The 57,671-nt window shown below is 37.8% G+C and carries 45 protein-coding genes, 13 tRNA genes, 2 rRNA genes, 1 pseudogene and 3 riboswitches (1 of these 64 running past the window's edge); of the genes and pseudogenes, 15 read left to right on the top strand and 46 right to left on the bottom strand.

All coding sequences use genetic code 11. The features are described from left to right. From C9J35_RS13820 to C9J35_RS13810, 3 genes are all read right to left on the bottom strand, one after another. Nucleotides 1-1,081 carry the 5' portion of an NAD(P)/FAD-dependent oxidoreductase gene (locus C9J35_RS13820; protein WP_054767928.1) on the bottom strand. The gene continues 104 nt to the left of window position 1, outside the view, so only the first 1,081 of its 1,185 coding nucleotides appear in the window; its start codon is at nucleotides 1,079-1,081; its stop codon lies off the left edge, out of view. 45 nt (nucleotides 1,082-1,126) lie between these two features. After that, the gene (locus C9J35_RS13815) at nucleotides 1,127-1,555 is read right to left on the bottom strand and encodes a helical membrane plugin domain-containing protein (protein WP_107924965.1); all 429 of its coding nucleotides are present in this window, start codon (nucleotides 1,553-1,555) and stop codon (nucleotides 1,127-1,129) included. Nucleotides 1,556-2,002: 447 nt separating this feature from the next. After that, nucleotides 2,003-2,626, bottom strand: a complete 624-nt coding sequence (locus tag C9J35_RS13810; RefSeq protein WP_054767927.1) for a TetR/AcrR family transcriptional regulator — start codon at nucleotides 2,624-2,626, stop codon at nucleotides 2,003-2,005. Nucleotides 2,627-2,750: 124 nt separating this feature from the next. Between C9J35_RS13810 and C9J35_RS13805 the strand changes: the two genes are divergently transcribed. Continuing rightward, entirely contained in the window at nucleotides 2,751-4,937 is a 2,187-nt protein-coding gene (locus C9J35_RS13805; protein ID WP_107924963.1) for an MMPL family transporter, read from the top strand. A gap of 310 nt (nucleotides 4,938-5,247) precedes the next feature. Here the strand turns inward: C9J35_RS13805 and C9J35_RS13800 are convergent, their stop codons facing one another. Next, nucleotides 5,248-6,762 (bottom strand): MDR family MFS transporter, encoded by a 1,515-nt coding sequence (locus C9J35_RS13800; protein ID WP_107924962.1) that lies wholly within the window; start codon nucleotides 6,760-6,762, stop codon nucleotides 5,248-5,250. A 156-nt stretch (nucleotides 6,763-6,918) separates the two neighbouring features. On the opposite strand from C9J35_RS13800, the gene C9J35_RS13795 reads away from it, so the two are divergent. Further along, the gene (locus tag C9J35_RS13795; protein WP_107924961.1) at nucleotides 6,919-7,827 is read left to right on the top strand and encodes a TetR/AcrR family transcriptional regulator; all 909 of its coding nucleotides are present in this window, start codon (nucleotides 6,919-6,921) and stop codon (nucleotides 7,825-7,827) included. A 256-nt stretch (nucleotides 7,828-8,083) separates the two neighbouring features. Here C9J35_RS13795 and C9J35_RS13790 read toward each other — a convergent pair whose 3' ends face one another. Both C9J35_RS13790 and C9J35_RS13785 read right to left on the bottom strand, forming a co-directional pair. Further along, nucleotides 8,084-9,730: a sensor histidine kinase gene (locus tag C9J35_RS13790; RefSeq protein WP_107924959.1), complete on the bottom strand. Its 1,647-nt coding sequence runs from the start codon at nucleotides 9,728-9,730 to the stop codon at nucleotides 8,084-8,086. Beyond that, nucleotides 9,730-10,431, bottom strand: coding sequence for a response regulator transcription factor (locus C9J35_RS13785; RefSeq protein ID WP_107924958.1), 702 nt, complete (start codon nucleotides 10,429-10,431; stop codon nucleotides 9,730-9,732). Before C9J35_RS13785 ends, C9J35_RS13790 begins: the two co-directional genes overlap by 1 nt. Before the next feature lie 104 nt (nucleotides 10,432-10,535). On the opposite strand from C9J35_RS13785, the gene C9J35_RS13780 reads away from it, so the two are divergent. The 3 genes from C9J35_RS13780 to C9J35_RS13770 all read left to right on the top strand — a co-directional run bounded on the left by C9J35_RS13780 (nucleotide 10,536) and on the right by C9J35_RS13770 (nucleotide 13,013). Further along, complete coding sequence (locus C9J35_RS13780) at nucleotides 10,536-11,702, top strand: DUF418 domain-containing protein (RefSeq protein ID WP_107924957.1); 1,167 nt, start codon at nucleotides 10,536-10,538, stop codon at nucleotides 11,700-11,702. Between the two features lie 356 nt (nucleotides 11,703-12,058). Next, nucleotides 12,059-12,613, top strand: coding sequence for an SLOG family protein (locus tag C9J35_RS13775; protein ID WP_107924955.1), 555 nt, complete (start codon nucleotides 12,059-12,061; stop codon nucleotides 12,611-12,613). An 85-nt stretch (nucleotides 12,614-12,698) separates the two neighbouring features. After that, on the top strand, nucleotides 12,699-13,013 hold the full coding sequence (locus tag C9J35_RS13770) for a hypothetical protein (protein WP_054767925.1): 315 nt from the start codon (nucleotides 12,699-12,701) through the stop codon (nucleotides 13,011-13,013). Nucleotides 13,014-13,401: 388 nt separating this feature from the next. Here the strand turns inward: C9J35_RS13770 and C9J35_RS13765 are convergent, their stop codons facing one another. Then, nucleotides 13,402-15,111, bottom strand: a complete 1,710-nt coding sequence (locus tag C9J35_RS13765) for a methyl-accepting chemotaxis protein (RefSeq protein WP_107924954.1) — start codon at nucleotides 15,109-15,111, stop codon at nucleotides 13,402-13,404. Nucleotides 15,112-15,616: 505 nt separating this feature from the next. On the opposite strand from C9J35_RS13765, the gene C9J35_RS13760 reads away from it, so the two are divergent. Both C9J35_RS13760 and C9J35_RS13755 read left to right on the top strand, forming a co-directional pair. Beyond that, the gene (locus C9J35_RS13760; RefSeq protein WP_107924952.1) at nucleotides 15,617-16,477 is read left to right on the top strand and encodes a PucR family transcriptional regulator; all 861 of its coding nucleotides are present in this window, start codon (nucleotides 15,617-15,619) and stop codon (nucleotides 16,475-16,477) included. A 113-nt stretch (nucleotides 16,478-16,590) separates the two neighbouring features. Then, nucleotides 16,591-17,679, top strand: a complete 1,089-nt coding sequence (locus C9J35_RS13755; protein ID WP_107924951.1) for an ABC transporter ATP-binding protein — start codon at nucleotides 16,591-16,593, stop codon at nucleotides 17,677-17,679. Between the two features lie 21 nt (nucleotides 17,680-17,700). Here the strand turns inward: C9J35_RS13755 and C9J35_RS13750 are convergent, their stop codons facing one another. The 7 genes from C9J35_RS13750 to C9J35_RS13720 all read right to left on the bottom strand — a co-directional run bounded on the left by C9J35_RS13750 (nucleotide 17,701) and on the right by C9J35_RS13720 (nucleotide 25,783). Next, on the bottom strand, nucleotides 17,701-18,573 hold the full coding sequence (locus C9J35_RS13750; RefSeq protein WP_107924949.1) for a MurR/RpiR family transcriptional regulator: 873 nt from the start codon (nucleotides 18,571-18,573) through the stop codon (nucleotides 17,701-17,703). A 130-nt stretch (nucleotides 18,574-18,703) separates the two neighbouring features. After that, nucleotides 18,704-19,612 carry an N-acetylmuramic acid 6-phosphate etherase gene (gene murQ / locus C9J35_RS13745; protein ID WP_107924947.1) on the bottom strand — a complete coding sequence of 303 codons (909 nt, stop codon included), beginning with the start codon at nucleotides 19,610-19,612 and terminating at the stop codon, nucleotides 18,704-18,706. Nucleotides 19,613-19,750: 138 nt separating this feature from the next. After that, nucleotides 19,751-20,578 carry a carbohydrate ABC transporter permease gene (locus C9J35_RS13740; protein ID WP_054767921.1) on the bottom strand — a complete coding sequence of 276 codons (828 nt, stop codon included), beginning with the start codon at nucleotides 20,576-20,578 and terminating at the stop codon, nucleotides 19,751-19,753. Between the two features lie 11 nt (nucleotides 20,579-20,589). Further along, nucleotides 20,590-21,516, bottom strand: a complete 927-nt coding sequence (locus tag C9J35_RS13735; RefSeq protein ID WP_107925019.1) for a carbohydrate ABC transporter permease — start codon at nucleotides 21,514-21,516, stop codon at nucleotides 20,590-20,592. Nucleotides 21,517-21,764: 248 nt separating this feature from the next. Then, complete coding sequence (locus C9J35_RS13730) at nucleotides 21,765-23,060, bottom strand: ABC transporter substrate-binding protein (RefSeq protein ID WP_107924945.1); 1,296 nt, start codon at nucleotides 23,058-23,060, stop codon at nucleotides 21,765-21,767. Nucleotides 23,061-23,077: 17 nt separating this feature from the next. After that, nucleotides 23,078-24,097 (bottom strand): serine hydrolase domain-containing protein, encoded by a 1,020-nt coding sequence (locus tag C9J35_RS13725; protein WP_054767920.1) that lies wholly within the window; start codon nucleotides 24,095-24,097, stop codon nucleotides 23,078-23,080. Between the two features lie 291 nt (nucleotides 24,098-24,388). Beyond that, entirely contained in the window at nucleotides 24,389-25,783 is a 1,395-nt protein-coding gene (locus tag C9J35_RS13720; RefSeq protein ID WP_107924943.1) for an L-cystine transporter, read from the bottom strand. Between the two features lie 195 nt (nucleotides 25,784-25,978). Between C9J35_RS13720 and C9J35_RS13715 the strand changes: the two genes are divergently transcribed. Next, nucleotides 25,979-26,710 carry an SDR family oxidoreductase gene (locus tag C9J35_RS13715; protein WP_107924941.1) on the top strand — a complete coding sequence of 244 codons (732 nt, stop codon included), beginning with the start codon at nucleotides 25,979-25,981 and terminating at the stop codon, nucleotides 26,708-26,710. A 35-nt stretch (nucleotides 26,711-26,745) separates the two neighbouring features. Here C9J35_RS13715 and C9J35_RS13710 read toward each other — a convergent pair whose 3' ends face one another. Continuing rightward, complete coding sequence (locus C9J35_RS13710) at nucleotides 26,746-27,696, bottom strand: GGDEF domain-containing protein (protein ID WP_107924939.1); 951 nt, start codon at nucleotides 27,694-27,696, stop codon at nucleotides 26,746-26,748. Continuing rightward, the gene (locus C9J35_RS13705) at nucleotides 27,674-28,555 is read right to left on the bottom strand and encodes an EAL domain-containing protein (RefSeq protein WP_054767919.1); all 882 of its coding nucleotides are present in this window, start codon (nucleotides 28,553-28,555) and stop codon (nucleotides 27,674-27,676) included. The genes C9J35_RS13710 and C9J35_RS13705 overlap by 23 nt, the downstream gene beginning before the upstream one ends. Before the next feature lie 932 nt (nucleotides 28,556-29,487). Here C9J35_RS13705 and C9J35_RS13700 point away from each other — a divergent pair. From C9J35_RS13700 to C9J35_RS13685, 4 genes are all read left to right on the top strand, one after another. Further along, a complete protein-coding gene (locus C9J35_RS13700) occupies nucleotides 29,488-29,673 on the top strand; it encodes a hypothetical protein (protein WP_107924938.1) in 186 nt (61 codons plus the stop codon). Further along, nucleotides 29,663-31,081 carry an amidase gene (locus C9J35_RS13695; RefSeq protein ID WP_107924936.1) on the top strand — a complete coding sequence of 473 codons (1,419 nt, stop codon included), beginning with the start codon at nucleotides 29,663-29,665 and terminating at the stop codon, nucleotides 31,079-31,081. The genes C9J35_RS13700 and C9J35_RS13695 overlap by 11 nt, the downstream gene beginning before the upstream one ends. Nucleotides 31,082-31,370: 289 nt before the next feature. Continuing rightward, nucleotides 31,371-32,528, top strand: a complete 1,158-nt coding sequence (locus C9J35_RS13690) for a PucR family transcriptional regulator (protein WP_107924935.1) — start codon at nucleotides 31,371-31,373, stop codon at nucleotides 32,526-32,528. Nucleotides 32,529-32,635: 107 nt separating this feature from the next. Beyond that, on the top strand, nucleotides 32,636-33,511 hold the full coding sequence (locus C9J35_RS13685) for a DMT family transporter (protein ID WP_107924934.1): 876 nt from the start codon (nucleotides 32,636-32,638) through the stop codon (nucleotides 33,509-33,511). Between the two features lie 66 nt (nucleotides 33,512-33,577). On the opposite strand, the gene C9J35_RS13680 is transcribed toward C9J35_RS13685, so the two are convergent. Next, entirely contained in the window at nucleotides 33,578-34,153 is a 576-nt protein-coding gene (locus tag C9J35_RS13680; RefSeq protein WP_054767918.1) for a YitT family protein, read from the bottom strand. Nucleotides 34,154-34,313: 160 nt separating this feature from the next. On the opposite strand from C9J35_RS13680, the gene C9J35_RS13675 reads away from it, so the two are divergent. Further along, on the top strand, nucleotides 34,314-35,624 hold the full coding sequence (locus C9J35_RS13675; RefSeq protein WP_107924933.1) for a DUF2252 domain-containing protein: 1,311 nt from the start codon (nucleotides 34,314-34,316) through the stop codon (nucleotides 35,622-35,624). Nucleotides 35,625-36,027: 403 nt separating this feature from the next. On the opposite strand, the gene C9J35_RS13670 is transcribed toward C9J35_RS13675, so the two are convergent. The 8 genes from C9J35_RS13670 to C9J35_RS13630 all read right to left on the bottom strand — a co-directional run bounded on the left by C9J35_RS13670 (nucleotide 36,028) and on the right by C9J35_RS13630 (nucleotide 46,013). Beyond that, nucleotides 36,028-36,549: a DUF2179 domain-containing protein gene (locus tag C9J35_RS13670; RefSeq protein WP_107924932.1), complete on the bottom strand. Its 522-nt coding sequence runs from the start codon at nucleotides 36,547-36,549 to the stop codon at nucleotides 36,028-36,030. A 1,529-nt stretch (nucleotides 36,550-38,078) separates the two neighbouring features. Further along, nucleotides 38,079-39,371 carry a nucleobase:cation symporter-2 family protein gene (locus C9J35_RS13660; RefSeq protein ID WP_107924930.1) on the bottom strand — a complete coding sequence of 431 codons (1,293 nt, stop codon included), beginning with the start codon at nucleotides 39,369-39,371 and terminating at the stop codon, nucleotides 38,079-38,081. Next, nucleotides 39,371-39,952, bottom strand: coding sequence for a xanthine phosphoribosyltransferase (locus C9J35_RS13655; protein ID WP_054767917.1), 582 nt, complete (start codon nucleotides 39,950-39,952; stop codon nucleotides 39,371-39,373). The genes C9J35_RS13660 and C9J35_RS13655 overlap by 1 nt, the downstream gene beginning before the upstream one ends. Nucleotides 39,953-40,091: 139 nt before the next feature. Next, nucleotides 40,092-40,193: riboswitch (purine riboswitch) on the bottom strand. Nucleotides 40,194-40,365: 172 nt separating this feature from the next. After that, nucleotides 40,366-42,189, bottom strand: coding sequence for a potassium transporter KimA (kimA, locus tag C9J35_RS13650; protein ID WP_107924929.1), 1,824 nt, complete (start codon nucleotides 42,187-42,189; stop codon nucleotides 40,366-40,368). A gap of 174 nt (nucleotides 42,190-42,363) precedes the next feature. Next, nucleotides 42,364-42,514, bottom strand: a riboswitch (cyclic di-AMP (ydaO/yuaA leader). Nucleotides 42,515-42,711: 197 nt separating this feature from the next. Further along, complete coding sequence (locus tag C9J35_RS13645) at nucleotides 42,712-43,251, bottom strand: PepSY domain-containing protein (RefSeq protein WP_107924928.1); 540 nt, start codon at nucleotides 43,249-43,251, stop codon at nucleotides 42,712-42,714. A gap of 110 nt (nucleotides 43,252-43,361) precedes the next feature. Next, a complete protein-coding gene (locus C9J35_RS13640) occupies nucleotides 43,362-44,039 on the bottom strand; it encodes a PepSY domain-containing protein (RefSeq protein WP_235616313.1) in 678 nt (225 codons plus the stop codon). Beyond that, nucleotides 44,036-45,328 carry a sensor histidine kinase gene (locus C9J35_RS13635; protein ID WP_107924926.1) on the bottom strand — a complete coding sequence of 431 codons (1,293 nt, stop codon included), beginning with the start codon at nucleotides 45,326-45,328 and terminating at the stop codon, nucleotides 44,036-44,038. Before C9J35_RS13635 ends, C9J35_RS13640 begins: the two co-directional genes overlap by 4 nt. Beyond that, the gene (locus tag C9J35_RS13630; protein WP_107924925.1) at nucleotides 45,318-46,013 is read right to left on the bottom strand and encodes a response regulator transcription factor; all 696 of its coding nucleotides are present in this window, start codon (nucleotides 46,011-46,013) and stop codon (nucleotides 45,318-45,320) included. The genes C9J35_RS13635 and C9J35_RS13630 overlap by 11 nt, the downstream gene beginning before the upstream one ends. Before the next feature lie 337 nt (nucleotides 46,014-46,350). Here C9J35_RS13630 and C9J35_RS13625 point away from each other — a divergent pair, with 337 nt between their 5' ends. Continuing rightward, nucleotides 46,351-47,616 carry an Nramp family divalent metal transporter gene (locus C9J35_RS13625; protein WP_107924924.1) on the top strand — a complete coding sequence of 422 codons (1,266 nt, stop codon included), beginning with the start codon at nucleotides 46,351-46,353 and terminating at the stop codon, nucleotides 47,614-47,616. A 110-nt stretch (nucleotides 47,617-47,726) separates the two neighbouring features. Here the strand turns inward: C9J35_RS13625 and C9J35_RS13620 are convergent, their stop codons facing one another. The 5 genes and pseudogenes from C9J35_RS13620 to C9J35_RS13600 form a co-directional block, all read right to left on the bottom strand. Continuing rightward, nucleotides 47,727-48,416, bottom strand: coding sequence for an ABC transporter permease (locus tag C9J35_RS13620; protein ID WP_107924923.1), 690 nt, complete (start codon nucleotides 48,414-48,416; stop codon nucleotides 47,727-47,729). After that, nucleotides 48,409-49,332 carry an ABC transporter ATP-binding protein gene (locus C9J35_RS13615; protein WP_107924922.1) on the bottom strand — a complete coding sequence of 308 codons (924 nt, stop codon included), beginning with the start codon at nucleotides 49,330-49,332 and terminating at the stop codon, nucleotides 48,409-48,411. The genes C9J35_RS13620 and C9J35_RS13615 overlap by 8 nt, the downstream gene beginning before the upstream one ends. Nucleotides 49,333-49,469: 137 nt before the next feature. Next, entirely contained in the window at nucleotides 49,470-50,405 is a 936-nt protein-coding gene (locus C9J35_RS13610; protein ID WP_107924921.1) for a sensor histidine kinase, read from the bottom strand. A 4-nt stretch (nucleotides 50,406-50,409) separates the two neighbouring features. After that, nucleotides 50,410-51,102 (bottom strand): annotated as a pseudogene (locus C9J35_RS13605) (response regulator transcription factor). 193 nt (nucleotides 51,103-51,295) lie between these two features. Beyond that, on the bottom strand, nucleotides 51,296-52,759 hold the full coding sequence (locus C9J35_RS13600) for an amino acid permease (protein WP_107924920.1): 1,464 nt from the start codon (nucleotides 52,757-52,759) through the stop codon (nucleotides 51,296-51,298). A 234-nt stretch (nucleotides 52,760-52,993) separates the two neighbouring features. Beyond that, nucleotides 52,994-53,170, bottom strand: a riboswitch (Lysine riboswitch). A 179-nt stretch (nucleotides 53,171-53,349) separates the two neighbouring features. Between C9J35_RS13600 and C9J35_RS13595 the strand changes: the two genes are divergently transcribed. Continuing rightward, nucleotides 53,350-54,555: a CynX/NimT family MFS transporter gene (locus tag C9J35_RS13595; protein ID WP_107924919.1), complete on the top strand. Its 1,206-nt coding sequence runs from the start codon at nucleotides 53,350-53,352 to the stop codon at nucleotides 54,553-54,555. 45 nt (nucleotides 54,556-54,600) lie between these two features. On the opposite strand, the gene C9J35_RS13590 is transcribed toward C9J35_RS13595, so the two are convergent. The 16 genes from C9J35_RS13590 to C9J35_RS13515 form a co-directional block, all read right to left on the bottom strand. Then, on the bottom strand, nucleotides 54,601-55,647 hold the full coding sequence (locus tag C9J35_RS13590; protein ID WP_054767916.1) for a nitric oxide synthase oxygenase: 1,047 nt from the start codon (nucleotides 55,645-55,647) through the stop codon (nucleotides 54,601-54,603). A 289-nt stretch (nucleotides 55,648-55,936) separates the two neighbouring features. Then, a tRNA-Glu gene (locus C9J35_RS13585) sits at nucleotides 55,937-56,008 on the bottom strand. Nucleotide 56,009: 1 nt separating this feature from the next. Continuing rightward, a tRNA-Asn gene (locus C9J35_RS13580) sits at nucleotides 56,010-56,086 on the bottom strand. Nucleotides 56,087-56,090: 4 nt separating this feature from the next. Next, nucleotides 56,091-56,167, bottom strand: a tRNA-Ile gene (locus C9J35_RS13575). Between the two features lie 4 nt (nucleotides 56,168-56,171). Further along, nucleotides 56,172-56,245: transfer RNA gene (locus tag C9J35_RS13570), tRNA-Gly, on the bottom strand. 3 nt (nucleotides 56,246-56,248) lie between these two features. Further along, a tRNA-Phe gene (locus C9J35_RS13565) sits at nucleotides 56,249-56,324 on the bottom strand. Nucleotides 56,325-56,460: 136 nt separating this feature from the next. Next, nucleotides 56,461-56,536, bottom strand: a tRNA-Asp gene (locus C9J35_RS13560). 3 nt (nucleotides 56,537-56,539) lie between these two features. Then, a tRNA-Met gene (locus C9J35_RS13555) sits at nucleotides 56,540-56,614 on the bottom strand. 168 nt (nucleotides 56,615-56,782) lie between these two features. Then, a tRNA-Ser gene (locus C9J35_RS13550) sits at nucleotides 56,783-56,875 on the bottom strand. Nucleotides 56,876-56,965: 90 nt separating this feature from the next. Then, nucleotides 56,966-57,041: transfer RNA gene (locus tag C9J35_RS13545), tRNA-His, on the bottom strand. A gap of 12 nt (nucleotides 57,042-57,053) precedes the next feature. Next, nucleotides 57,054-57,127 (bottom strand) — tRNA-Trp (locus tag C9J35_RS13540). A gap of 13 nt (nucleotides 57,128-57,140) precedes the next feature. After that, a tRNA-Tyr gene (locus tag C9J35_RS13535) sits at nucleotides 57,141-57,224 on the bottom strand. 9 nt (nucleotides 57,225-57,233) lie between these two features. Then, nucleotides 57,234-57,309 (bottom strand) — tRNA-Thr (locus C9J35_RS13530). A gap of 5 nt (nucleotides 57,310-57,314) precedes the next feature. After that, nucleotides 57,315-57,390 (bottom strand) — tRNA-Val (locus C9J35_RS13525). 13 nt (nucleotides 57,391-57,403) lie between these two features. Further along, nucleotides 57,404-57,519 (bottom strand): 5S ribosomal RNA (rrf, locus tag C9J35_RS13520). A 67-nt stretch (nucleotides 57,520-57,586) separates the two neighbouring features. Further along, a 23S ribosomal RNA gene (locus tag C9J35_RS13515) occupies nucleotides 57,587-57,671 on the bottom strand; the annotation flags it as partial.

The raw sequence follows: 57,671 nt of genomic DNA, 5'->3' as shown, positions 1-57,671 counted from the left end.
CACCTATTGTAGCTACAGCATCTTTGCGACCTAAGCTTGCAAGTGTACCAGAGTTAACTGCTGAGAATGGCTTCAAATCTTGGTTTTTGTATTGTGCGAATAAGTTGTAACCAGCGCATTCGCCCATTTGCCATGCAACTTGTGCAGTTGGTGCGTAAAGTGGACGTCCACCGTCAGCTGGTAATGCAACAGATGCATCACCGATTACGAATACATCAGCATGTGATGTAGATTGTAAGAATTCGTTGATAGTTGCTTTACCGCGATCAGCAGCAAGACCTGACTCACCTACTAGTGGAAGTGGCGCTACACCCCCAGTCCATACAAGTGTGTTTGCAACGATTGGCTCACGGTCTTTAAGTGAGATTACATTACCGTCAACACCAGTAACCGGTGTCCCTGTAATGAATTCAACACCACGTTTTGTTAAGCTTTCAGTAGCACGCTCAATAAGCACGTCTGGCAGTACTGGTAAGATTTTTGGACCAGCCTCAACAAGTTTGATTTTAAGTTCAGCAAAGTTAACACCGTGCTTTGCTGCGATTTTAGGGAAGTTGTCCACGATTTCGCCAACAAGTTCAACACCTGTTAAACCGCCACCACCAATAACGATTGTTGCATCCGCTTCGTCTTTTGACTGTGCGTAAGCTTTAATACGGTCTTCGATGTGTCTATTAATTTTATTGGCATCATTTACTGATTTAAGTACCATAGAGTTTTCTTCTAATCCTGGGATACCGAAGAAACCTGTTTGGCTACCTAGTGAAACTACTAAAGTATCATAATTTAAAGTATATCCAGTATCTAAATCAACCTTTTTAGTGTCTACGTTGAATTTCGTTACTTTTGCAATTTCTAGATTAATATCTAAACCTTTGAAGATTTTTTTTAGTGGTAATGCTACAGCACCTTCTGCAATAGTACCTCCAGCTAAACGGTGAAGCTCAGTGATGATTTGGTGTGTTGGAAATTGGTTAACGACTGTGATTTTAGCTTCATCAGCTGATAAATACTTACGTGCTGTTAATGCAGTTAAAACACCAGCGTAACCAGCACCTAAGATGACGATTTCTTTTGACATTATTAATTAATCCTCCGTCCTTACGAATTAAATGTATCTCGAGTCTTATTTAGATTGACGTTCAGCGTTTACTTGTAAAAAAGCATTTACAAAACGGAAAACACCTTGAACTTGAGGGTCTTTTAGCATTTTCATAAGACCAAATAAACCGATAACTTCTTGGCTCTCAGAAGCACGGTCTTTTGCTTCAATTGCAGTAGCTGCAAGATTTTTAGCTGTACCTACAACTGGACCAGCCATTTCTGTAACAGCACCGACAGTATCATTTTTTAATACTTCATCAGTTGCAACTGCTTGTGCGAACTCATATGATTTTGTTAATAACGTCATCATTTCAGTTAACTTTGGTAATTGCTCAACTAAAGTTGTTAGAGAGGCTTGTACCTCAGGCTTTAATAGTTGGTCTAGTACATCTAGTTGTTCTTGACTCACAGTTAATTGTTCAGATTGTGCTTGGTTATTCGTTTCTGACATGTTGAACTCTCCTTTGCCATCACTATTACTATTTTTATATTACTTCCATGTAAAAAAGACCATTAAGCGATTTCTTAACAGTCGTTACAGCGGATATCTTACACATTCACCAGTCACAAGGGCTGGATAGTAATTCGTATGATCAGTTATTACAATGTTAACTTCATTTTGCAAAAAGCACATCACAATTCCATCCTTATCTTGGTGACATTACAACCTTCATTATAAAGCTGTTTGTACATTATTTCAATCAGCTAAATCACAATTTCAACATTCTTTTCAAGATTCATTGAATTTGTCAACTATTTGTTGTTAACAAAGATATCTTTTTGTCCATTTTGTTAAAAAATACAATTCCTTAATTCTCTTTTTTTAGCTGATGCGGTAATAAATATTTTACAATCAATAGTAATGCATTCTATTTTCTAGACAGTCTACTACCAAAACTTATGACGACTTCTTAACAGACAGCCAAAAGAAATCAATAATCTCTTTCGCAGCATTGGCTTCTGTTTGAAATAGTCGATTACCTTCGCCATCTTTAAAATAGCCAACTGACATGAGCGCCATAAAGGTATGTGTAAAAAATTGAGCATTACCAGTCCGAATTGTCCCCTTGTCCATTTCACTTTGCATCGCCTGCTCAATTGTTTTATACATTTCGTTTTCCGAGGCATGAACTTCTTTTAATTGTTGCTCTGATAAATTAATTGTAGCTTCACGCATAAAATTCTTCATATCAATATCCAATGTTGCAGATAAATGAATTTCGACTAGTTGCTCTAATCGCTCTTTAAATGCTGTAGGCTGTTCTAATATCTGTTTAATATGTAGCTGAATTCTTTTCATCATTGCAATTAATGCGGAAGTATATAACTCCCCTTTAGTCGGGTAATAGTAATAAATAGTTGCTTTCGTAACATTGCATGCTTTCGCTACATCATCCATCGACACATTCTTATAGCCATCTTTTATAAAAAGTCTTGTTGCCGTCTCCAGTACAAGTTCTTTAGTTGGTTTAGCATTGTCATCATGGCGAGGTCTTCCTAGAACACGCGGTGATTGTTTCAACAAGTTCGCCCCCTTATAACCGATTATTATTAGACATAGTATAACATATCAGTAAATAGCAATTGATTAATTAACCTTCTAGTATATATAATTATCATTACATACATGGAATGGAGGTTTCGTCATGCAAAAACACCCACTCGAGCAATGGGGCGCATTAGTTGCAGGTAAAAAAGGTCGGTTGTTGGCACTTACCATTTGGGTTTTACTCGTTGTTGTCCTATCTTTTGCTTGGCCACAAATAAATAGTATCGAAAGTGAATCGGCTAATAATCTGCCAGATTCAGAAATGTCTGAGCAAGCAGCAGCCATTATTGCAGAAGAATTTCCAAATGATGCCGGTACCCCACTGTTACTTGTCTGGCATCGTGAAAATGGTCTAACGACCGATGATTATTCAGCTATTCAAAAGGTATATAAAGATCTTAAAACAAAACCTTTGGCACACCAATCGCTTGTGCCACCTTATGATGAAATGCCACCTCAAGCTTTTTTGGCAGCTACATCTGACAATGGTTCAACAATCGTTACACCTATTTTCTTTGAAAAAGGTGTTGCTACTGATTTATTACAAGAGAGTCTTGATAATTTAACCAAAACAATGGATATGTATAATGTCCAATTAGATGAAGAATTAACAAAAGATGCACTCCATGTATGCTATTCAGGACCTGTGGGTATTGCAACAGATGCTGTTAGCTTATTCTCGCAAGCGGATGTGAAACTACTAATAGCAACGGTAATGCTTGTACTTGTGTTACTGATACTAATCTATCGTTCACCTTTACTTGCCATTATTCCACTAATCGTTGTAGGCCTTGCTTATGGTGTCATTAGTCCAACACTTGGTTTCTTTGCGGAGCAAGGCTGGATTGATAAGGATTCACAGGCTGTGTCCATTATGACCGTATTGCTTTTTGGTGCAGGAACAGACTATTGTTTATTTTTAATATCCAAATATCGTGAAATACTGTTTGATATTGAGGATAAGGCTTCAGCAATGAAACTTGCTGTAAAGGAATCTGGTGGTGCTATCTTGATGAGCGCTTTAACGGTCGTTATCGGATTAGCCACACTTAGTCTTGCCCACTATGGCGCATTCCAACGCTTTGCGGTGCCATTTAGTTTTGGCGTTTTAGTAATGGGCATAGCGGCATTAGTTGTACTGCCTGCCATCCTCGTTATTATTGGGCGTGTAGCATTCTTTCCATTTACACCTCGAACAGAGGACATGGCTCGTAAGAAGGGTAAAAAACAACATAAGTCATCTCATAAAATAAGCCGCAAAATCGGACACTTCGTCACGCATAAACCTTGGATTGTTATTGTTGTAACTGTTCTTTTACTTGGTGGTTTAGCAGCATTTGTGCCCCGTATTCAATATACATTTGACTTATTATCTTCTTTCCCAGAGGATATACCCTCTCGTGAAGGTTTTACTTTAATAGAAGAAAATTTCTCACCGGGAGAACTAGCGCCTGTCCAACTTGTAATTGATACGACAGGCACAGATATTAATATCCAGCAGTCGCTCACTGCACTTCCTTATATAGATACTGTGGGAGATGTCCAAATTGGGGAGAAAAGCGATGCCATTCAATTATATGAACTTACGTTTAATGCAAACCCTTATGCAAAAGAATCATTGGCGCATATACCAGAGCTTAAGGCTGAAGTCGTAAATATACTTGAAAGTACAGGCATCAAGAATGCTGATCAGCAAGTGTGGATTGGCGGAGAAACTGCAAGTCAGTATGACACACAACAAATTACTGAACGTGATGAATCGGTTATAATGCCGACCATGATTGCGTTAATAGCAATTTTATTATTTATCTATTTACGTTCTGTGACAGCAACAGTGTATTTACTGGCGACAGTGATTATTTCTTATTTTGGCGCACTCGGTGCAGGTTGGCTTATTTTGCATCATATTATGGGAGCAGAGGCGATATCGGGTGCCATTCCACTGTATGCATTTGTATTCTTAGTAGCCCTTGGGGAAGATTATAACATCTTCATGATTTCAGAAATTTGGAAGAAACGTAAAAATACAGATCATTTAACAGCGGTAGAAGAGGGCGTAGTTCATACGGGTAGTGTCATTACATCTGCAGGTCTTATTTTAGCAGGTACATTCGCTGTCCTCGCAACACTACCTATACAGGTACTTGTGCAATTTGGCGTTGTGACTGCCATCGGTGTTCTACTGGATACATTTATCGTACGTCCACTGCTTGTGCCAGCGATTACTACTGTTCTTGGAAAATATGCTTTTTGGCCAGGTCCGCTATTTAAAAAGGATGCCTAAAGCCTGCTATCCAACTCTTAATATTTTGTAATTAAAGCAGCACGTTAATGTATAAGAATAGACCCGTTTTTTGTGGATGCTACTAGGCACACAGAAAACGGGTCTTATTTTATCCTTTTATAACATGACTTTTCATCTAGATTATTAAATGTATCGACCAACTTCTAGATTTTATCGATAACTTCAAACGATTTATCCCCCAACTATACGATTACTGTAACAACGTATTGAAAAAAACATAAAAAGCCCCGTTCTTAGAACGGAACTTTTTGTCGTTTATAAGCTAAATTTAAATCATTTCTCTCATTTATTACTTTGTAGGTTTTTTCAAATCCATTGTAGCTGCTACACTTTCAACTTTTACACGTTTTAAGAAGAATGCCAGCACTAGTGCAAGAACTGTTACAATAGCCGCTATTAAGAATGAATGTGTAATCCCATCTAATAAGGCTGTTTGCATAATTTGATCTTGCATTTGTTGCATTTGCTCAGCTGTTGGCACCACACCGGATTGAGCCGCCTTCGCTTGTGCATCTGCGATTAAGTCCGCAGCTGTCGCTTTCGTACGGTTGTTCATAAAAGTAACCAACACGGCACTACCTATCGCTCCTGCTACTTGTTGTAGAGTATTATTGATAGCCGTACCATGTGGATTCATAATTTGTGGTAATTGATTTAAACCGTTTGTCATAATAGGCATCATTACCATAGACATACCGAACATACGAATTGAATACATAGACACGATAAATGTATAACTCGAATCCATGGCTAATTTCGTTAGACCAAATGTAGCAAGAGTAGTAATCGTTAAACCAATAATCGCTAAAATACGCGGCCCGAATTTATCAAAAAGCTTCCCTGTAATTGGAGACATAATGCCCATTACAAGTGCCCCCGGAAGCATCATTAATCCCGCTTCAAAAGGTTCAATTCCACGAATTGATTGCACATAAGCCGGTGTTAAAATCATCCCAGAGAACATCGCCATGGAAACAATAACAGAAATAGCCGAGCCCAGTGCAAACATCGGATATTTGTAAATACGTAGTTCCAGTAAAGGTTCATCCATACGTAATTGTTTAAAGATGAAAATAATTAACGATACAAAACCAATTGAAATGGTACCGTATACCCAAGGGCTAGACCATCCTTTATCGCCTGCTGTACTGAAACCATAAAGAATACCACCAAATGCAACTGTCGATAAAAATACGGAAAGGAAATCTAATTGAACTTCACGTGTCTCCATCACGTTTTTTAATTTCCAAACGCCAAATAGTAAACTAATAATGGCAAATGGAATAATCATTTGGAATAGCATGCGCCAATCATGATGTTCCACAATCCAGCCTGATAATGTTGGACCAATAGCTGGTGCCGCAATCATAACTAAACCAAAAATACCCATTGCTGCTCCACGTTTTTCTTTCGGGAAGCTCGTCAGCATAACATTCATTAACAGGGGTGACATACTTGAAGCCCCTGCTGCTTGCACCATACGACCTGCTAAGAGCACGCCAAAGTTTGGTGCAAAACCAGCCATAATTGTACCAATTGTAAATATTGTCATCGCTGTAATAAATAGATGTCTATTTTTAAAGCGTGTTACGAAAAATGCCGAAGCCGGTACTAAGATACCACTTACAAGCATATAACCTGTAGCCAGCCATTGTACTTTTGCATACGTAATACCAAAATCTTTCATAATGGTTGGCAACGCAACATTTAACAATGTGTTGTTAAGAAAAGCAACAAAAGCACCCACAAATAAAATAGCAATCATGCCATAAGGGGGCTTTTTCATTGTTAAGTCATTATTCATTTATATCCCTCAATTCTTTCTTGTTGTTTAAGATAAAACTTATTTTATACTCACAGTCTACTTTTTTCAACAATTTAGATTAATAATTTTAAAAACGTTGATATATAAGCGTTTTCATTATAGAATGAGAGTATAATAATTAAAAAAGGTGAGGTTATGAACAAAAGAAAAAGACAAATACTTACTTCTGCCCGTGAACTTTTTATAGAAAAGGGATTCGTAGATACATCTATTAACGATATCATCAGTGCTGCTAAAATATCTAAAGGCACATTTTATAATCATTTCGCCTCGAAAAACGAATGCTTAATCGCCATTCTAGATGAAGGGCGCGAGGAAGCAAGCAATCGCCGACATGAGCTTCTTTATGGGAAAGATCCAACTGACTTGGAAGTATTAACACAGCAAGTTGCAGTGCTCATGTATGTCAACCGCGAGCAAAATCTCATTCAAATTTTCGAATCAATTTTCCATTCTCGGGATAATGAACTAAAGAAAATTATTTTGAACTACCATTTACAAGAGTTAGAATGGCTTGCCAATAGACTTGTACAAGTTTTTGGAGAAGAAATTAGTCCGATGAGCTATGAATGTGCGGTACAAACACTTGGTATGATTAACCTTTCTTTACGTGCAGTGTTGATTTCAGATTATAAATATATAAATCGAGAAGCAATTGTACGCGTAGCATTACGCAATATTAGTGTAATTATTCCCGCAATGCTAAAATCAAAAGATATCATTATAAGTGTCGAGATGATTAACGCCATACAAAATGTTGTAAATTATCGTTCAGTCAGTAAAGAAATGGTAATCGAACAACTTCAAGGCTTTACGAAGGGATTATCGAAGGATGAAACTGTTGAAGGTTTAGAGTTCGCTACGTTTTTAATGGAAGAATTGCAGCAAGAAAAACCTAAGCTCTTTATTATCGAATCACTACTTACACCTTTCAGAAAAGCATTTGTTGGGACTGAACACGCAGCAGAGGCGCGTGACATCGCCAATAATTTATGGCGTTACGTAAAAATAGAACATCCTTCCGAGCACTGTCATAAAAAATAATCATAGGCCAAAAAAAAGAAAAATAGTATGCTAGGAGTACCTATGCATACTATTTTTTGTCATGTAAAGTGAAAATGTACTTATTAATTTATTTGCGCAACAGCGAGGGGCAATGAAGCAACAGCGGTTAAATCCTCTTTGTCTAATACTCTGTAGCCACGATGCAGCGCGTACCTTAAACACAGAAAGCGCAGCACATTGTAAGGACTTATTTTCAGACTACGCCATCATATAACTTCATGCTAATATGAATGCGCTATTGTTCATATGAAAATTTCACAACAAAAACGGTACCTCTTGCATCAGAACTAACACGAATTGTCCCATCATGCAAATCAATTAGTTGTTTGGTAATCGCTAACCCCAGACCAGTACCTGTAGCATCATCGGTTGTATTTGTTCCTCGGTAATAGCGCTCAAATAAGTTATCTAGTTCTTTTTGTGGAATTCCCGGACCTTGGTCAGCAATTGTCAACATGACGCCTTCTTGCGTATTTTGCGCTTCAACACTTACCTCCGTGTCAATCGGGGTATACTTCTTGGCATTTGTAATTAAATTATCTAATATTCGCTTTAAAAGAAGTTCATCTGCATCCAGTATGACATCTCCATAGACATGCACACACACCTGATTGTCTGCAAATTGCAGTAACCACGTATTGAGGGCTAAGGATACCTTTTCAAGCTTTATCGCTTTATTTTTCAACTGATACGTATAGGTTAAATCTTGGATAAGAGCATCCATGTATGTGGCCTTTTCTTGCATTGTTTTCGCAAATGCACGCATTTCATCATTCGTCCACTCATAATCACCAGACGCCAACATTGTGGAATAACCGTAAATAGAGCTTAGAGGTGTCTTTAAATCATGTGATAGCCCCGTAATCCATTCTTCACGTAATTGTTCGGATTGCTTAATTTGTCTTTCATTTGAGGCAAGTCGGTCCGATAAATGATTGAGCGATTCATCGACAGGTTGAAATAATTTAAATTTACGCTTTAATTTCCCTGTCTTCTGGTGATGAACTTTCTTATCGCTCAATTTCCGGTAGTCAAATTGCGCAAGTTGTTCAATCCGTGAAATAACGTAAACAAGCGGTCGAACAAATTGACGAGAAATCCCAATAGATAAGAAAATGACGCCAATTAACAAGATAATATGACTGCCGAAAAAAATTGCAACAAACAGAAGCATCGCTTTATTAAACGGTTCTTCAAACGGTTTATAGGCTGGGTTCGGCATACGTACAACAAGTGTTGTTTCATCTGCCAGTGTTGCACTTTGGATAAGTTCTTCCTGTTCGAAAATGTCATAATTCTCTTCAAATAATTCTGGCTTATCCAGTAATTTATAACTTTCACCAATAACTTCTACGCGTTTCCACCGTTCGTTATAAAGCTCTATAGTAGCCATATTATCCTTTAAACGCTGGAGCAAATCTGCAGGTATGTCCTCTTGTTTTTGCCAAACACTATATGTCTCATCAAATAGAGGCTGCACAAGTGAAGTAGGTAAAAATAATAAGTAATATTTAGGTAGTTTCCACGTATGCATACCTGAACGTTCGAGCGACAAAATTTCACTATCGGCTATTTCGCAAAGTTCGCATGTATCCCCTGTATAATCCACTATGTCCATTGATTGATTGATTAAATATAACTGCCCTAAATTCTCCGCAGCACGTTCTACTAAATAATCGGCAATTCGTACAGAATCCCCATCCTTTACCACTGCGTCATTTTCAATTTCATAGGAAGTCATAGTATGGATATTATCACCAACACGTGCATTGATAAAAAACGCAAAAAATAACAGACTGACAATAAAACCCAAAATAATTAATAAATAAAATACTGTGAAATATGAAACAAAACGCAGCGTTAATCTTCTTGATGGTTTCATCACTGAATATCTCCAACGAGTTTATAGCCAATTCCCCTAACCGTTACAATGCACGTTGGTTTACCTGGATCTTCTTCAATCTTTTCACGTAGTTTACGAATATGAACCATCACCGTATTATCATCGAATATATAATCTCCCCACACGCGTTCATATATTTGTTCCTTTGATAATACTTGCCCTGTATTTTCACAGAGATATTTCAGTAAATGAAATAACCTTCCACTAATAATGTCCTTTTTTCCATCAACTGTGAGCTCTGCCGCATCCACATTAAACACAAAACGATGACAAGTATATAGATGTCCCTCTTGCACATCCACCTTCTTTTTCATGTAACGCGTGAGCTGTACTTTTACCCTCGCTACAAGCTCTAGCGGATTAAATGGTTTTGTTATATAGTCATCCGCTCCATTCATAAAGCCACGTAGTTTATCCGCATCACTACTCTTGGCAGTTAAAAAGAAGATTGGGGCATCACTGTTCTCGCGGATACGCTTCGCCATCTCTAAGCCACTACCGTCTGGTAACATGATATCTAACAGATAAAAGTCAAATTCTTCCTTTCCTATTTCCCTCATGGCACCTTGTACAGTGTCACAAAGTGTAATGTTGTCAATTCCTTCTTTTCTTAAGATGATTTCAATCATTTCTGCAATAGCTCGTTCATCTTCTAATACTAAAATTTTTGCCTTTTGCATATTATCACCAACTTTTAAGATTACTTTAAGGTAGTCATTATATCTCTATAAGATTTTACTATTACTCTATGTATAAGTTAACCAATTAAGGAGATAAAACGCAAATGACAACAAATCGAGTTACCTTCATTGACAGTATACGTGGATTAAGTTTGTTTGGGATTTTGATGGCTAACCTGCTTATTTTCCAGTTTGGCATGTATGGCAAGGATGAATTAAAAAATTTATCAATGGTAGATAACGGTGCATTATATTTTGTAAAAGTCTTCATTGAGGGCTCATTTATGCCTATTTTCACCATCTTATTTGGCTTCTCTCTTATTAAATTTATCGAATCTGTCCGTAGAAAGAAAACTAAGAGTCGGTGGTCAATTCTACGTCGCGCAATTGGTCTAATCGCCATCGGTTGGCTCCATTCTTCATTTTTATGGGAAGGTGATATTTTATTATCTTATGGCTGTATGACATTATTTTTAATTCCGTTCATTAATCGTAAACCAAAAACATTATTTATATGGTGCGGTGTATTATTTTTACTGACGACAGCTTTAACATTCGGTCCTACGGAAATCACAAAAAAAGAGCAGAATGAACTAACTACTTATATCGAAAAGGCAGATGCAACTTATGCAAACGGAAGTTACCTAGACATCTATGATTTCCGTGCAAATGTTATGCCCCCTGGATTAGACGATCCTATTTTTGTATTCTTTATCTTTATTTTTGCACCTTTATTTTATGCACCACTGTTTTTATTTGGTATGGGGCTTGCTAAACTACACGCTTTTGAAAATATGCAAAAAGAAAAGAAATGGTACGTTATCGGGGCAATCTTAGTACCAGTGGGCCTCGCTTTCAAAGCATTTAGCTTTATAGAAAATAACTTTTCCGGCATGTTACTAATGGGTGGTTCACAGCTATTAGCGGTAGGCTACGTGTGCTTAGTAGCATTATTTTTTAATACGCGACCTGTACAGTTGCTCTCACCTGCTTTTGAAAGTGTCGGCAAGCTATCGATGACCAATTATTTAATGCAAACAATCATTTGTACAACAGTATTTTACGGATACGGACTCGGCTTATATGGCCAATTAGGCGTATTTGGTGGCATCATATTCGGGGTTGTACTCTATAGCTTGCAATGCATTTTTAGTATTGCTTATTTAAAGAAATTCAAACGTGGCCCGTTTGAAACCGTACTGAGAATATGGACGAATTGGTCATGGAGTGGGCAAACGAAACAGAAAGGAAGTACTGTAAATGAATCGTGAATCGAAAGAAGATTTTACAGATACATGGTGGTTTCTAGGAATTTGTGCAGCCGTAACCGTCGTTCTTACTATATGCGCATTCTAAAGACTTAAACCTCATAAAAAACATTTTGGCACTAAACGTGAAGTATATTACCTTAAACTCTTTTTACTAAGAAATAGAATAAAGCTCAATGTCTTGCAGGTTAAGTTACCGACAGCAACGATTACCAACCAACGATTTGTAGGTTCTATTTTAAGCATATTGAACGTCTGCTAATGCTCATGAACTATCCAAAACATATTCATATTCGTTTTCATATGTCCCCCTACTGTATACTATTTGTAGATAATATATAGCTTAGGGGGCTTTTCTATTGCTACAAAGAATAATAATTACAGGCTACAAACCACATGAACTCGGTATTTTCAATGATAAACATCCCGGGGTTCACATCATAAAAAAGGCATTGGAAAACCGTTTACGTCAATTGATTGATGAGGGGTTGGAATGGGTTATTATTAGTGGCCAACAGGGCGTAGAAACTTGGAGTGCAGAGGTTGTCCTCTCATTAAAGGAAGAGTTCCCTGCATTAAAACTTGCCATAATCACACCATTTTTAGAGCAGGAGAAAAATTGGCAGGATATTAAAAAAGAAAAATATCTGTCCATAGTATCTCAAGCAGACTTTGTAACAAGTGTCACTAAAAAGCCCTATGAGGCGCCATGGCAGTTTGTTGAAAAGGATAAATTTATCATTCAAAATACGGATGGGCTTCTTCTCATCTATGACGACGAAAACGAAGGCTCGCCAAAATATATGAAGAGACTCGCAGAAAAATTTAGAGAAACTAACGACTATACCCTTTTGATGATTACAGCATATGACCTACAAGTAATTGCAGAAGAAATACAACAGCAGGATTGGTAGATAAATATTGATATAATTTTCTGTCAATTATATACTAAACTAAATAGATTATGACGTCATTTATCCTGAAAGGAGCTGTTGACATTTGAATAGAAAAATCGAAATAATTGTTGAACCCTCACCTGTGAATATCTCACACGATACGTACCGTCGAGAGTGCCAATATACGCGGGGGATTCATATTGAAGAACAAGAGTTCAAAGCCATTTTAGCTACAATGTGCCACGATTCACGCTTGTATTTTGATTTCCACAATCCTCGTAAAGAGATTAAACAAGGAACATATTTAAATGGACACTCCGGTCTAGCACGTGATATTTTTGATTATTATAAAAGAAAAGACGGCACTGAAATTACTGAGCTCATGAACGGCAAGGATTTTTATGTGAAAATAATTTAAAAAGCGACGTAGACTCAATACTATTTCATCATGTCTACATCGCTTCAGACTATAGACAAACTCGGCAAAAGTCGAGTTTACCTATAGTCTTTTTTCTTTCCCAACAGAAAGCAAAAATATTTAATGCCACGCGCTTTCGGCGGACGAACAAGCTCGCATCCGCTACACTTTGTGCTAGGACTGGCTGGCTCGTTCTTACGCAGGAGTGTCGCAGTTTTTTTCTCTCTATATCGAATCAGAGAGTCGTGTCTAAAAAATAATTCCGATTGCTTAAGCGGTACCACCTGATCGCTAAGCCGTACTAGAAGCTAGATGCATCTTATAAAAAGACATGTATTAACTACTTCAAAATCCTAAAAACGTGTTTCAGTTTTCTATCCTTTAATTTTTATACTTTAAATGAATTCGTTTTTTCTTGTAAATCCTCCGCCATTTTAGAAAGTGTTGACGTAGATGCTGTAATCTCCTGCATAGAGGCTAGTTGCTCTTCTGTAGCCGCTGAAATATTTTGTGTCCCTACCGCAGAGCTTTGCGCAATTCCATTGATTTGTTCGATTGATTTAGACATTTGATTAGCTCCTACAACCATCTGTTGTACGGAAGAGGATACTTCTTGAATTTGAACAGCTACCTCATTAAAGGCAGATTGAATTTTTTCAAAAGATTCCCCCGCTATGTTCACATTGTGAATACCTGTTATGACTTCATTCGTTGTGAACTGCATGGAGTCTACTGCTTTATTTGTTTCGGCTTGAATTCTTATAATAAGTTCAGAAATTCTGTGTGCCGATACAGATGATTCTTCAGCTAATTTTCGCACTTCTTCCGAAACGACCGCAAAGCCCTTTCCATGTTCTCCTGCTCTTGCTGCCTCAATTGCTGCATTTAATGCCAGTAGGTTGGTCTGTGCTGCAATACCTGTAATGACTTCAACGATTTGTCCAATTTCAGCCGAGCGCTCACCCAAACCACTAATGACATCATTTAAACTACCAATAGATGTTTGAATCGCATTCATTTGTTGAACAGCGGTTTTAATAATATCATTTCCTTCCACTGAAAGTTGTTCTGCTTGGATAGCTGCCTCTGAAACGTTAGTAGAATTTTCAGCTATTGTTTGCACACCATGTACCATTTGAGTCACAACATCTGATGTTTCTATAATTGTTCTCATTTGCTCGTCTGAACCGCTTGCCACATCTAACGTCACTGACGCAATATGTTCACTTGCCTCACTTGTTTGTTCCGCACTCGCCGTAAGCTCCGACGAGAATGCCGCCATCTGGTCGGAAGTTTCTTTTACCTGACCAATTAAGTCTCGTAAATGAGCAATCATATTAATAAACGAAGTAGTTAAGACCCCTAGTTCGTCCTTTGAATCATAGTCTATATTAAAATTCAATTCTCCAGCCTCTGCTAATTGTACAGCAATTTTCAATTTTTCAATTGGCGTAATTAAATATTTTCGTACACCTATAAAACCAATTACAACAAACAGAATCCCTAAAACAATTGAAATGATTAAAGAAATTAGCGTTCCTTTACTTGCTTTAGCTTTACTTTCCATATTTAAATCACCTGCATGTTTTTGATTTAAATCTGTTAACTCCACGCCTTTATTGTTAATTTGTTCGACTATCGGCTTAACCTTTGAATTAAACAAGTTTATTGCTTCCACATTCTTATTAACAGTACTTAGTTGTAAAATTTGCTCCATTCTGGCTTTAAACACAGGATAGAGCTGTAGCAGGTCAGCTACAATGGCATCCTCATCTGACTGTAATTTAGCCGCTTTCAGTAGCTGAAGATTTTCTTCATTCGCTTTAAGAGCTTTCTCTATTTCATCTTTAATTTGTTTATTTGTTGCTTCATCTACAGTTAAAAAAGAAAGATACATATCTGAAGTGATAACTCGATTATTAATTCTATATTGAGTCAAAACAAGGCTTGGTTCTAGTCGGTTTGTAAAAATATCCTCTGTATTCTTCTCCAGTGATTTTATTGTGATATATCCATTTAGCTGAATAATACCAATTGTTAAAATAGATATACCCATTAATAGAACTAACTTTTTAAACATGGATAAATTGCGTAACATGGTTAATACTCTCCTTTTTGAATTCAGTTATTTAGTGCAAATTCTAATGAAAGACATTGAATCAAACATTAGTATGGGTCCATGCCGATATGTAAATGCCAGCATAGAGACTAACCCGTTTCTAATCCCATGGCTTCTTTATATTTGGTCTTTTTTGCATACTCCTATACCGTTAAACATACTTACAACTAATACAGATTTTGCTGAATATATTAAAACCCTTACTTTCTAACCTCTTTTTAAATTAAATTAAATAGTATATTTACCTATTCTAAATCTCTATATCGACGAATTATAATATTATTGAACTAAATTTTATAAAATGATTTAATTGGGTATTTAATACCAACAATAAATTATAATGTAACAAAAATGGTTCTTTTTGTTTAAAAATAACATTTTGCATAAAAAAGAGAAGTGAAATTCCACTTCTCCAAACTTTTTATATTGTTATTTTTTAACCCTCGATGATTCATCTTCTAATATGGTAGAAGGATGTGTTGACATGGACCCATTGAAGCTACAAAAACGTTTCCCCTTATTAAAGCCTTTTAATGACTTGCATACTGAAGGCTATTTGTTTAATTTTGACAATAAGCTCTATGAAATACCAAAGCACGCCATTACACGAGATGAACTTGAGCTATTGCGCATTTTCTCAGGTCCACTTATTATTTCTACCTTGCAGGACACCGATTGGCATCAGTATTTAACCAATCAAACCAATACAATACCTGCTGCTATTCAGGACCACCGCTTATTATTTTTACACTTTGACAAGGTTTTTACAGACCTTCACCTCCTACGGACAACACTTGAGGCACTGTTAGGTAAGGAAATATTATTAATGTCGTTAAATGAGCATTTATTTGTAGTTATCGAACAAATTACAGACGATGAGCCACTAATATTCACTTACTTTATTCATCTCTTGTGTGAAGATTTAGAAGCAAAATTAAAAATTTTTGTGACAGATGTTATATCAGATATTACCGTGACAAAAGCAAGGTTTAGTTGGCTTTCATCATTACAATCATCAATTTGGCATCATACTTCCAAGCATGTACTTACACAACAAGAATTACTTATTCCTTATTTAACACTTCAGTTAGACTCACAGGAAAAAGCTATTTTCAGTGCTTCGATTTTAAAAGAAGCTGTTGAACACCCAGACTTACTGCAAACCGTCAAGCAAGTCATTCAGTATGAAGGCAATATTTCATTTGCAGCTAAAAAATTATTTATGCATCGTAATACCTTACAAAATCGACTAGAGAAGTTTCATATTCTTACGCTCAAGGATATTAGACAATTCGAGCAAAGGCTTGAGGTGTTTCTTGCCATTACCCTCTTTGAATCCTTGTAGGTGTATGGCACATTGCACAGTTGTTGAGACAAAAACTGTGCAGAATTGCTCTGTTCAGAAACATACTATTTTTTTACACTATCCATATCACTACTAAAAGAAAGGATGTTGCCATGACGGAATTACGCTTGGAGCATATCTATAAGATTTACGATAAAAATGTGCAAGCTGTAACGGATTTCCATTTGCATATTCACGATAAAGAATTCATTGTCTTTGTCGGCCCTTCAGGATGTGGGAAAACTACAACACTTCGTATGATTGCGGGCTTAGAAGATATTTCGAAAGGTGAATTTTACATTGATGATGTCCTTATGAATGATGTGGAGTCAAAGGATCGGGGTATTGCTATGGTTTTCCAAAGCTACGCCTTATACCCCCATATGTCGGTTTACGATAATATGGCATTTAGCTTAAAGCTTCGAAAAGTCGATAAAAAGGAAATCGACCGACGCGTGTTAGAAGCCGCAAAAATTTTAGGCTTGGAAGATTACTTAAAACGTAAACCTAAGGCATTGTCAGGCGGTCAAAGACAGCGTGTTGCACTAGGGCGCGCCATTGTCCGTGATGCTAAAGTATTTTTAATGGATGAACCCCTTTCTAATTTAGATGCGAAATTACGTGTGCAAATGCGTGCAGAAATTCAAAAACTACATCAACGTATTCAAACAACAACGATTTATGTAACTCATGACCAAACAGAAGCGATGACAATGGCCACACGTCTCGTAGTGATGAAAGATGGGCTCATTCAACAAATTGGCGCGCCAAAGGAAGTATATGATTATCCAAATAATATGTTTGTAGCAGGTTTTATTGGATCACCCTCGATGAATCTATTTCATGGACAGCTCACTGAAAATGAGGTAAAGATAGGAGATTTCAACTTACCTATTCCTGAAAGTTATTTAACAATACTAAAAGACCAAGGCTATCTAGGAAAAGATATCGTGCTCGGAATACGTCCAGAGGATTTACAACTTACATCCACAACTTCTTCTTATACGTTTGACACAATGGTAGATGTAGCAGAGTTACTAGGTGCTGAGGTTTTCCTCTACGCTACATTAGCAGGGCAATCATTCACCGCACGTGTAAATGCCGATACACAATGTCACCCAAATGACACGGTAAGCTTAAGAATAAAGGACAACAAAATACATTTTTTTGACCCTCAAACAGAAGTACGTATTCATGAATGAACTGAGGTTGTGATCGCAACCTCAATTTTTACGTTTTACAACCTTCTTATGAAGGCCCTCGATGGCAGCGCGTGTCGTGTCTAGATAATTGATTGTTTGTTCATAGGAACTAGTAGCCACAGCCATAAATAGAATATCAATAACATGTAGTTGAGCAAGCCGTGATGATGTGGCACCACTTCTAAAAGTTGCTTCTACATTTGGCGATGTATATAAACAAATATCTGCTAGGCTAGACACTAGCGAATTGCCGTAACGCGTTAAACTAATGGTTGTCGCTGGTGTTTCACTAGCTATCTCTAAAATTTTTGCCACTTCATGTGTTTCACCAGAAAATGATATCCCCACTACCACATCCCCTTCCTCTGCATTTACTACTGCTGTAGCTCCTAAATGCAAGTCCATTAGTGCCGTACTATTTTTATTAATACGCAAAAATTTCTGGTCTGCATCCATTGCCGCAATACCTGATGCACCAACGCCAAAAAAGAAAATCCGCTTAGCCTGCGCTAGAGATGTCACCGCTCTCAATAACTCTTTGTCATCTATTAAGTCTGCAGTTTCCCGTAAAATTTGACTACTTTGGGTCGTCACCTTTTCTACAATAGTTTGTAATGGTTCATTTGGTTCAATATCACGATCATCTACCATTTCGCGTTGTAAATCTCCTGCAATACGTAGTTTCAACTCTTGTATACCACTAACATTTAACGATTTACAGAGACGAATCACTGCTGCACCACTTGTTTTACTTGCTTCCCCCAATTCAACAGCAGTCATTTTAATGGCTTTCGTCGGATGTTCTAAAATGTAGCTAGCTACCTTTCGTTCTGAAGGGGGAAGCCGCTCCTCCATTTCTGCCAGCATAATTAACCCTGCATTGATTTTCTCCATTTACTATCAACTCCGTTTTCCAATATGTAATGCAACGACAAATATCTTATGGATTTTGGAGCTAGCTGTGCCAGCTCCACCTGTTAATGCCCAGATACACAGTACAAATAATTGGCTCTGTTTCCTTTTTTTACTTCCTGTTCTTTAACTCCATCGCTGTCCGTACATGTCCTTCAGATTGGGCTAATAATCGTTCTGCTTCTTCATAAGTCGTCTCCATCAAAAGCATGATGATGGCTGGTTTCACTTTATAATCCGTTTGCGTCAATACGCTTTCGGCCTCTTGATAGGAAACACCCGTGGCATCACAAACAATCTTTTTTGCCCGTTCGCGTAATTTAACATTACTCGCATGAACATCCACCATTAAATTTTTATATACTTTCCCAAGTTTAATCATTGTTGTTGTTGTGATCATATTAAGAATTTGTTTATGGGCAGTTGCTGCCTTTAGTCTGGTAGATCCTGTTAAAATTTCTGGTCCTGTCATTACCTCTATCGCTATATCTGCATATCTACTAATCATTGATTGTGGATTACTCGTTAAGCTTACCGTTTTCGCCCCGATTTGTTGCGCATAAACAAGCGCACCCTTCACGAATGGGGTTCTTCCACTTGCGGCTATTCCAATAACAATGTCCTTTGCCTGTAGGACACGATGTTGTAGTGCCTCTTGTCCCAAGGCTTCATTATCCTCTGCACCTTCGACAGCGACTACGACTGCGTCTAAGCCACCTGCTAACACCGCCTGTACGAGCTCCGATGATGTACTGAAAGTCGGTGGACACTCGACTGCGTCTAGTAAACCTATGCGACCACTCGTTCCTGCTCCTACGTAAAATAATCGCCCCCCGTTTTTTATAGCTATAATAACTGCTTCAATCGCACGCTCAATTTCAGGTAACACTTTGGCGATTGCTTGCGGAATCTTTACATCATCCTCATTCATAAGCCGCACAATTTCAGTGATAGACATTAAATCTAAGTTTGCCGTTTTTGGATGATAGCCTTCTGTTTCCAACTTTGTCAATCGATCCATCGAAGTCAGATTCCTCCTGCCTTATCTTCATTATCTAAATCACACTACATTCTTCTGTCATTGAAGGGATGTCGATTAAAAATTGGAGTATACCCTTGCTCCTTTCTTTCACTAAGTTCACGTAACTATTGAGGTGCATTACTTCACTGCTCCGGCTGTCAACCCTTCCATGAACTGTTTAGAAGCAATGAAGAACAAAACAATCATAGGCAACGAAGCCAGTGTTAAACCTGCAAATAGTGAGCCCCAATCCGCAGAATGCTCTCCAAAAAGCGACATCATCCCTACCGGAATTGTGCGCTTTACCTTATCAGTAATGAATATAAGCGGGAAGAAAAAGTCATTCCAAGCAGCGATAAAATTAATAATGACTACAGTGCCAAGCGCCGGTCTCATTAAAGGTAACACCACATGCCAGAGCACACGCAAATTACCGGCCCCATCAATACGTGCAGCCTCTTCTAGTTCATACGGCATTGTCCTGAAAAATCCAGTTAAAATTAACATTGTTAATGGAATACCTGTAGCAATATTCATAAAAACCAATGACCATAGTGAATTAATAAGCCCCAAATCACGCATTAAAATAAACAATGGTACAATCCCCAGCTTAATGGGAATCATCATTCCTAATAAGAAGATGAAAAATAAAGCATTATTCCAAGAAAATTTAAAGCGTGCAATATAGAAGGAAGCCAATGAACAGATTATGACAATCAATACAACTGATACAATGCTTACAAAGACGCTATTCATGAAATACGTTGTAAACGGAATTTTTGACAATAATGTACGGTAAGTATCTAAGCTAAAGCTGGTCGGTAATCCTAAAGGATTTTTGTAAATTTCAACACTTGTCTTAAAAGATGATAACATCATTAATAAAATAGGATATAAACTAATTGTCGCCATAGCAAATACCACAATATAATAAAACGGTCGTGTCCAAATTGCGCCCTGCTTCATCTATGCACCTCCTACATCTGCACGTCTTTTTTGTTCGCAAAACGTAAAAACACCGTTGTGCAAATCAAAATGAATAAGAATAAAACCGTGGCTAATGCTGAACCTAAGCCAATCGCCGTCGTACCTGATGCTGTAGAGCTACCAAATGCTAAACGGTAAAAGAATACTGCCAACGTATCAGTTGAATAATAGGGTTCACCCATTGACCCTTGCATTGCATAGACAAGCTCAAAGGCTTCAAATGATTGAATGAAAGTTAACACACCCATAATCGTAATTGAAGGTACCATTAATGGCAGATAAATGGTCCGTAATAACGTAAAACCCTTCGCTCCATCTAACCTCGCAGCCTCTATTAACTCAGCTGGGATGCTCTGAAATCCTGCTAAGAAAATTAATACCCCAAAGCCGAGACCAAACCAGCAGTTTACTAAAATAATGGCGATTAATGCTGTATTGGGATCCCCTAACCATGCACGTTGTAAGCTCTCTAAGCCGATTTTCTCTAAAATGATATTCAATGTGCCGAAATTGGGATTCAATATTAACTTCCCTAAAAATCCTACAACAATCACTGATAATAATCGTGGTAGAAAAAATGCTGCTTTAAAAAACTCTGCGCCTTTGATTTTTTGGTAAATAATAAAGGCAAGAAATAGGGCGAGACCATTCATAACGACCATTTGTAATACAAAATACAACACATTATGTTTGAAAGCGTTCCAAAACATGGATCCATAAGGCTCTGTCGTAAATAATGTCACGAAATTTTGAAAGCCTACAAAATCTCCTCTCGACATACCTTTCCACTCGAAAAAACTATAGGACAGAGCCGCTAAAATTGGATACAACACAAACATACCGTATATTACTAGTGCCGGGATTGGAAACAAATGTATGGTCCACTTCGCCCAAGATTTTTTCTTTTTCGAAGGCATAACTGTCACTGTTTTCAATTTTCGAATACCCCCTGTCATATCCTAGACGGTAAGACCCCACCTACTTCTTGAGAAGTGCTAGTGGGGCCCTACTTAAAAACCAGAAATCGTATGAAATTTCTCTATCTTTGTGTTGGCCATAATATCTGTTCTCGTTAAGTAATAAGTGTAAGTAAGCAAAGTTTACTTCACGCTCTCAAAGCTAGCGCCAAAACTACCACAGCATATGGTGTCTTTTTTATTTTGATTTATTTTTGGAATGGCGCGAACCATGTTTTTGCATTATCTTGCACTTTTGCCGCAACATCCTCTTGCTTCACTTGACCTAAATACATACCTTGCAACTCCGTTTCTAACACGGTTTTCGTTGTTGGATCTCCACCAGTAAAGTTGGTTACCCACATGTAAGGTGTCGCTTCACTCTCCGTTGATTTACTTAAATCATTTAACAATGCATTGTCAGATGAAATGCCAGGAATTGCACTAATCATTGAGAATTCCTTGACGAATAGCTCACCAAATTCTTTAGTTGTTAAAAATTCTAAAAATACTTTCGCTGCTTCTTTATTCTCGGAATTTGCATTTATCGCAAAAGAACCATCCACCCATGTTGTCACCGTCTTAGTTCCCATTTTTGATGGAATCGGGAAGTAGCCGAAATCTAAATCTGGATTCATTTCTAGCACAACTGGTATCTCCCAGCTTCCTAAAGGAAACATCGCTGCTTCTTCCAGCACAAAAAGTGTGCGTATATCATCCATACCTAATCCCTCTGAATTTGCAGGGAAATACTTTTTCAAATCATTCATTACTTGAAGGGATTCTATGAATGCTGGGTCAGTAAAATCTTTTTCACCTGCAAGTACTGCCTTGTAAAAATCATTTCCTTCATAAATTGCTGGCCCGACAATACCGTGTAGTAGAGATAATAGCCAGCTCTCCTTTGTTCCCATTGCAATAGGTGTAATGCCTTTTTCTAATAAAGTATCATTCAATTGCATAAACTCATCCCAAGTTTGCGGTACTTCCAGCCCATTATCTGCGAAAATCTTTTTATTGTAGAAGAACTGTGTGGAACTTAAATTAATCGGAACACCATATTGATTGCCCTCCGCATCTTTTGAAGCAATTAATGCTTCTTCTGGATATGTGCTTAATTCCTGTAAATCGTTAATTTTTTCTACGAAGCCTGCTTCAGCTAACTTTAAACCTGCTGCGTATGGACGTAAGTGAAAAATGTCAGGTCCTTCCCCTGCTTGTAATGCAGTATTAAGCACTGTATTGTATTCAGTATTTTTTGTTGGATTAAAAGAAACTTTGATATCAGGATGTTTCTCATTGAATAAGGCAATGACTTTTTCATATTTGGCAACATCCTCTGTCCGCCAACTACCAATCGTTAATGAAACTTCTTCGACTCTATGGTCATCCGTACTTGAAACAGGCGCTGTCTCTTTTGCTGGCTCCTCATTTGAAGAACAGCCTACTAAAGCCGCCACTATTAATAATGGCATCATAAAGAGCCATTTGTTGATCTTTTTCATAACCATGCATCCACCTTTCATGTAATTAGTTCTTCAAAAATCATCGTATGAATTTTTTCTCTAATCTCCATAAAACCTCTGTCTCTTCCATAATGCACAGCATTTGTTAATAAAATGACGAAAGCCTTTTTCACCGGATCCATCCATATACTTGTACCTGTAAATCCTGTATGACCAAAAGATCCCTTTGTCCACCCCCTACCGAAGCACTTCAATACATCACTTCCATTCCAAACCTCGAAGCCAAGTCCTCTGTTTTCAATAATATTTGTATACGCTAAGGTCATCCAATCGAACGGTATAACCGACTGCTGAGTAATGCCTAACCAATATTGTGCAAATGTTGCTAAATCTTCTGCACACGAAAATAAACCTGCACTACCGCTTACTTCTTGAAGTAGTAACGCCTTCTCATCATGAACAATTCCCTGTACAAATTTACTTTCAATCTTTTCTGTTGAAGCCGCTTGCATTTGTTGCTCTTTTGACAGTTTATACTGTGTATCATGCATGCCCCATGGCTTAGCAATTTCTCTATCTACGAAATAATCAAGAGACTGCCCTGAAACCTCTTCGATGATTTTGCCTAATAAAATCATACTCAAATCACTATAGAGTACTTGCTTGCCCGGTTGAGTGATTACACCCGCTGATAATACTTCCCCCATGATATCCCGTTGATGATGTCTTTTTACAGGTGGATCTAAATCTGCTACTAGTCCCGAACTATGCTGTAAAAGATGCTGAATATTTACTGTAGGATATTTAAAATCCGGCAAGAAGGTTTGTACGGTATCTGTGAGCTTTATTGCATTCCTACTAAGTAATAACAAAGTTGCAGGTAATGTCGCCACGACCTTGGTCAATGATGCCAAATCAAATAATGTATGGGTTGTTATTTGTTGTGTGCTTAAATTTGCAGCACTATAGGCGCCAAAGCTTTGCGTCATAATGCGCGTATGTTGTTGTTGTATGATGAGGACGCCGCCTGGAATCTTTCTCTCTGACACTAAACTTTTCATAAATGTATGAACCAAATTAGCACCCCACAGATAAAATTCTTAATTTTCTGTAAATAAATCATATAAAATAAAATGCTAAACAACAACACATTTTTTAAAATATTTTTTTAAAATTTATGCATAATATCAAAAACTAAAAGAGCCAACCTTCCACATTGAGTGAAAAAGATGACTCTTGATATCAATAATAAATTGTAATTTTTAACTATTTTTCGGTGGAACTAATTCAAACATCGTAGTGTTATGTTCTTTCTGGGCAAATAAAAAGAGTTACTCTCCAAAAAATGGAGATATAACTCTTAAATCTTAAAGATCTGCTACTTGTGCGCTAACATCTTTATTATTGTAAATTTCAGTATCCAACTCTTTTGTAACACGTGCCGTTGCGACACCTGCCGTCATCGAACCACTTACATTCAATGCAGTACGACCCATGTCGATTAATGGCTCAACAGAGATTAAAATACCCGCAAGTGCTATTGGTAAGTCAAGTGCTGATAATACTAAGATTGCTGCAAATGTTGCACCACCGCCCACACCTGCTACACCAAAGGAACTGACTGCTACTACTGCAATAACAGTAATGATGAACACTGGGTCTAGTGGATTGATGCCGACTGTTGGAGCAATCATAATGGCAAGCATGGCAGGATAGACACCCGCACAGCCATTTTGACCAATCGATAATCCAAACGAACCTGAGAAGTTTGCAATACCTTCTGGTACACCAAGTCGCCCTGTTTGCGTTTTAATATTCATCGGTAACGCACCCGCACTTGAACGAGAAGTGAAGGCGAATAATAATGTTTCCGCTGATTTTTTTAAATACGTAAATGGATTTAAGCCACTTAACGAAATGATTAGTAAATGTACAAGTAACATAATGATTAATGCTACATAAGAAGCAATTACAAATTTACCCATATTGTAAATCGCACCGAAATCTGATGTTGCAACTGTACGAGCCATGATAGCTAAAATACCATATGGTGTTAAGCGTAAAACAATTGTTACGACACCCATAATAAGTGCATAGATTGCATCTAGTCCTTTTTTAATCGTAGCGCCTGTTGCTTCATCTTTACGTGCTACACGTAAATAGGCGAAACCTAAGAATGCTGCGAATATAACAACAGCAATCGTCGATGTTGAACGAGCACCAGTTAAATCAAGGAATGGGTTCGCTGGGAACAATTCAATAATTTGTGTTGGTAAATCGGGTGCTGTCATGCCACTTGTTTTTTCTTCCAGATATGCACCACGTTCAGTTTCAGCATCACCGTGCATAATTTGTGTTGCATCAAGATCAAAAATGGTCGCTGATAGAATACCAACGCCCGCTGAAACAGCTGTTGTACCAATTAAAATGGCTAAAATAAGTGCTGCCATTTTCCCAAAGTTTTTGCCAATAGTCATTTTCGTAAAGGCAATTAAAATGGAGATGAATATTAATGGCATCGCGACCATTTGAAGCAATTTTACATAACCGCTACCAATGATGCTGTACCACGGTGTTGTTTCGGCTAAAACTTGCGAATCAATACCGTAAAATAATTGAAGTCCAAGACCGAGTGCGATACCCAAGCCTAGACCTGCAAAAACACGATTTGAAAATTTCACGTGCTTTTTGTTCATAACATATAAAATTCCAACGAACACAAGCAATATGGCTACGTTGAGAATGACTTGTAAAGTTGACAATCGAAAGCCCCCTAAGATGTTTTATGATAATGTAAATCGAATTATATACCTACAATACCTATTAATCAAGTATGTTTTATTAAGTTTGATAAATTTCTAATTTATAAGTGATCGGTTTCTTTTGATTATGCCCCTAAAACACAATATAATGAATTTAGTTTAAAGCTAAACTTTTTTTCAGGAAAGAGGAGAAGATTGAGTGGGAAATTACAAAACAAAGTAGCTATTATTACAGGTAGTGGTGCAGGTATCGGCAAAGAAATCGCACGTAAATATGCTCAAGCAGGTGCGAAGGTAGTTATTGCAGACTGCAATGAAGATGCTTTAAAGACAACAGTCACTGAATTTAACGAGGCTGGTTATGACGCCTTTGGTGTAAAAGTAAACGTCGATGCAGTTGTTCATTTCGGTCGTATAGATATTTTAGTCAACAATGCAGGAGTTGGTGACAATATGCAGGCTACAGCAAATGTGCAAGATACGGTATGCCAACGCGTTATGGACATTAATGTAACAGGGATGATGCGTGCCATACGCCAAGCCTTACCAGTACTTATCGAAAATGGTGGCGGAACAATTGTCAATATGGCCTTGATTGCTGGTTTAACGGGTGGACGTGGTGGTCTAGCTTATACAAATGCTAAACATGCAGTTGTTGGCATGACAAAAAACATCGCTTCACATTACGGCCCACAAAATATTCGTTGCAATGCCATTGCACCGGGGCATGTAGAAACAGGCTTTGCCGCTGCGATGACCAACGTAAATCCATTCGGAATGGAGCAATCAGTTCGTGGCGTAAGCTTAATGCCAAAAGCAGGACAAGTTTCAGATATCGCCAATATTGCACTATTCCTGGCATCTGAAGATTCTGGTCTAATTAATGGTGTAGCAATAGCAGCTGATGCTGGCTGGAGTACTTATTAAGGAGTAACCCAACAACGAAAAGAAACCTGCCTCTTTTAATGAACGAGGTAGGTTTCTTTGCCATTGATAAGATAACAGCTTCCTGAGATTTTCTTGCATTCTTTTTTGATGCGAGTAATCGCATCTGATAATTGTTCAACAGAGTCAAACTGTCGATGTTCATTTGTAACTACTGCAATAGAAAGTGAGGTACAGGTGAAGGGTTGTAGTTTACCTATTCTATTTGGAACTTGTAAATGTACAATGTCTTCAAGTTCGTAAAATCCTAAGATTTGCGAATCAAACTCGTCAATAATCCGCTGACAAATTACCCTTACCTCATAATGTGGAACGATGGCAACAAAGTCATCTCCTCCAATATGCCCTAGAAAATCATGTGTCCCAGCTATATTCTTTTTCAATATTTCCGTTAAATAACGCAGTATTTTATCACCCTTATTAAAGCCATACGTGTCATTATAGGATTTAAAATGATCTAAATCAAAATAAATGAGACTATATTGCCGAAACTCCAAGGTTTCTTCTAGCTTGTCATCGATTAATTTATTGCCAGGTAAACTACTAAGAGGATTTAAGAAGCTCGCAATAGCTACCTGTGTTTCTACCAACTTTAACAATAGTTCTCGAATGCTAACAACCCCAAAAAAATAACCATCCTTCGTCACAATTACATCGTCATATAAATCTTCTGCCGGTCGTTGCATCGCTTCTGTACTTACTTCCGTAATAGGTATGCATCTATCAACAATTAGCGGATTTTCTTTAATAATAAGCTGATTTTGGCGACCCATAAATAAATTATAGCCATAACGTGTACCAATTTTTTGATAGAAATGTGTGCGTGTTATATGTCCAATTGGTCTACCTTCTTGAACAACCACAACACTTCGCATTGACGGATTACTTGTAAAAAGTAAATCTACCTCTTTGTTTTTTACATATTCATCAATACAAGGAACGTTCTCAATGACTTCCCCTATTTTCATGGTCACCCATCCTTATTTTCCCCAAATGTATGTCCTTTGCAGGCTTCCCTAATGCATATCCTTGTGCGTAATGGATGCCTATTTGATGTAAATAATCGAGCTCCTCTTGACGTTCAATGCCTTCTGCGATGATTTTGGTTTCAGCTTGTACAGCATACTTCATTAGCAATGTGACAAGCTGCTGTTGTTCATGATTTTTATCTATAAATTGAATTAATGAACGATCTAGCTTAATAAACTCTGGCTTTAAATAAATAAGCGTTTTTAAGCTATTGTAGCCAGAACCTACATCATCCACTGCAATACGATAGCCCTGTGAACGATAATTTGATAATACCCGTTCAAACTCCACAAAATCGATTACTGCGCTACGTTCCGTCAACTCAAAAACAACCTGCTGTGGTTTTATGCCAAGCTCCGTTAACAATTGTAGTGTTTCACCACTATGATACTTTTTATCTAATAATACATTGGGATGAATATTAAGAAAAAGCATAAAATCTTTGTGCATTATATCTCCGGGCAATCGTTCTTTAAAACGTTGCAAGGATAGGTTACGACAAAAGCATTCAAATAAAAACACACAATCTGTTTGCCCTACAAACTCATAAAAATGGTCGACATTGCTAAACAAATCTGAAGCCTCCGGTCGATTTAATGCCTCAAATCCCATCGTTTGCTTTGAATGCAAATCGACTATCGGTTGAAAATATGTATGCAAATCCTTGTCTTGGATGATTTTTTTTAATGCCTTTAATCGCCTCATATATAAAGTATTGTTTTGATGCTGGTCATAAAGATATTTTATATAGGAAAATAAACTGCTTGATTTTACACTTTGTCTCACAACAGACTCCATTCTCGCACCTCTTAAATTGGTTATTAATAGCTATTGTACGCTTCCATTGTAAATGTACTGTGAATAACATGTAAAAAGAGCTAGTGCGAATACTCCTACCAAAGCAAGGCGTAGCAGTCGCTAGAAAAAGATCATCCATTAGTTTTCCTTAATTATAGTAATATTTACATGAACGACATTATATGACATTCTATTTATTTGATATAATTTACGAATAGTGTATGCTTGTTATAATAGTATTTTATTACCTTTTATAAGAATTTGTGTTTCATTTGGTAGAACAATGATAGATAATCAATTTTGTTCTTTATAGGAAATACCTATTTAGATAAAGTGAAACTTCAATCACTGGGCCAGTGATTGTTCGTTGAACCAATCGGGCTTTTACGGTCAGTTGATTGCCCGTTTTACTTTACTCGTTCTCAGCTTTCAAGTTGAGGCGGGTTTCTACTGACCGTTAAAGCGGGGTAAAGTGAAACTTCAATCACTGGGTTTTCTTCCCCAGTGATTGTTCGTTGAACCAATCGGGCTTTTACAGTCAGTTGATTGCCCGTTTTACTTTACTCGTTCTCAGCTTTCAAGTTGAGGCGGGTTTCTACTGACCGTTAAAGCGGGATAAAGTGAAACTTCAATCACTGGGCCAGTGATTGTTCGTTGAACCAATCGGGCTTTTACAGTCAGTTGATTGCCCGTTTTACTTTACTCGTTCTCAGCTTTTAAGTTGAGGTGGGTTTCTACTGACCGTTAAAGCGGGATAAAGTGAAACTTCATTCACTGGGTTTTCTTCCCCAGTGTTTGTTCGTTGAACCAATCGGGCTTTTACAGTCAGTTGATTGCCCGTTTTACTTTACTCGTTCTCAGCTTTCAAGTTGAGGCGGGTTTCTACTGACCGTTAAAGCGGGGTAAATTATTATCAAGGGAGGATCACGTGAATGAGATTGTCTATTCAACAACTATTGGAGAACAAAGGAATTGAAGCAAAATCTGAACACCTTGAGCTACTTAAAACACGATGGGAAGGCATGCAATCACTTCGTAGCAATTTAGAAGGCATTGCCATTGATGACGCGGATATCGCTATTCGCAACATACCAGGAGGTGACCATATTGACAACTGATTTACATTTGAAATCTGTAGAAGAATTGGCACCCTTAATTGAACATAAAACACTCTCTCCCGTCGAACTGACGAAGGCAATTTTAAATTTCGCTGAGGAAAGTCAACCAAAGATCAATTCTTATATGGCTTTTTATCATGATGAAGCTTTAGCTCATGCTAAAGAAGCAGAAAAAGAAATTTTAAATGGGCAGTATCGCGGCATGTACCATGGCATTCCAATGGCATTAAAAGATAATTTATATTTTAAAGATAAAATAACAACGATGTCCTCGAAAATTCATAAGGATTTCGTGTCACAATATGATGCGACTGTTGTGGAAAAGCTCCGTGATGCGGGCGTTATTTTCACTGGAAAATTGAGTATGCACGAGTATGCTTGGGGTATTACAAATAACAATCCTCATTACGGACCTGTACGGAACCCATGGGATTTAGATAAAATTCCAGGTGGCTCTAGCGGAGGCTCTGGTGCAGCTGTTGCAGCAGGAGCGAGCGTTGCTTCATTAGGCACAGATACAGCAGGTTCAATTCGTATCCCTTCATCTGCATGTGGAATTGTTGGTTTAAAGCCTACTCACGGTCGTGTTAGTAAATATGGCTGTTACCCACTTGCTTGGAGTCTAGATCATATCGGTCCAATGACAAAGACAGTCAAAGACGCTGCTGGTATGCTTGAAATTATTTCAGGCTTTGATCATCGTGACCCAACATGTGTGGATGTAGCAGCTGATAATTATGTACAGCAGCTTTCAGGCAATGTTAAAGATTTAGTCATCGGCGTCAATGAGGATTATTTCTTTAATCGCGTAGATTCAGATGTGGATCGTGCTGTTCGTGCAAGCATTCAAAGTTTAGTTGACCAAGGAGCAAGGGTTGAGGTTGTAAAAATTCCATCCTTACAGTATGCAGAATGGGCTGAGCTCATTACATCCCTTTCGGAGGCAGCTGCTATTCATCACTCTGACTTACTGAAAAGACCACAAGATTTCGGGGATGATATTCGTCTATTATTTGAACTTGGTGAATTACCTTCTGCTGTTGATTATTTACAGGCTCAACAGGTACGTAGACAAATCAAGCAAGAATTCACCCAAATTTTCAATCAGGTTGATGTAATGATTACACCAACCTTACCTGTTGTAGCTAGTAGTATCGGAGATGATTTTGCCGAACTAAATGGCGAAAAAGTAGATTTGATTGACAATATTATTCGTTTTACTGGTCCTAGTAACTTAACAGGTTTACCGGCACTCTCTGTTCCTTGTGGTTTCAAAGGCAACTTACCTATTGGTCTACAAATCATTGGACCAGCCTTTAAAGAAGGCCGTATCCTAAACGTTGGTTATGCTATTGAACAAACGAACCCGATGAAAAACAGAAAGCCTAATATTTTCGCTAACATTTAAAATAGTAGATACTATGTAGCCGTCCATTCGTGGGCGGCTTTTTACTTTATTAACCCCTTTTGTCCAACAACCTGTTCCCCGAAGCAGCTCGGTGCTTGCCCGCGGAAAGCGCCCACCTGTAGCGGAATATCCCTATATGATTAGGAACAATTCCTTTATTTTTTTAGTTAATATTCGCCGTTATGAAAGTGAATTATGAAATTGATTCATTTAAGTGATAATAGATTTTATAATAAGTATATAAACTATTAACTCAAATCCATTACCAGAAAGGTTGCTAGATCCCCTTATGAACGTAAAAAACTTTTTACAACTACCTATTACCAAGGCATTTACAGTCGTTGCTGGTCGCAATGGTTTACATAAACCTGTTCACAATGTAGAAATTCTAGATTTTGAATTTTCGCCTGATATACAAACTGTTAGAGAAACGGTTTTCACACCAAATAGCGTTGTTCTAAGCAGTTTATTATTTGCAAAACAAGAGCCCGAGTATTTATTAAATGCTGTGAAAAGTCTTATCCAGCTAGATGCTAGTGCTTTAGCTTATAAGCCAGTTATTTATAATGATTTGCCAGAAGAAGTCCTCGCCTTGGCAGATGAACATCATTTCCCGATATTACGATTTGGTGGGGATGAATTTTTTGAAAAAATCATTTTAGAAACAATGGCTTTTGCGAAAACACAAGATTACACATTCTTTTTAGCAACCATCATGGGACGTCTAATTAACGAGGAACTATCGGATGAACAAATAAAATCCTTTCTACAACAAATGAATAAAACTTTTGAAAAGTATGTGTTTGTTGCAAATGTTCAAATGAACCAAATGGTTAATACGCAATGGATGGAAAACTTTTTCAACTTAGAGCCTCTATTGAAATCAGGCATTATATGTACTTTTAAAAAAAGCATGTTTATCCTGATGACCCATCCATCTCAGCAGCTTCAATTTGAAAAGCTACTTAACGAATGGCTAACGATGTATGATATTGCAACAGAGAATCTCTTTATTGGTTATAGTAATGTACATTTAACAGAGGTAAAGCTTCATCTAGCCGTTCGGGAAGCCTACTTCTCTCGTATCATGGCAGAAATTTACACAATCCCTACTTATCATTATAAAAATCTGGCATCTGATTGTCTGCTTATTGAATTGCATCGTAAGGACGCACACTTTGCTATGGATTATGTGAATAATTACTTAGGCCCCCTACTAGAGAATAAGGTAGACCCTGATTTAATGAACACAGCTATAACCTTTGTGATAAAAAAAGGAAATATTAAAGAAGTAGCTGTTGCACACTTCTGCCATCCTAACACCATACGCTATCGCATGACAAAAATACGCCAACTAATAGCTCCTTTAGAAAATGATTATGTATTTTATGAACGCTTATCGACAGCCGTTAAATTGTACTTACTACATAGCAAAGTTAAAGAATGATTGTCAGCTTTGGAATAAGTACAAAAAAACGCCTGAAAGTTTAGAATTACAGTCAAATTATTTTCTTCCTTCTCATGCTATCCTTATTTAAGTCAGGAGGAAGAAAGATGAAACAATACATAGCTGATGGTATGCTACTTGTTACTGCAATTGTTTGGGGTAGTGGATTCGTGATTACTGCCATCGCATTAGAATATTTAACTGCTTATCAAGTAATGGCAGGAAGGTTCTTATTAGCTTCCATTATACTGACAGTCTTATTTGGATACAGATTAAAAAAGGCTAGTAAATCAGTTATATGGAAAGGTGTGCTATTAGGCACTATATTATATATTGCCTTCGCTCTTCAAACAGTTGGTTTGCAATATACAACACCATCTAAAAATGCATTCTTAACCGCTGTTAACGTCATCATTGTACCAATCATTGCCTTTGCCGTTTATAAACGACGTATTGATGGCTATGAAATAATTGGCTCGATGATGGCGATTGTAGGGATAGGTTGTTTATCATTACAAGGATCTATGACGATGAATATTGGTGACATCTTGTCACTAGCATGTGCGGTTGCCTTTGCATTTGATATTTTTTGTACAAATCTTTTCGTACAAAAAGAAGATGCTATTGCACTCACGATTATTCAATTTATAACAGCATCATTCATAGGAATCGTGGTAGTAATCAGTACAGGTGAAATACCAGCAACACTTGAAAAAGAAGCCATCTATTCAATTGTCTATTTAGCCATTTTTTCCACTACGATTGCTTACCTCTTTCAAAATGTGGCAAATCAATATACCACGGCTACAAAAGCAGCAATTATTCTATCAACTGAATCCTTTTTCGGTATGGTGTTATCGGTAATATTTTTACATGAAGTACTAACTGGCCGTATGATTATCGGTGCGGTGCTAATTTTATTGGCTATATTAATCGCAGAGATTAAGCCTGCTTATCCAAAAAAACGACTGCTAAATAGCTAAACAAAAGTATTTTTCTACAAAATGAATGTTAAATAGTTTCAGCCTGCTGGAGCTATTTTTTTGTCTCTAGTGATGATTTTGACTAGTAACAATACTCGTGGTAATCCCAACCATTAATACTGTAATAATAGAAAGCAATAACGTACTAGAAGACAAAAGGAGCCCGCCAAATACGATGACGATTGAATCAATAAAAAAAATCAGGACTCCAACATTGATGCCTGTTTTATCACATAGAAACTGAGCTATAAGATCAGTACCACCAGTGCTTGTCTGAAATCGAAGCATCAAGCCAATACCAAAGCCAACAAGTATACCTCCTAAAATCGCACTATAGACAGCATCGATTTCAATCATGTTACGAACTGGCTTTAACAAATCAATAATAAGTGAAGAAGCGATTAATCCATGTACACTATTATAGAAATAAGCCCTATATTTAAACCAAGCAATAATAAAAATTGGAATACTTAAAATGATAATCATCAAGCCAATTTTTAGCTTATATAAATAATGTAAAATTAAAGCTAATCCCACAACTCCTCCATCTAAAATTTCATAGGGTGTTAAGAATAGATTGATTCCTAACGATAAAGAAATACTACCGATAATGATGACCAAGCCTTTCTTTAGAAAAAGCATACAACCTCCCTCCGAGCACTGAGCATGTACTATATTATGAAAGAATGGAATTGAACAGACTTTACTATGAGCAAAAATTACATTGATTTCAACGAAACCTTCTTCATAATTTCCACGTATAATACTGTAAAATACCAATTTTATGAAAAGAGGAATTTTAATGGAGCAAGCCCTACTTGAGCGGGTAAAGCACACACGGATATTTTTACGAAAAGAACTGCTAGCAACAATATTCGAAGAATTTGATGTCCAGCGTATGGGGCTCGATGAGGAACAGCGTTTAGAGAAATATCGTACAATGCTAGAAAGTCCATTTCGTTTTTTCCGAGGGAGTGCCTATTTATTTTATTTTGATATCACGAAAGTGCCATCGATTTTCCATACAGCCGATAGCAGGCCTACTTGGATTCAAGGCGATATGCATATGGATAACTTTGGTGCATTCCAAAATGAGACAGGTGCTATCGTTTTTGATGTCAATGATTTTGATGAAGGCTATGTTGGCTCTTATTTATACGATGTTATTCGTATGAGCGTTAGTATCTCACTTTATCTCGAGGAACAAGGTTTACATATTGCGGCTCAGAAAATGGCGATGCATCATTTTTTACAAGGCTATCTGGATCAATTAAAACGATTCCAACGTAAACAAGATGATCCGCTAACGCTAACATTTACAAAAGACAATACCAAGGGACCAATTAAAAAAGTCTTGAAAAAGCTTGAGAATCGTCAACGTTCTCATTTTTTACAAGATATAACACACATTAACGATAACGGACAGCGTGTTTTCCTATGGAATGAAGAAGTTCAACCTGTATCTGAAGATGAATATGCAGCTATTTCTAACGTACTTGCCAAGTACATGATTAAAGACATTGCCGTTAAACATGGCTCAGGCACTGCATCCATTGGTTTAAAACGCTATTATATTTTAGTAGATGGCGAAACAGACGCTCTAGGAGTAGAAGATTTAGTACTTGAAATGAAGGAAGTGCGTACGGCGATTCCTGCTTACTTCCTTCCATATAATGAAGCTTTCTGGGCTAGCTATGCACATCAAGGTGCACGTGTTGTCGGTACCCAAAGGGCGATGCATCATTTAGAGGACCCCCATTTAGCTTATGTCACGATGGATGGGCAAGAATATTATATTCGTGAGCGTTCACCTTATAAGAAGAAAATAAAACCTAAAAACTACAAAGACTTAGAAGATTATTTTGTCACAACGTCCACTATGGGGCGCATCGCAGCAAAAATTCATGCACGTGCCGATATCGATTATTCCAATGTTTTTACTTACCATAGTGAGGACGAAATTTTAAAAGCTATCGGTAAGGAGCGCAACGTCTTTATTGAAAGTACGATTTTACAAGCAATGCACTACAAGGAAATCGTTTATGCAGACTATGAGCTGTTTAACAATTGGGTAGCAGAGAAGTTTAAACATCTAGCAACAGTTTCGGAGTAAACAAAAAAAGTCGCTCATAATGGGTCCGCGAAGATATAAATGAAACAGAACCTCTTCCCGAGAACGAACAGCTACAGCATTATATACGTTGGACATTTTTAAGTCACGGTCAACACAAATTTCGAACAAAAAACACAGAAAAAAGCAAAAGGTTTTGAGATGCTGTGCATTCTCAAAACCTATTGTCTTCCATGTAAGCTCGTTCAACAAGCATGATATTATTTTAGATAACTAGGACAAGAAAAATCGTTATCCTGTAATTCAAAAGTGTAAGAACAGTTACAACGCTTCGATAACTATACGATTTTCAAGAAGAAGGTCTACATGATGCCTTGAAAATTTTAACTCTATCCTCACGACAAAGTTCTAATAAATTATTACTTATAGCCCGCAAAAATAAAACTTATTTAACTTTTGCTCTAATTCTGTCAAGCAAGAAACCTCCTTTAAATGACTTCGGCTCGTATGAAATAATAAATGCATTCGGTTCAAGTTGTTCTACTAATTGAAACAGCTCTACCTCGCGATTTCGCTTCGTCAAAATTTCGTATTTATAACGATTACTGTCTCTGCCCTCTCCAACATAAATCGTTACTGCAAATCCTTCATTTCGTAACAGCTTAACTAGTTCTTCATTTTTATTTTGTGTGTTAATTGTCGTATATACATAGCCAATAGCAAGTTTGCGTTCAATTTTTGCTCCCACAAAAATACCCAAACCAAAACCAACTGCATAAACAATCATTGCTAAAATACTTTGATCCCCATTAAATACAAGCGAAAGACCAAACACATAGATTAACATTTCTAGCATACCAAACATCGCTGCAAGTAAAGTCACATTTTTAACTAAGAATATTGTACGTAAAGTTAAAAAAGGTACATAGATTAATTGTAGTAATAAAATCAGCAATATATTTTGCATTTTTAAGACCTTTCGAAGTTATATTTTTGAAACACTATATTTCATAGTAATGAATATCTAAATGAAAAGGTCGCATTCAATAGTGAATGCGCCTTAAAACATGTATTTACTTTTAAAAACATTATCAGGTCTACTCCTATTTTTTTATATTAATTACATTAATACGGTTTAATAGATTATATGCAGGTTCTTTGCTTAATAAACCTTTTCTAATAACTATTTCTTTAATTCCCAGCATCAGTTTTATATGCCTCTGCTACAACAGTAACACCAATTTAGTTATAGATTTAACATTTCCCTCTTTTGCCTTTTAATAAACATCAGGTTTACAGTAAATGGGTGCCCAAAAGTCATTGGAAAGCATCCTGCAAACAATTTATTGAAATACAGACCTTTCTCGATAGGCTGTTTTCTATAGTTTCTTGTTACTCAATGAAAAACGAAGCAGGATAATCGAACAAGCAAGTTGTATTATACATAGTAGGTGAAAGAAAAAACAAGGATTTATGGTTGAGGGAACATTAAGGGAATGCATAAAGAATGATAAAGGTTTCGAGTCTTTACATATTATGTCTTTATTAAAGAGTGAATTTGAAAAAAGGTATCAAGGCTAACGTATTACTTCACTAACAAGTACTTTAAATGCAACAAACACCCGAACTCCTTATTTATATTCGTTCTAAGGTTCCCTCGATGCTACAAAGCTTTTCACGATTTGCGTTAATTTAACGTGGGTTTGCGTGCTGTTTGCTTTCCTATTATGTATAGGTAACTAACGAGGTAAAATATTATAATTTCACTCACTAAATTTTTATATTATAATATAATTTTGGATATTATTTCATACGTTTATGTAGTTATAAAGTAAAACGTAGCGTCTTAACGAGGTGAAAAATTGCAAAGAATAATAATAGCAATTGGGTATATCGTTTTTTTAACATTATTTTTATACCTAACTATTAAAACACTGATTTTTTCTACAATGAGTGATTCTTTTCCTAATTTCCAATTTATTATAACTATGCTTGTATTCATAGTAGTCACATGGACATTAGGATTACTGATGAAAAAATCCGAAATTTTTAGAAATTCTAAGGTTCTATTTGTAGGATCTTCTGCGCTTTCATTAATTATTGTAATGGTGATATTTTGAAACTCTTAGAATAAAAAAGCAGTGGATTAAAGCTCCACTGCTTTTTCTTGTTATTCTTTCTTTTACTCGTAAATAGTATAAACTTGAATCGCTACCACCCACATAGCTTTACCTTCAGCATATAGCCAAGCAAGACCGATTATCGTTAATATCCAGCAGCAACTTTTGTCCATGTAGGTTCTAGTACTAAATACAAAACAGCTACAAGGCTCATAGCGTCTGTTCCTCCCAACTCTTCTAACATGTGTTTTCGCATTCAAAAAAGCCACCTACTTTCAACTAAATTAATAGGTGAAAATAGGCGACTTGCTAACATTCTTTTCATCAAAATATGTGGGATATTTAGATGAAAGCTATTTAATTATTTGCTGTAAAATTAGCCCTGCATCGGATCATTTTTATGTTTTGGGCCAATCATATTAAATAAAATGTTCAGGACAATCGCTGTGACAGAACCACAGACGATGCCATTTGACGTTAAAATGGCTACGCCCGGTGGCAGTGATGCAAAGATATCTGGAACGACAGATACGCCGACACCAAGACCGACAGCAATCGCAGCAATCATGGCATTTTCCGCTGATTCATTCATAACTGGTACTAACATACCCATACCTTGCGTAATCACCATACCAAACATCGCAAGCATTGCCGCACCAAGTACTGGTGTTGGAATAATTGTTGTTAACGCTGCGATTTTCGGTAGGAAGCCAAGTGCTACAAGTAAGCCACCTGTGATATAAATAACTTTGCGGTCTTTCACGCCAGACATGCGTGTAAGTCCCACGTTTTGCGAAAATGTTGTATATGGGAAGGCATTGAAAATACCGCCAATGACAGAAGCAAGACCTTCAGAACGATAACCACGCGCTAAATCTTTAGAATCTAGTTTTTTATTGCAAATATCGCTAAGTGCAAAATAAACCCCTGATGATTCTACTAGCGAAACCATCGCTACAAGCGTCATTGTAAGAATTGCGGTTGCATCGAACGTTGGCATGCCGAAGTAAAATGGCTGTACCATGTGCACGACACCTGCATCGGAAACAGGACTAAAATCGACTTTACCCATGAATATACCTAAGACTGTACCCGCCACTAATCCGATTAAAATCGAAATGGCACGGACGAAGCCTGTTGAAAAACGATAAACCACTAAAATAATAGCTAATGTAATAAACGCTAAAGCAACATTGGAACCAGATGCAAAATCTGGTGCGCCTTGTCCACCCGCCATATTGTTCAATGCAACTGGCAATAATGAGATACCAATAATCGATACAACAGAACCGGTTACAACTGGTGGGAAGAATTTCACTAGCTTACCAAAAAAGCCTGCAATCACTACCACGATTAAACCAGATGCAATAATCGAACCATAGATATCTGTAATCCCTTGCTCAGGATTGGTTCCGATTGCGATAATCGGACTAACCGCTGTGAACGTACAACCCAGTACTACTGGTAAACCAATACCGATAAACTTGCCAGAATAAACTTGTAACAGTGTTGCGATACCACACATCATAATGTCTATCGCCACTAAGTACGTCATTTGTTTAGCATCAAAGCCAAGTGCCCCACCAATAATCAGCGGCACTAAAATGGCACCGGCATACATCGCAAGTAAGTGTTGAATAGCAAGTGTCGTTGCTTTAAAGTTATTCATTACGCGCGATCCTCCGCAAATGTTACTTTGCCATCTTCTAAAGAATTGACAATTGCTAAGGATTCCACGCGAATACCTTGTTGTCGTAATAATTTCCCGCCATCTTGGAAGCCCTTTTCAATAACAATCCCCACTCCGACAACATTTGCACCTGCTTGAGATGCGATGTCTAATAATCCTTTCACCGCTTCCCCATTTGCTAGGAAATCGTCAACGATTAAGACATTATCGTCTGCGTTTAAGAAATTACGTGATACTGAAATATCATTTGTTTCGTTTTTTGTGAAAGAGTGTACTTTGGAAGAATAAAGATTATCTGATAGTGTTAGAGATTTCCGTTTACGAGCAAATACAACTGGAGCTCCGATTTCCAGCCCAAGCATGACTGAAGGTGCAATACCTGAAGATTCGATCGTCAGTACTTTCGTAATAATTTGGTCAGAGAAGCGATTTGCAAACTCATGTCCAATTTCCTTCATAAGCTGTGGATCAATTTGATGATTTAAAAACGAATCTACTTTTAATACAGATGAAGATAAAACTTTACCTTCTTGCATGATTTTGTCATGTAATAACTTCATTTCCTTAAATCCTTCTTTCTTATTAATAATAGAAAAAACGCTGAATACTTTGATTCCAATCATCTACGAGTGGAGCAAAGCGTTCAGCGCAAAAACGTCGACACAATTAGAAAAACGGCTCACCAACTTGTAGGAGGTCTTCTAAAACATTGCTACCCATAGTCGATTCATTTACGGTAAATCGGTAGAAACTCGCGAGCCCTATTCTCGCTATTATATGAGTGAAATGGTATTAAGCTGTTAGAATGTCCTTATTATAAACATCCACTTTTGTACATTCAATATGAATATTAATAATAGGATTATTTTAAATTTTCGGAATTAACTGGTATTCCTGCACTTTTTGACAGTGAACGTTCGTGTTTCACATCAATGTTCTGATTATATCAGACTATTTTCGACCATGCTAGTCATTATTTTGATAAATGGAAAGGTACTGTCATAATGACGACATTTTTGTGAAATAACAACGATGTACGAATTAATAGACTCGATTGATTGTGTAACATATGATGCCAACCTTTTTTCGGTAAAAATTGTGGAATGACAACTGTAACTTGATAATCTGTTTTCGCATATTGATGTTCAACCTTGTCGATAAATTTTTTCAATGGTTGTGTAATACTACGATACTGCGAATAGTAAGTGACAAGTCGCACATCTGGTTTCCAAGCCTTCCATTTCTCTTCAAATGCTTTTGCATCTGCTTGATCGAATGCCACATAGAAGGCAATAATTTTCTCTACCTTTAGCGACTGCGCATAATGCAATGAGTTTTCTACCACTTTAGTAATGCCAGCTACTGGCACAATAAAGACATTGCCCTCTACATTCGGTAATGCTACATGATCTAATCTGAGCTGTTCTCCCACTGCATCATAATGTAGCTTAATGCGATGAAACAGCCCAATAATAATTGGTAAAAATATAAATACTGGCCATACTTGGGCTAACTTTGTCACAAAAAACATCATCGCAACAATAAATGAAATCGCTGCACCAATCGTATTCACTGTAAATTTTGCCATCCAGCCACTTGGCTTTTCACGCCACCATTTTCGCATCATACCTGTCTGGGCTAATGTAAACGGGATAAAAACACCCACTGCATAAAGTGGAATTAAAAGCTCTGTTGTCCCATCAAACAAAATAATTAGCACAATTGCTGCTGCCCCAAGCATCAAAATGCCATTCGAATAGCCAAGACGATCCCCACGAATTTGAAATATTCTTGGAATAAAGCCGTCCTTCGATAAATTTACCGCAAGTAACGGAAAAGCTGAATAACCTGTATTGGCAGCAAGCACCAATATCATTGCAGTTGTTCCTTGCACAATATAGTAAAACATATTGCGCCCAACACTCGCCTCTGCAATTTGTGATACCACTGTTGCCTGTTCATTTGGTACCACTCCATAGAAATAGGCTAGACTCACGATACCAATAAATAGCACCGCTAAAATGCCTCCCATTGCTAGTAAAGTTTTAGCTGCATTTGTGGGAGCAGGATTTTTAAAATTTGGTATGGCATTAGAAATTGCTTCTACACCTGTCAGAGCAGAACTACCTGAAGCAAATGCCTTTAATAATAGAAACAGGCTAATCCCCGCAACTGGTGTACCTATTTTTGGATGGAGATCTGCGGGTACTTGCCCTGTTGCTACATTATAAATCCCTACTGCAATTAATAGCAGCATTACTGCTACAAATAGGTATACAGGGTAAGCTAAAATGGATGCAGATTCTGTAACACCTCGTAGATTTAAAAGCGTTAAACAAATAACAAAGAACACAGCAATGACTACGTTATATGCATGTAAGCTTGGGAAGGCCGAAGTAATAGCATCCGTTCCCGCAGAAACACTAACAGCAACTGTTAATATATAATCCACGAGTAGTGAACCACCTGCTACAAGACCTGCATTGACACCTAAATTTTCACGAGAGACGACATACGCCCCACCACCATGTGGATAGGCATAAATAACCTGACGATACGATAAGATGAGTGCCACGAGCAGCACTGCTACTCCGAATGCTATCGGTAAAGAATACCAAAATGCAATCGCACTTACTGTCATGAGCACTAATAAAATTTGCTCTGGTCCGTACGCAACAGATGACAACGCATCCGATGATAAGATAGCAAGCGCCTTTGTTTTACTAAGCTTTTGTTCCCCGAGCGCATCGGATTTTAAAGGTTTTCCGATAACATAACGTTTGAATGAAGATCCCATACTAAACACCTTCTAGTTTCATAGAGTGTGTTTCTCGTTTCTAAATCAATATTCGCTTAGACAGGCTTGCTACCGCTTCAATACTACAACACGATAGCTGAATGAAGATAAAAAACGTCTACAAGTCATCACTAAATACGACTTGTAGACGTTTTTTCGTCTGCAAGCTTCAATTTTTCTGCTCTTAACGCTTACGGGGTTAGCTGTCGGATTCGGGCCATGAGTAGCCCTACTCTTCAGTAATAAAGAGATTCACCCCAAGGATTGCCTATACAATCCACGAAATTGGTTCCCCCGCGTCTATTTGCTTCAGCGATTTAGAAATTTGAAACTTTTATAATGATGTCATATTACGCTTGTCAATTGAAAAAGTAAAGGTGAAAAGTATAGGTATTGTATATTCTTTTAAGATAGCTTATCAGTACCTTAGCCAACAAAGAGTGCTGAACGATTTCCATCCCCTTCTTAACGTAAAAAACTACCTTAAAAGTATACACTCACTTTTAAGGTAGCTGTCCGATTTTAATCTTCAATATCTTGTTCAAAACTCACAATTTCGCCTGTCAAAGCATTGATGTCTATTTCATATTCAAGCTGTCCGTCTACGATTTCAATTTCATAAACGCCATCATCCATCTTGATTTTTGTCACTGTACCCTTTGCCTTCGTTAAAGCTTTTTCTATTGCCTGCTCTTTTGTTATTGTAGTTGCTGTAGTGTTAGTCGTAGCTTGGAGATTTCCCCCCATATCGTCATCTAAATCATCATTGTCTAATCGTTCTTTCTTTTGCTTCAACAACTTTCCTGTAACGGCATCGAATTTCAAGTCATATTCTTCCGTTTCAGTGCGAACCTCTACTTCGTATACAGAATTGTAACGATTCTTTTCGAATTCGATGTCTGACACCGTACCATTTACTACTGATAATGCCTTTTTCTCAATTTCTTGCATTGTTAGAATCTTTTTCTCTTGTGCATTCCCTGTTAATAAAGATGTCGAGCCAATTACCGCACCAATGCCAAGGACACCAACTATTGCCGGAATTATAACGATTTTTTTCATATCCATCTCTCCTTTGTTTTATCTATCCTTAGCTTATCAAGTAAAGATGATAGGACAATAAGAGAAAGATTAGAATTTCATGAGAAGACCTTTTTCTTTATATCAGCTCTTTAATGATCGTTGTCCCAAGTAACTGACAACACTTTACCAGAAACTGCATGTATTTGAAAAACAGCCTCATCCTTGTCGGTTTCGATTTCCACTAAGTAATAACCGCCATCTTCTGTTTTCTCATAATCAACCGAATCAACTTCGCCATTTAGCTGCTGTAAGGCAATTTGAATCGCCTGCTGCTTGGAAATTACACTCGTTCCTTCATCAGGCTCTGTCACCTGCTGCACCTCTACCTCTGTTAATACCTTTCCAGTATAAGCATCAAGCGTAAGCTTTTTCACCATATCTTCTTTCTTAATTTGCACCATATAGGTAGTGTCAGTTAAGGTTACACTGTCTATCATACCAGGAGTATGGGCTAATGCTCTTGGCCGAATTTCTTGCTCTGTGAGCAGTTTATTAGCGGGCTTTTTAATTTTTAAATTACTTACCTGTTGTGTATGCTGATTCAACTCAATAGCATAGGTAGCACCACCTCGGAAAAAAACTATTTCGTAGTTCTCTCCTCTTTTCTTAATATGCTCCACTTGTCCATTATAAAGCTCTTCGATACGTGAAATTGCCTCTGCTTCTCCTAGCGGTTTATCGCGAAAGAAACGATCTTGCAGAAACCATAGTGAAAAACTGCATAAAATGATCATTATCGAAACTGGAATCGTCCATTTTTTCATCATTGCTCCTCCTTCGGCACGTGCAGTGTAAAGGAAGAACCCTTCCCAACTATACTTTTGACCTCAATTGTAATAGCTAGCTGATCGGCAAGCTCCTGCGCAATAGCTAGCCCTAAACCTGTACCTCCAGTTTTTCGATTGCGGTCCTCTGCTACTCGATAAAAGCGCTCAAATAAATGTGGGATATGTGCTTCTGGAATACCGATACCAAAATCCTGAATGGTGATAAGGACATGGCTTGGGGTTTCTGTTGCACGTAACTGTACCTCACCATCGCTGTATTTGCGCGCATTATCAAGCAAAATGAAAAGAAGTTGCTTCACTATTTTCTCATCACTATAAATATATTTGGGCATCTCTGTATCAACAATAAATGAGCGATGATACGCTTGTTGCATTTGTGACGCAGCCTTTTTTAGTAACGGATTAAGCTCTAATTGTACATAATGCACAGCAAGTTGCTCTTTGTTTTTCGCTAAATCTAATAATTGTAGCACCATTTCATGCATATGCGCGGATTCATTTACAATCGCTTGGAGAGATTCTTGTGCGACTTCTTTATTGTCAAAACCTCTACGTAACAGTAATTTTGCATAGCTTTCAATAACTGTAATAGGTGTTTTTAACTCGTGTGAAGCATTCGAGACAAACTGCTGTTGTTTTTGGTAGTGCTGTTCAAGCTTTTCCATCATGCCATTAAATGTATAGCTAATTTCAGTAAGCTCATCACGATTTTTATCGAGGATTTCAATTTTTTCATATGTCCCTGTCTCAGCGCTTTTTTTCATTGTCTGACTTAATCGTTCAAGCGGCTGTAAAATCAAATTACTAAGCGCAAGGCTCGCTAAAAAGATAGGAATCATTGCCACCAGTGTTACCACGACTAAAATGATTTTAAGTAGGCCCATCATGTTAGCTACTTCTTCCATTGACTGCATTAACTCAACTTGTACTACAGTCCCATCAGTCCAAATTACAGGCATATCATACGTAATGTAAGGTACGTCCGGCATATTTAGTGTCGTTTGTACCTTCATCTTCAACTGCTCTCCATCATAGATATAAACAGCTCCGTCCGTTGGCATATATGCGCGTAAAACCTGCTGCAAATTGCTTTGTTCATCTAGTTGACTGAGTGCGGTACTGAGCTCATCTGCACGCTGCTGTAGCTGCTTTTCTTCAGTATTATCAGCAAGTTTCTCATATAAAAAGTAAATGCCACTGTTAGTCGCTACTAAAATCACCAACATCAATAGCGTTGTGAGCAGATGGATTTTTGTTTTAAGTCTCATGCTTGTGCTCCTTTAGCACATACCCAACACCGCGCACCGTATGGATTATTGGCTCATTGCTAGCAGTTTCAAGCTTGTGACGTACATAACGAATATAGACATCTACAACATTCGTATCACCGTAATAATCGTAGCCCCATACAGCCTCTAAAATCTGCTCCCGCGTTAGTACTTGCTTAGGGTGCTTCAGTAAATATAAAAGTAGGTCATACTCACGTGGTGTTAGTTGTACATTGTTACCGTAATAAACAACCTCTCTTGTTTGTTCATCGATAGATAACTGTCCATACAGTTGTGCTACTTCTTGGCCATTAATTTTTTGTGAAAATCTTAATGCTGTCCGAATACGAGCGAGTAATTCTTCAATTTCAAATGGCTTTGTTATATAATCATTCGCCCCCAAGTCCAGGCCCTTTACCTTATCCTCAACATCACTTTTAGCTGTAAGCATAATAACAGGTGTTTGCAACTCTGTTGCACGAATACGCTTTAGTACATCAATCCCGCTCATCTCCGGCAACATGACATCCAGAAGGATCAAGTCCCATTGTTGTTCACGATATTTCAGCAAGCCGTCCGTTCCCGTATGAGCCATTTCTGCCTCATAACCCTCAAATTGAAGCTCTAATTGCAATACACGAGCAATGCTTTCTTCGTCTTCTATAATTAATATTCGATTCGTCATGTGGTGTCATTCCTCACCGTTTTATTTTCATCGTAAACTACATTGGGTGTCAAAGTCTAATTAGAAAATGATGAGAACAGTGAAGAACAGTGACATCAAAACATGTCATCCTTAAACACCTTAGAGTAAAACATAGAAATCCCCCGCTAGGACTGCAACATCTACCTTAGGAAGAGAGGTACCTTAGAGCAATGAAACTTTGCTGTCATCTAATTTTTTTTTAGAAATGAGCAAACAACTTCACATTTATCAGTTCAAGCTATAGAATAGTAGTATATTATTTTTCCTTAGGGAAACTTTATTTCTTTTGAGATACTTTTTGAAACGAGGGAACGTTATGGTTTATAAACGCAATATTAAGCCGACAGCTGAGGCGGTTTTAGATGGCGATATTCAAGGTTGGAGACGCATTCTCCCCTTCCTTGGCCCAGCCTTCATCGCAGCTGTTGCCTATATAGATCCTGGCAACTTTGCAACAAATATTACGGCTGGCTCACAGTACGGTTATTTACTTCTGTGGGTCATCGCATTTTCAAATTTAATGGCTGTACTCATTCAATCATTATCAGCAAAATTAGGCATAGCGACTGGAAAGAATTTACCGGAAGTCTCACGTGAGCACTTTTCTAAAAAAACATCAATCTTTCTATGGATACAAGCTGAATTGGTTATCATCGCAACTGATCTTGCGGAGTTCATTGGAGCAGCACTCGGCCTTTACTTATTGTTTAACATTCCGATGCTTCCAGCCGCACTTATTACCGCAGTCGGGTCATTTGCTATTCTAGAATTACAACGTAGAGGTTTTAGAGCATTTGAGGCAGGTATTTCTGGTATGGTGTTAATTGTCGTATTAGCATTCGCTTTCCAAACATTTTTAGCGCAACCGAATTGGGGCGATGTAGCAATAGGAATTTTCACACCACAATTTGAAGGTGTTGACTCTCTATTACTTGCAACAGGTATTTTAGGCGCGACGGTTATGCCACACGCTATTTATTTACATTCTTCATTAACACAAAGCCGTGTTGTTGGGCGAAATGATGGGGAAAAACGCAGAATTTTCCGCTTTGAGTTTATCGATATTGTCATCGCGATGGTTATTGCTGGTGCGATTAATATGAGTATGTTAATCATTGCAGCAGCTGTGTTCCATACACAAGGATTAGTAGTAGAGGATTTAGATATAGCCTATAACGGATTACGTGATGCACTTGGCCCGATGGCAGCAGTCTCCTTTGGGCTTGGGCTTCTCATTGCAGGGCTGGCAAGTTCTTCTGTCGGGACATTAGCAGGGGACGTAGTTATGCAGGGCTTTATTCGAAGAAAAATTCCATTGTACTTACGCCGAGCAATTACTATGATTCCCCCAATTGCCATTATTGCATCTGGCGTCAATGCTACTTATGCACTTGTGCTAAGTCAAGTCATTCTATCATTTGGTATTGCTTTTGCTCTTGTGCCTCTTGTCATGTTTACAAGTAAAAGAGACATTATGGGCAGTCTTGTCAATCATCGTGTAACAACTGGACTAGGTTGGATTGTGGTAGTAATAGTTGTTGCGCTAAATATTTATTTATTATGGGAAACTATATTTGCATAAAAAAATGCCAGAAACTCTAACAAAGTAACATTGTTAAAGTTCCTGGCTTAGGGGCTATTATGTTAAATTGTCAGAATTGTTTGGGTGCCATTGTTTGGGTGCCTGGCACCTTAAACATCTACGCTTTCAATATTTCGAATGGATAAGTAGGCAATGATAATACCGATGATTGCTAATGTTATCGGGATAACTATAATGTCATTTAAAGAAAAGTTACCCGTATTAGAGGATACGACCATGACAATTAATAAGGATGAAAGTATTGTTGTTGGAATCGAATATTTTTTCATACCAAAGTACAAAGGAATTAGAGACATTCCTGTTGCTGCAATAGCATTCATAAACGTGGAAGGGATTTGTTGCATAACCACTGTCATTGTTAACGTATCCGGGATTAATTGATAGGTCGTACTAACCAAACAAAATATAGTAGTAATAAATACATTAGAAACAATAATAGCAACGAATGTAAATATAATGACAATTGCAAGCTTGGCGGCAATCAATTTTTTTCTCTTTATCGGATACATAAATGCTGTAGTGATTGTTCGATTTTTATATTCTCCAATAATCAGTTTGGCAATTAATGTAGCAGCAAAGACAATAAATACACCTCTTACAAAAGAGTCAATGACAGTTAGTGCTATCTGATAGTTTTCGATAGCACTATCTTCTTCTATTTTCGAGATAAACAGGATCATAAACATAAAACCTGCTATGACGAAATTTGCAATGATAGCTGCTTTTACATAGGAGCCTAACTGATACTTCTTCATCTCTAAACGCATTAAATTAAGCACTTACTACACCCCCATTAATTATTTTTAAGAAATAATCTTCTAATGAGCTTGTTTTCTTGCTAATTCCTTCAATATCAATATCATGTTCAATGAATGTTTTTGAAATATCCTTTTGAGAAGTGGACGTTTCATAAATCCGAATACAATGCCCATCAATTAGTTTAAAGTTTGATATCTTTAATTTATTCTCTAAAATGAAAGCAGCTTTCTTCCCATCACTCACAAACATTTCAATATACTCTGTTTGGCTACGGTTGACATTATCCATTGATACCTCTATTATTAATCTACCATTATTAATTACACCAATCGTGTCAGCTAATTGTTCAATTTCTCCTAAAATGTGACTAGAAACTATAATTGTTATGCCATATTCTTTACAAAGCATCATGAATAACTCACGAAGCTCCTTAATTCCAATTGGATCAAGACCGTTAATTGGCTCATCCAAGATAAGTAATTCCGGTTTTGTAATAATTGCTCGTGCAATGCCCAATCGCTGTTTCATACCAAGTGAAAAGTCTTTTACACGTTTCTTATCCGTATTTGTTAGCTTTACTAAATCAAGTACATGACTAATTTCATTTTTATTGTAATAACCCATATATTCACAATGCAGTTCCAAGGTTTCCCTAGCCGTTAATTTCTCGTAGAAAATTGGATATTCTATAATAGTTCCCATCCTTTTTAGCACTTCGTAGGATTGATCTGTTAATTTTTCACCAAAAATTTCGATATCCCCACTTGTTGGCTTAATAAGGTTTGTTAACATTTTCATTACTGTCGTTTTCCCTGCACCATTGGGACCCAAAAAACCGTATATCTCCCCCTTCTTCACATGCAAATTGACATTCGCTACAACTTCATTGCCCTCATATACTTTTGTAAGTTGATTAGTCTTTACAATATAAGTCATTTTTAAATCCCCCCTAAGTATGTGTCTTTCTTTATTATAAAAAGTAAAACTCTCTATTTTATTACTCAATTCTTACTTATTTCTTAAATGCAGAAGAAAAGCCTGTAGAGCATTATCAGCTCTACAAGCAGAGTTGCTTAATATGTCATTCTTTTTAAAGAAACAGTAAAAATTGTTTTCTCATAGGGGATACTTGAAAGATGAATGGAGCCATTCATTATTTCTACAAGTCGCTTCGTTATCGTTAAGCCAAGCCCACTCCCTTGAAATGATTTATTTCTTGAATCTTCAAGTGTATACATTCTTTCAAAAACATAATCAGCTTGGTATTCATTGATCCCCTTCCCACGATCCCAAACGTCTATATAAATATTTGCACTATCCTTTCTTACAACTATTCCAATCATATTTCCTTCTGCGCCATAAGCAAGTGCATTGGACAGTAAATTGTTCAATATTCTATCTAGCGCTTCCTCATTACCAAGTGCAAAAATTGGTTTTTCTGGAATATCAATGTCAATTTCTAGCCCCTTTGACGTCACTAAATCGTATAATGAGAGGATATTTTTTCTACATATTTCACTTACATTTATTTTGGTTATAGGATAATCGGTATCGCCCGCTTCAATTTTAGCAAGATCGAAAAAGGAATGAATAATGCACAATACCTCCAGTGTTTTTGTATGAACACCTGCCAGCAATCTTTGCCGCTCGTCATTGCTGATTGGCTTGTCTAGTTGAAGTATCTCAATATAGCCTAGGACTACTGTCAGTGGTGTTTTGAGATCATGTGAAATATTAGCAAGCATCTTTTTCATAGAACCTTCCATTTTTCGATGCGTGGCCAATATTCTTTGATTATGATTCAGTAATGTATTCATGGCATTCAGTAATTGTTTTATTTCACTATTCGTCGTCGAAACTAAAATTTTCTCATTTGTTTGTTCAGTCATTATTGATTGCAGCTTATTATGCATGTAATAAATAGTAGCATTTTGTTTTTTCTTTTCTTTGACCTGAAAACCAATAATCCCAATGAGTAATACAATAATCATAGATAACAACAAAACCATACAATCAACCTTCTAACTTATAGCCAATTCCCCATAATGTCTTAATATATTGGGGATTGGATGGATCATCTTCAATTTTTTCTCGTAGCCTTCTTATATGGACATTGATAATATTTTCATCACCATAATATTCATCATTCCAAATCTGCTGATAGATTTGCTGCTTTGTAAATACTCGATTACGATTTGTGGCAAACAGCTTTAAAATTCCAAACTCCTTTGAGGTAAGTTTTACTATTTGCTAATTTTTTTCAACTGAAAAATTAGTTACATTAATTGATAAATCACCGACGATTAATACATCTTGCTTTTCTTCAATCTGATTCGAATACTTGGTCGCTCGTCTAATCGCCGCTTTTACCCTCGCTGAAAACTCCAACATTGAAAATGGCTTTGCAATATAATCGTCTGCTCCCAACCCTAATCCTAGCGCTTTATCGACATCACTATCTTTTGCAGACATAATAATAATTGGAAGTGCCTCTTGCTGACGAATAATCTTTAAAACTTCTAATCCATCAAGTTTTGGTATCATAATATCCAAAATGACTAAATCAAACGAAGTACTTAAACATTGTTGTACAGCTTCTTCACCATTTGAAACAGAGGAAACGACAAATCCCTCCATCAATAAAAATTTTTCCACCATTTCTCGGATGGCTTCATCGTCTTCTACTAGTAATATATGTTTTTGCATAATGTGCACCTCTTCTCTTCTTAAGAGAAACTTTTTATGTATAATAAACAGATCATATCTAAACAAATGTCTATTTAACCTTCCGTATCTATAATACCTTACCATATTAAAAAAATTTAAGATTATTTTATTTACTACTAAAAAAGCTATCCTATTAGCCATTTTACAATGACTTACAGGATAGCTCCATTAGCTATTTTTCCACGTTCAAATCACAATCCTTAAGTGGAATCATTTTCGTTTTATTTTTTACTTTAAAGCCAATCCATAATGCTAAAAACAGCGGTATTCCAATATATGAAACCAGTATGCCATACCAGTCAATTGTTTCACCTGTAAAGGCTGTGTAGTTTTGACCGACTACAACAATCATACACACTGTAAAGGCAAAAATCGGACCAAATGGATATAGCTTCGCTTTATAGGGTAGTAATTTCGAATCTAGACCTTGAGCCTCGAAAGCTCTACGGAAACGGTAGTGGCTATAGGCGATACCGAGCCATGCGATAAAGCCTGACATACCCGAGGCATTAAGCAGCCATATATAGACAACCCCATCACCAAAAAAGGACGCTAGAAACGCAAGACTGCCTACTGCTAATGTCGCCATTAAAGCATAAATTGGTATTCCACGGCGACTTAACTTCATGAAGACTTTCGGTGCATGTCCATCAACAGCTAATTGCCATAGCATACGCGATGACGCATAGAGCCCTGAATTTCCCGCTGATAGCATAGCTGTTAAAATAATGGCATTCATCAGTGAAGCTGCAAAGGCGATACCTAATCGATCAAATACTAGTGTAAATGGAGAGACTGCAATGTCTTCAGATAGTAAACGTGCATCTGTAAACGGAATAAGCATCCCAATGGCTGCAATCGCTAAAATATAGAATAAGATAATACGCCAGAACACAGATTTCACTGCTTTAGGAATATTTTTCCCTGGGTCATCTGTTTCCCCAGCCGTAATACCAAGTAGCTCTGTCCCTTGGAACGAGAATCCCGCTGCTAAGAAAATACCAAATGTAGCAAGGAAGCCACCATGGAAAGGCCCATCACTAATGAAGAAATTCGTGAAGCCGACGGGTGCTTGCCCGCCCAAAATACCAAATATCATCAGAATACTGACAATAATGAAGATAATAACCGTTGCAACCTTTATCATTGCAAACCAATATTCACTCTCACCGTAGCTTTTTACTGATAGAAGGTTAAATGATAGTACTATAGCAATAAACAATACTGTCCAAAGTGCTGACGAGCTATCTGGGAACCAGTATTTCATGATTAGTGAGACAGCTGCAATTTCTGCTGCGATCGTAATGGCCCAGTTATACCAGTAATTCCAACCAAGTGCAAAACCTAGTGCTGGATCTACAAATTTACTGGCATACGTACTAAACGAACCCGAGGATGGCATGTAGGCAGCCATTTCCCCTAGGCTTGTCATTAAAAAATACACCATAATACCGATTAAGGCGTAAGCAAGTAGTGCGCCACCAGGGCCTGCCTGTGCAATGGCACCACCACTTGCCAAAAATAGTCCAGTACCAATTGTGCCGCCTAGCGAAATCATTGTTATATGACGACTTTTTAATTCTTTTTTTAGCTTTGGCGGTTTATGTCCAAGCTGATTAACTTTTATTTCACTCACGTTAAAGCTTCCTTCCTTTTATAAGAGGTACTCATATTCACCTCGACGTAATTGTACCCATTGTGTTCGCACATCATAACATTGGCGAATTAGGTACAGTAAAATGCGTACCTATCAGTCAGCGGAGATTCTACTTTAGTCAGTAGGTAATCACATACCTACCGTAAAGAAATAAAAAAACGCCATCACATAAACGTATGAACGTTGTGATGGCTAAGTTAATCCCCAGTTCTTTCAAATGATAGCGCAACACGTCATTCCAACGTGACAGTTCTGTTCCTTTCGGAAACAGCCCCAGCATGAGGTTTTCAAGTCCCCTCACACTTCGGCGGTATTTCCTTTCAGCTAACATCTTTAATGCTTGTCATTTCCGTTAGCATACTTTTAAACACCGCGACCTCTACCTCAATACAAACATGAGGCATATAATTATTAAATTTATGATGCTACTCAGTTTATCATACGACCTTAGACATTTCAATAACAATAGTAGTATTCAATATTTTAAGAATTTTCTACTATTTTTAATAATGTGGTAAAGTGGTATAGTTGTTCGAATTATTATTGTTTTAATTCAAGGAGGACTTATTTTGGCAACTAATGAACATGCTACTTATCCTAGCAAAAAAATTAGCTGGAAGGGAAAAACGCTATTACTTGTCATTGGTGTTATTTTTATAGCTTCTACACTACGGATGCCACTAACTGTCGTTGGTCCAATTATTTCCTTCATTCGTGAAGGCCTTGGCATTTCCAACGTACTCGCCGGCTTTTTGACAACAATTCCATTACTAGCGTTTGCGATTATATCACCATTTGCCCCAGTCGTTGCACGCAAATTAGGTTTAGAATTGACATTGTTTTTATCAACAATTTTATTAGCATTTGGCATTATCACTCGATCCCTTGGTACAACTGCACTACTCGTTCTCGGAACCGTACTAATTGGGGTTGCGATTTCTTTTGGTAATGTGCTTATACCAGGTTTACTGAAACTGAAATTTCCTTACCACGTCGGTTTACTAATGGCATTCTTCACAGTGTCTATGAACCTGTCAGCAGGTGTAGGGGCTGGTGTTAGTTATCCAGTAGCCAATTCTTTTCTTGGTTGGCAAGGAGCTCTCGCAATAGCTCTTATTCTAGTTGTCTTTACCATTATAGTTTGGATACCACAATTAAAATCGAATAAACCCGAAGTTGCTTTCGTATCTACGAAAGCGCGTATACCATTATGGAAATCACCGGTAACTTGGGCTGTAACGGGGGCAATGGGGTTACAATCACTCATATTTTATACAACGGCGGCATGGATACCTGAAATTTATATTGCCCAAGGACTCGCTGCCGATCGTGCTGGCTGGATGTTTTCAACAATGCAGTTTTCACAGATACCTATGGCGCTAGTTGTACCTATTATTGCAAGCAAAATGAAATCCCAACGTCCTCTTGTCATAATTTTTACAGTGTTTTATGTTATTGGCTTTATTGGTTTAGTAATGGAATGGACAAGTCTTGCAGTTCTTTGGATGATGCTTCTTGGCTTAGCCGGGGGAGCTTCATTTGCGTTAGCCATGATGTTTTTCACTCTACGTACACGCACGGCCTACGAAGCAGCTGATTTATCTGGCTTTGCACAATCTATTGGTTATTTACTAGCAGCAGTTGGACCAATCTTATTTGGTTATCTGCATGATTTATTTGGAGGCTGGAACATCGCTGGCTGGCTCTTCGTTGTGGTGGCATTACTACTCTTCTTCTGCTCTATGAGAGCATCTAAGAATGAATATGTGAATTAAATAAAAAAGGCAGCTCATGTGCTTCTGATGTGCTGCCTGTTCTATTCAGTAAGGGGGCTTCTGATAAAAATAGTTTGGCGTATTGTAAACATTGACGAAAGGCTTATGAAAGATATGTGTTGCAGCGGGCGATAGTGGCGGAATTAGCCATGCCCAATTACCTGTTAGCTCTCGTCCTGCCTTCTCTTCTGCTTCTTCAAATAGCTTAAACTGTTGTGCTGCCGTGTGATGATCCACTATGCTAACGCCGTCTTCTTTAAAGGAATGCAGCACTGCAATATTCAACTCAACTAATGCACGATCTCTCCATAGTGATACCTGCTTTGTCATATCCAACCCAAATATTTCTGCTATTGCTGGTAGCATGTTATAGCGATCGTGATCGGCTAAATTGCGTGCACCAATCTCTGTGCCCATATACCAGCCATTAAATGGTGCCGCTTGAAAATCAATTCCTGCCATCTGAAAGCGCATGCTCGATATAATTGGTACAGCATACCATTTTAAGTCAAGCGCCTCGACCTTTGAATATTGTGGATGACGAATAGGGACTTCTAAAATATATTCAGGTGGGATTGTAAATAATTGTGGTGTTCGCTGATCTACTTGCACAATCAGGGGCAATACATCAAACGCTGTTCCCTCACCTTGCCAGCCTAGCGATTTGCATATTTTTGTGAAAGCGATAGAATGTGAATCACCAACGATTCCCTCTTGCGTTTCATAGCCTGCATAACGAATAAGCTGATGATTCCATATACGCACACGTTCTGGTGCAAACACCGTAATTGTCGGACGGATTTTCCCATCATTTGTTGCATACTGAATATGTGCCAGCAAAGTTTCAAAAATGGACTGCTCATCTAAGATATCCCGTGCATCAACAACATGTAGCGATTGCCAAAATAAACGACCAATGCATTTATTACTGTTACGCCATGCTACCCGTGCTCCAAAAACTAATTCTTCTGTTGTCGGGTTATACTCCCCTTCAGATTCCACCTGTTGTAATCTATTTGCCAGCCATGTTTCGGACTCATTTTGTTCTGATTGATAAAGTGCTAAAAACCGCTGTACCTCTAGTAAATTCATGTCGATTTCCTCCATCTATTCTCATATTAGAACAATGGCACAGGATTCACCATGAAAAAATCTACTAGAAAACATACATATTGCATATATGAAATACTTTGTTCAAATTTAAGCTCATACTTTTTTCAATTATATTTTTGCCACTATAAAATCTTAGACTTTATCTCTATTAAAGAATGATGAAAAAGATTGTTATACCCCTCTACAATCTATAACTGTAGGCGTAAACTCACGTAGGACACAAAAAAATCAAAAAAAAGCATATAGCAACAACATGCTACATGCTTGATGACCCCTACGGGATTCGAACCCGTGTTACCGCCGTGAAAGGGCGGTGTCTTAACCGCTTGACCAAGGGGCCATGGCTCCGAAGGCAGGACTCGAACCTGCGACAACCTGATTAACAGTCAGGTGCTACTACCAACTGAGCTACTTCGGAATAATGGTGGGCCTAAATGGACTCGAACCATCGACCTCACGCTTATCAGGCGTGCGCTCTAACCAGCTGAGCTATAGGCCCCATTTGGAGCGGGTGATGAGAATCGAACTCACGACATCAGCTTGGAAGGCTGAGGTTTTACCATTAAACTACACCCGCATATGGTGGGTCAGGACGGAATCGAACCGCCGACACTTAGAGCTTCAATCTAATGCTCTACCAACTGAGCTACTGACCCATACGTTCCATGCTAAGCTGCAAATATCTTTATCAGCCAGTCTCGTTTATTCAGTCACATACTGTAAGTACGCTCCTTCATGCACTCGTTTGCTTCTTCAATCTTTTTGCTTATCATGAATCTCTTATTATAAAAATGGCGGTCCCGACCGGGATCGAACCGGCGATCTCCTGCGTGACAGGCAGGCATGTTAACCGCTACACCACGGGACCATTTGGTTGCGGGGGCCGGATTTGAACCAACGACCTTCGGGTTATGAGCCCGACGAGCTACCACTGCTCCACCCCGCGATAATATGAATCGTTATAAATAACATGATGATACGCTTAATGTAAGATGACGTCTTCCACGCTTTGCTTGCGTCGACGTTAATCGCAATCTTCGTATTGCGATTTGCTCCACCCCACGACAATATTATTTATACCGAGCTTTTAGAACACCATTTATAAAATATAAATTGGAGGAGGTAGAGGGATTCGAACCCCCGCGCGGTGTTACCCGCCTGTCGGTTTTCAAGACCGATCCCTTCAGCCAGACTTGGGTATACCTCCGTAACAATATATAAATGGTGGATTTTGTAGACCTGAACCTTTTTATAATAAATCAAAATTCATTGGCTTACAACTTGCAATATTCTAAAATGGGGCGACTGATGGGAATCGAACCCACGAATGCCTGAACCACAATCAGGTGCGTTAACCACTTCGCCACAACCGCCATGAAATTAATTGGCAGGGGCAGTAGGAATCGAACCCACACCAAAGGTTTTGGAGACCTCTATTCTACCGTTGAACTATGCCCCTATGAATTAAAAACTGGTGGAGGGGGACGGATTCGAACCGCCGAACCCTAAGGAGCGGATTTACAGTCCGCCGCGTTTAGCCACTTCGCTACCCCTCCGGCAATACATGGTGCCGGCGATAGGAGTCGAACCCACGACCTACTGATTACAAGTCAGTTGCTCTACCAACTGAGCTACACCGGCAAAAATGGTGGAGGATGACGGGCTCGAACCGCCGACCCTCTGCTTGTAAGGCAGATGCTCTCCCAGCTGAGCTAATCCTCCACATAAAAAATAAGCGAAGCGACGTCCTACTCTCGCAGGGGGAAGCCCCCAACTACCATCGGCGCTAAAGAGCTTAACTTCCGTGTTCGGTATGGGAACGGGTGTGACCTCTTTGCCATCATCACTTCACTTATTTAGTTAAAAGAACTTATTATTTCAAAACTGGATAAACGGTGCATTGAATGTTTCAAACATTTTGGTTAAGTCCTCGATCGATTAGTATTCGTCAGCTCCATGTGTCACCACACTTCCACCTCGAACCTATCTACCTCATCGTCTTT

It is taken from the genome of Lysinibacillus parviboronicapiens, from assembly GCF_003049575.1.
GTDB classification, from domain to species: domain Bacteria; phylum Bacillota; class Bacilli; order Bacillales_A; family Planococcaceae; genus Lysinibacillus; species Lysinibacillus parviboronicapiens.
Note: the sequence above shows the minus strand (reverse complement) of the source record. Positions and strands in the feature narration are given on the sequence as shown.

What these genes read in the sequence shown, in the direction of transcription:
- C9J35_RS13815 (WP_107924965.1), bottom strand. Translation starts at nt 1,555, where the DNA reads ATGTCAGAAACGAATAACCAAGCACAATCTGAACAATTAACTGTGAGT.
- C9J35_RS13805 (WP_107924963.1), top strand. Translation starts at nt 2,751, where the DNA reads ATGCAAAAACACCCACTCGAGCAATGGGGCGCATTAGTTGCAGGTAAA.
- C9J35_RS13800 (WP_107924962.1), bottom strand. Translation starts at nt 6,762, where the DNA reads ATGAATAATGACTTAACAATGAAAAAGCCCCCTTATGGCATGATTGCT.
- C9J35_RS13795 (WP_107924961.1), top strand. Translation starts at nt 6,919, where the DNA reads ATGAACAAAAGAAAAAGACAAATACTTACTTCTGCCCGTGAACTTTTT.
- C9J35_RS13790 (WP_107924959.1), bottom strand. Translation starts at nt 9,730, where the DNA reads ATGAAACCATCAAGAAGATTAACGCTGCGTTTTGTTTCATATTTCACA.
- C9J35_RS13785 (WP_107924958.1), bottom strand. Translation starts at nt 10,431, where the DNA reads ATGCAAAAGGCAAAAATTTTAGTATTAGAAGATGAACGAGCTATTGCA.
- C9J35_RS13780 (WP_107924957.1), top strand. Translation starts at nt 10,536, where the DNA reads ATGACAACAAATCGAGTTACCTTCATTGACAGTATACGTGGATTAAGT.
- C9J35_RS13765 (WP_107924954.1), bottom strand. Translation starts at nt 15,111, where the DNA reads ATGTTACGCAATTTATCCATGTTTAAAAAGTTAGTTCTATTAATGGGT.
- C9J35_RS13760 (WP_107924952.1), top strand. Translation starts at nt 15,617, where the DNA reads ATGGACCCATTGAAGCTACAAAAACGTTTCCCCTTATTAAAGCCTTTT.
- C9J35_RS13755 (WP_107924951.1), top strand. Translation starts at nt 16,591, where the DNA reads ATGACGGAATTACGCTTGGAGCATATCTATAAGATTTACGATAAAAAT.
- C9J35_RS13750 (WP_107924949.1), bottom strand. Translation starts at nt 18,573, where the DNA reads ATGGAGAAAATCAATGCAGGGTTAATTATGCTGGCAGAAATGGAGGAG.
- murQ (WP_107924947.1), bottom strand. Translation starts at nt 19,612, where the DNA reads ATGGATCGATTGACAAAGTTGGAAACAGAAGGCTATCATCCAAAAACG.
- C9J35_RS13740 (WP_054767921.1), bottom strand. Translation starts at nt 20,578, where the DNA reads ATGAAGCAGGGCGCAATTTGGACACGACCGTTTTATTATATTGTGGTA.
- C9J35_RS13735 (WP_107925019.1), bottom strand. Translation starts at nt 21,516, where the DNA reads ATGCCTTCGAAAAAGAAAAAATCTTGGGCGAAGTGGACCATACATTTG.
- C9J35_RS13730 (WP_107924945.1), bottom strand. Translation starts at nt 23,060, where the DNA reads ATGAAAAAGATCAACAAATGGCTCTTTATGATGCCATTATTAATAGTG.
- C9J35_RS13710 (WP_107924939.1), bottom strand. Translation starts at nt 27,696, where the DNA reads ATGAAAATAGGGGAAGTCATTGAGAACGTTCCTTGTATTGATGAATAT.
- C9J35_RS13705 (WP_054767919.1), bottom strand. Translation starts at nt 28,555, where the DNA reads ATGGAGTCTGTTGTGAGACAAAGTGTAAAATCAAGCAGTTTATTTTCC.
- C9J35_RS13700 (WP_107924938.1), top strand. Translation starts at nt 29,488, where the DNA reads ATGAGATTGTCTATTCAACAACTATTGGAGAACAAAGGAATTGAAGCA.
- C9J35_RS13690 (WP_107924935.1), top strand. Translation starts at nt 31,371, where the DNA reads ATGAACGTAAAAAACTTTTTACAACTACCTATTACCAAGGCATTTACA.
- C9J35_RS13685 (WP_107924934.1), top strand. Translation starts at nt 32,636, where the DNA reads ATGAAACAATACATAGCTGATGGTATGCTACTTGTTACTGCAATTGTT.
- C9J35_RS13680 (WP_054767918.1), bottom strand. Translation starts at nt 34,153, where the DNA reads ATGCTTTTTCTAAAGAAAGGCTTGGTCATCATTATCGGTAGTATTTCT.
- C9J35_RS13675 (WP_107924933.1), top strand. Translation starts at nt 34,314, where the DNA reads ATGGAGCAAGCCCTACTTGAGCGGGTAAAGCACACACGGATATTTTTA.
- C9J35_RS13670 (WP_107924932.1), bottom strand. Translation starts at nt 36,549, where the DNA reads ATGCAAAATATATTGCTGATTTTATTACTACAATTAATCTATGTACCT.
- C9J35_RS13660 (WP_107924930.1), bottom strand. Translation starts at nt 39,371, where the DNA reads ATGAATAACTTTAAAGCAACGACACTTGCTATTCAACACTTACTTGCG.
- C9J35_RS13655 (WP_054767917.1), bottom strand. Translation starts at nt 39,952, where the DNA reads ATGAAGTTATTACATGACAAAATCATGCAAGAAGGTAAAGTTTTATCT.
- kimA (WP_107924929.1), bottom strand. Translation starts at nt 42,189, where the DNA reads ATGGGATCTTCATTCAAACGTTATGTTATCGGAAAACCTTTAAAATCC.
- C9J35_RS13645 (WP_107924928.1), bottom strand. Translation starts at nt 43,251, where the DNA reads ATGAAAAAAATCGTTATAATTCCGGCAATAGTTGGTGTCCTTGGCATT.
- C9J35_RS13640 (WP_235616313.1), bottom strand. Translation starts at nt 44,039, where the DNA reads ATGATGAAAAAATGGACGATTCCAGTTTCGATAATGATCATTTTATGC.
- C9J35_RS13635 (WP_107924926.1), bottom strand. Translation starts at nt 45,328, where the DNA reads ATGAGACTTAAAACAAAAATCCATCTGCTCACAACGCTATTGATGTTG.
- C9J35_RS13630 (WP_107924925.1), bottom strand. Translation starts at nt 46,013, where the DNA reads ATGACGAATCGAATATTAATTATAGAAGACGAAGAAAGCATTGCTCGT.
- C9J35_RS13625 (WP_107924924.1), top strand. Translation starts at nt 46,351, where the DNA reads ATGGTTTATAAACGCAATATTAAGCCGACAGCTGAGGCGGTTTTAGAT.
- C9J35_RS13615 (WP_107924922.1), bottom strand. Translation starts at nt 49,332, where the DNA reads ATGACTTATATTGTAAAGACTAATCAACTTACAAAAGTATATGAGGGC.
- C9J35_RS13610 (WP_107924921.1), bottom strand. Translation starts at nt 50,405, where the DNA reads ATGGTTTTGTTGTTATCTATGATTATTGTATTACTCATTGGGATTATT.
- C9J35_RS13590 (WP_054767916.1), bottom strand. Translation starts at nt 55,647, where the DNA reads ATGAATTTACTAGAGGTACAGCGGTTTTTAGCACTTTATCAATCAGAA.